This window comes from Cerasicoccus maritimus (assembly GCA_031296935.1).
In the GTDB taxonomy this organism is placed as follows: domain Bacteria; phylum Verrucomicrobiota; class Verrucomicrobiia; order Opitutales; family Cerasicoccaceae; genus Cerasicoccus; species Cerasicoccus maritimus.
The window spans coordinates 227,878-274,055 of sequence record JAVDPD010000004.1 but is presented as its reverse complement, the minus strand read 5'-3'; the positions used below and the strand labels follow the sequence as shown (position 1 = coordinate 274,055).

The 46,178-nt window shown below is 55.9% G+C and carries 45 protein-coding genes (1 of these 45 running past the window's edge); 17 read left to right on the top strand and 28 right to left on the bottom strand.

What is annotated here, in order from left to right:
• Positions 1-337: 337 nt before the first annotated feature.
• Entirely contained in the window at positions 338-1,258 is a 921-nt protein-coding gene (locus RBB62_RS04385; RefSeq protein WP_309397431.1) for a hypothetical protein, read from the top strand.
• Between the two features lie 110 nt (positions 1,259-1,368).
• Positions 1,369-2,616, top strand: coding sequence for a cysteine desulfurase (locus RBB62_RS04380; RefSeq protein ID WP_309397429.1), 1,248 nt, complete (start codon positions 1,369-1,371; stop codon positions 2,614-2,616).
• Positions 2,617-2,630: 14 nt separating this feature from the next.
• Here the strand turns inward: RBB62_RS04380 and RBB62_RS04375 are convergent, their stop codons facing one another.
• From RBB62_RS04375 to RBB62_RS04300, 16 genes are all read right to left on the bottom strand, one after another.
• Positions 2,631-3,890: an amidase gene (locus tag RBB62_RS04375; RefSeq protein ID WP_309397427.1), complete on the bottom strand. Its 1,260-nt coding sequence runs from the start codon at positions 3,888-3,890 to the stop codon at positions 2,631-2,633.
• 63 nt (positions 3,891-3,953) lie between these two features.
• Positions 3,954-4,970 (bottom strand): hypothetical protein, encoded by a 1,017-nt coding sequence (locus tag RBB62_RS04370; protein ID WP_309397425.1) that lies wholly within the window; start codon positions 4,968-4,970, stop codon positions 3,954-3,956.
• Positions 4,971-5,019: 49 nt separating this feature from the next.
• Positions 5,020-6,309: a type II secretion system F family protein gene (locus RBB62_RS04365; RefSeq protein ID WP_309397423.1), complete on the bottom strand. Its 1,290-nt coding sequence runs from the start codon at positions 6,307-6,309 to the stop codon at positions 5,020-5,022.
• Between the two features lie 15 nt (positions 6,310-6,324).
• Positions 6,325-8,040, bottom strand: a complete 1,716-nt coding sequence (locus RBB62_RS04360) for a GspE/PulE family protein (protein WP_309397421.1) — start codon at positions 8,038-8,040, stop codon at positions 6,325-6,327.
• Positions 8,040-10,379, bottom strand: coding sequence for a secretin N-terminal domain-containing protein (locus tag RBB62_RS04355; RefSeq protein WP_309397419.1), 2,340 nt, complete (start codon positions 10,377-10,379; stop codon positions 8,040-8,042). The genes RBB62_RS04360 and RBB62_RS04355 overlap by 1 nt, the downstream gene beginning before the upstream one ends.
• Before the next feature lie 3 nt (positions 10,380-10,382).
• Positions 10,383-10,904: a hypothetical protein gene (locus tag RBB62_RS04350; RefSeq protein WP_309397417.1), complete on the bottom strand. Its 522-nt coding sequence runs from the start codon at positions 10,902-10,904 to the stop codon at positions 10,383-10,385.
• Positions 10,905-10,927: 23 nt separating this feature from the next.
• Positions 10,928-12,169, bottom strand: coding sequence for a PilN domain-containing protein (locus RBB62_RS04345; RefSeq protein WP_309397415.1), 1,242 nt, complete (start codon positions 12,167-12,169; stop codon positions 10,928-10,930).
• Positions 12,170-12,208: 39 nt separating this feature from the next.
• On the bottom strand, positions 12,209-13,396 hold the full coding sequence (locus RBB62_RS04340; protein WP_309397413.1) for a type II secretion system minor pseudopilin: 1,188 nt from the start codon (positions 13,394-13,396) through the stop codon (positions 12,209-12,211).
• A gap of 8 nt (positions 13,397-13,404) precedes the next feature.
• Complete coding sequence (locus RBB62_RS04335) at positions 13,405-14,106, bottom strand: prepilin-type N-terminal cleavage/methylation domain-containing protein (RefSeq protein WP_309397411.1); 702 nt, start codon at positions 14,104-14,106, stop codon at positions 13,405-13,407.
• Positions 14,096-14,551, bottom strand: coding sequence for a type II secretion system protein (locus RBB62_RS04330; RefSeq protein WP_309397409.1), 456 nt, complete (start codon positions 14,549-14,551; stop codon positions 14,096-14,098). The genes RBB62_RS04335 and RBB62_RS04330 overlap by 11 nt, the downstream gene beginning before the upstream one ends.
• A 64-nt stretch (positions 14,552-14,615) precedes the next feature.
• The gene (locus RBB62_RS04325) at positions 14,616-15,266 is read right to left on the bottom strand and encodes a pilus assembly FimT family protein (RefSeq protein ID WP_309397407.1); all 651 of its coding nucleotides are present in this window, start codon (positions 15,264-15,266) and stop codon (positions 14,616-14,618) included.
• 31 nt (positions 15,267-15,297) lie between these two features.
• A complete protein-coding gene (gene gspG, locus RBB62_RS04320) occupies positions 15,298-15,750 on the bottom strand; it encodes a type II secretion system major pseudopilin GspG (RefSeq protein ID WP_309397405.1) in 453 nt (150 codons plus the stop codon).
• A 144-nt stretch (positions 15,751-15,894) separates the two neighbouring features.
• On the bottom strand, positions 15,895-16,536 hold the full coding sequence (locus tag RBB62_RS04315; RefSeq protein ID WP_309397403.1) for a PEP-CTERM sorting domain-containing protein: 642 nt from the start codon (positions 16,534-16,536) through the stop codon (positions 15,895-15,897).
• A 42-nt stretch (positions 16,537-16,578) separates the two neighbouring features.
• Entirely contained in the window at positions 16,579-17,514 is a 936-nt protein-coding gene (locus RBB62_RS04310; protein WP_309397401.1) for a hypothetical protein, read from the bottom strand.
• 216 nt (positions 17,515-17,730) lie between these two features.
• Positions 17,731-18,786 carry a TolB-like translocation protein gene (locus tag RBB62_RS04305; RefSeq protein WP_309397399.1) on the bottom strand — a complete coding sequence of 352 codons (1,056 nt, stop codon included), beginning with the start codon at positions 18,784-18,786 and terminating at the stop codon, positions 17,731-17,733.
• Between the two features lie 59 nt (positions 18,787-18,845).
• Positions 18,846-19,298 (bottom strand): four helix bundle protein, encoded by a 453-nt coding sequence (locus tag RBB62_RS04300; RefSeq protein ID WP_309397397.1) that lies wholly within the window; start codon positions 19,296-19,298, stop codon positions 18,846-18,848.
• A 166-nt stretch (positions 19,299-19,464) separates the two neighbouring features.
• On the opposite strand from RBB62_RS04300, the gene RBB62_RS04295 reads away from it, so the two are divergent.
• A complete protein-coding gene (locus RBB62_RS04295) occupies positions 19,465-20,817 on the top strand; it encodes a TAXI family TRAP transporter solute-binding subunit (protein WP_309397395.1) in 1,353 nt (450 codons plus the stop codon).
• Positions 20,818-21,113: 296 nt separating this feature from the next.
• Here the strand turns inward: RBB62_RS04295 and RBB62_RS04290 are convergent, their stop codons facing one another.
• The 3 genes from RBB62_RS04290 to RBB62_RS04280 are packed head-to-tail and all read right to left on the bottom strand — an operon-like array spanning position 21,114 to position 23,240.
• The gene (locus tag RBB62_RS04290) at positions 21,114-21,950 is read right to left on the bottom strand and encodes a helix-turn-helix domain-containing protein (RefSeq protein WP_309397393.1); all 837 of its coding nucleotides are present in this window, start codon (positions 21,948-21,950) and stop codon (positions 21,114-21,116) included.
• A gap of 35 nt (positions 21,951-21,985) precedes the next feature.
• Positions 21,986-22,582 carry a PEP-CTERM sorting domain-containing protein gene (locus RBB62_RS04285; RefSeq protein WP_309397391.1) on the bottom strand — a complete coding sequence of 199 codons (597 nt, stop codon included), beginning with the start codon at positions 22,580-22,582 and terminating at the stop codon, positions 21,986-21,988.
• 55 nt (positions 22,583-22,637) lie between these two features.
• On the bottom strand, positions 22,638-23,240 hold the full coding sequence (locus tag RBB62_RS04280; protein ID WP_309397389.1) for a PEP-CTERM sorting domain-containing protein: 603 nt from the start codon (positions 23,238-23,240) through the stop codon (positions 22,638-22,640).
• A gap of 263 nt (positions 23,241-23,503) precedes the next feature.
• On the opposite strand from RBB62_RS04280, the gene RBB62_RS04275 reads away from it, so the two are divergent.
• Genes RBB62_RS04275 through RBB62_RS04260 form a run of 4 tightly spaced genes read left to right on the top strand, consistent with a single transcriptional unit; the run spans position 23,504 to position 28,662 of the window.
• On the top strand, positions 23,504-25,039 hold the full coding sequence (locus tag RBB62_RS04275; RefSeq protein ID WP_309397387.1) for a glycosyltransferase family 39 protein: 1,536 nt from the start codon (positions 23,504-23,506) through the stop codon (positions 25,037-25,039).
• A gap of 53 nt (positions 25,040-25,092) precedes the next feature.
• Positions 25,093-27,909, top strand: coding sequence for an alanine--tRNA ligase (gene alaS, locus RBB62_RS04270; protein ID WP_343219065.1), 2,817 nt, complete (start codon positions 25,093-25,095; stop codon positions 27,907-27,909).
• Between the two features lie 39 nt (positions 27,910-27,948).
• Positions 27,949-28,344: a hypothetical protein gene (locus RBB62_RS04265; protein ID WP_309397383.1), complete on the top strand. Its 396-nt coding sequence runs from the start codon at positions 27,949-27,951 to the stop codon at positions 28,342-28,344.
• 45 nt (positions 28,345-28,389) lie between these two features.
• Entirely contained in the window at positions 28,390-28,662 is a 273-nt protein-coding gene (locus RBB62_RS04260; protein WP_309397381.1) for a YhbY family RNA-binding protein, read from the top strand.
• Here the strand turns inward: RBB62_RS04260 and RBB62_RS04255 are convergent.
• On the bottom strand, positions 28,635-28,994 hold the full coding sequence (locus tag RBB62_RS04255) for a P-II family nitrogen regulator (RefSeq protein ID WP_309397379.1): 360 nt from the start codon (positions 28,992-28,994) through the stop codon (positions 28,635-28,637). The genes RBB62_RS04260 and RBB62_RS04255 overlap by 28 nt on opposite strands.
• Before the next feature lie 272 nt (positions 28,995-29,266).
• On the opposite strand from RBB62_RS04255, the gene rpsR reads away from it, so the two are divergent.
• Both rpsR and RBB62_RS04245 read left to right on the top strand, forming a co-directional pair.
• Positions 29,267-29,458, top strand: coding sequence for a 30S ribosomal protein S18 (gene rpsR / locus RBB62_RS04250; RefSeq protein ID WP_309397377.1), 192 nt, complete (start codon positions 29,267-29,269; stop codon positions 29,456-29,458).
• A gap of 56 nt (positions 29,459-29,514) precedes the next feature.
• The gene (locus tag RBB62_RS04245) at positions 29,515-30,507 is read left to right on the top strand and encodes an L-threonylcarbamoyladenylate synthase (RefSeq protein WP_309397375.1); all 993 of its coding nucleotides are present in this window, start codon (positions 29,515-29,517) and stop codon (positions 30,505-30,507) included.
• 59 nt (positions 30,508-30,566) lie between these two features.
• On the opposite strand, the gene RBB62_RS04240 is transcribed toward RBB62_RS04245, so the two are convergent.
• The 3 genes from RBB62_RS04240 to RBB62_RS04230 all read right to left on the bottom strand — a co-directional run bounded on the left by RBB62_RS04240 (position 30,567) and on the right by RBB62_RS04230 (position 34,904).
• Positions 30,567-32,891, bottom strand: a complete 2,325-nt coding sequence (locus RBB62_RS04240; protein WP_309397374.1) for a GumC family protein — start codon at positions 32,889-32,891, stop codon at positions 30,567-30,569.
• A gap of 41 nt (positions 32,892-32,932) precedes the next feature.
• A complete protein-coding gene (locus RBB62_RS04235) occupies positions 32,933-33,538 on the bottom strand; it encodes a polysaccharide biosynthesis/export family protein (RefSeq protein ID WP_309397372.1) in 606 nt (201 codons plus the stop codon).
• A 94-nt stretch (positions 33,539-33,632) separates the two neighbouring features.
• Positions 33,633-34,904, bottom strand: a complete 1,272-nt coding sequence (locus RBB62_RS04230; protein WP_309397370.1) for a hypothetical protein — start codon at positions 34,902-34,904, stop codon at positions 33,633-33,635.
• A 503-nt stretch (positions 34,905-35,407) separates the two neighbouring features.
• Between RBB62_RS04230 and RBB62_RS04225 the strand changes: the two genes are divergently transcribed.
• Both RBB62_RS04225 and RBB62_RS04220 read left to right on the top strand, forming a co-directional pair.
• Positions 35,408-36,826: a tetratricopeptide repeat protein gene (locus tag RBB62_RS04225; RefSeq protein WP_309397368.1), complete on the top strand. Its 1,419-nt coding sequence runs from the start codon at positions 35,408-35,410 to the stop codon at positions 36,824-36,826.
• Between the two features lie 37 nt (positions 36,827-36,863).
• The gene (locus RBB62_RS04220; protein ID WP_309397366.1) at positions 36,864-38,303 is read left to right on the top strand and encodes a tetratricopeptide repeat protein; all 1,440 of its coding nucleotides are present in this window, start codon (positions 36,864-36,866) and stop codon (positions 38,301-38,303) included.
• Between the two features lie 6 nt (positions 38,304-38,309).
• Here the strand turns inward: RBB62_RS04220 and obgE are convergent, their stop codons facing one another.
• On the bottom strand, positions 38,310-39,320 hold the full coding sequence (gene obgE / locus RBB62_RS04215) for a GTPase ObgE (protein ID WP_309397364.1): 1,011 nt from the start codon (positions 39,318-39,320) through the stop codon (positions 38,310-38,312).
• A 112-nt stretch (positions 39,321-39,432) separates the two neighbouring features.
• Between obgE and RBB62_RS04210 the strand changes: the two genes are divergently transcribed.
• Positions 39,433-39,816, top strand: a complete 384-nt coding sequence (locus RBB62_RS04210) for a hypothetical protein (protein ID WP_309397362.1) — start codon at positions 39,433-39,435, stop codon at positions 39,814-39,816.
• Here RBB62_RS04210 and RBB62_RS04205 read toward each other — a convergent pair.
• Complete coding sequence (locus RBB62_RS04205) at positions 39,813-40,223, bottom strand: VOC family protein (protein ID WP_309397360.1); 411 nt, start codon at positions 40,221-40,223, stop codon at positions 39,813-39,815. The genes RBB62_RS04210 and RBB62_RS04205 overlap by 4 nt on opposite strands.
• Positions 40,224-40,540: 317 nt before the next feature.
• Here RBB62_RS04205 and RBB62_RS04200 point away from each other — a divergent pair, with 317 nt between their 5' ends.
• The 3 genes from RBB62_RS04200 (at position 40,541) to RBB62_RS04190 (ending at position 43,118) form a co-directional block, all read left to right on the top strand.
• Positions 40,541-41,563, top strand: a complete 1,023-nt coding sequence (locus RBB62_RS04200; protein ID WP_309397358.1) for a Gfo/Idh/MocA family protein — start codon at positions 40,541-40,543, stop codon at positions 41,561-41,563.
• A gap of 205 nt (positions 41,564-41,768) precedes the next feature.
• The gene (locus tag RBB62_RS04195; RefSeq protein ID WP_309397356.1) at positions 41,769-42,209 is read left to right on the top strand and encodes a hypothetical protein; all 441 of its coding nucleotides are present in this window, start codon (positions 41,769-41,771) and stop codon (positions 42,207-42,209) included.
• 63 nt (positions 42,210-42,272) lie between these two features.
• Complete coding sequence (locus RBB62_RS04190; RefSeq protein ID WP_309397354.1) at positions 42,273-43,118, top strand: hypothetical protein; 846 nt, start codon at positions 42,273-42,275, stop codon at positions 43,116-43,118.
• A 129-nt stretch (positions 43,119-43,247) separates the two neighbouring features.
• On the opposite strand, the gene RBB62_RS04185 is transcribed toward RBB62_RS04190, so the two are convergent.
• Genes RBB62_RS04185 through RBB62_RS04175 form a run of 3 tightly spaced genes read right to left on the bottom strand, consistent with a single transcriptional unit; the run spans position 43,248 to position 44,756 of the window.
• Positions 43,248-44,213, bottom strand: coding sequence for a permease (locus RBB62_RS04185; protein WP_309397352.1), 966 nt, complete (start codon positions 44,211-44,213; stop codon positions 43,248-43,250).
• Positions 44,204-44,368 carry a hypothetical protein gene (locus RBB62_RS04180; protein WP_309397350.1) on the bottom strand — a complete coding sequence of 55 codons (165 nt, stop codon included), beginning with the start codon at positions 44,366-44,368 and terminating at the stop codon, positions 44,204-44,206. The genes RBB62_RS04185 and RBB62_RS04180 overlap by 10 nt, the downstream gene beginning before the upstream one ends.
• Positions 44,369-44,393: 25 nt before the next feature.
• On the bottom strand, positions 44,394-44,756 hold the full coding sequence (locus RBB62_RS04175; RefSeq protein WP_309397348.1) for an ArsR/SmtB family transcription factor: 363 nt from the start codon (positions 44,754-44,756) through the stop codon (positions 44,394-44,396).
• A gap of 174 nt (positions 44,757-44,930) precedes the next feature.
• Between RBB62_RS04175 and RBB62_RS04170 the strand changes: the two genes are divergently transcribed.
• Both RBB62_RS04170 and RBB62_RS04165 read left to right on the top strand, forming a co-directional pair.
• Entirely contained in the window at positions 44,931-45,767 is an 837-nt protein-coding gene (locus RBB62_RS04170) for a GumC domain-containing protein (protein WP_309397346.1), read from the top strand.
• 128 nt (positions 45,768-45,895) lie between these two features.
• Positions 45,896-46,178, top strand: the 5' end (the start) of a protein-coding gene (locus RBB62_RS04165; protein ID WP_309397344.1) for a glycogen/starch/alpha-glucan phosphorylase. 2,228 nt of this gene lie beyond the right edge of the window; 283 of the gene's 2,511 nt are visible here — the first part of the coding sequence; the start codon lies at positions 45,896-45,898; the stop codon falls past the right edge of the window.

Sequence of the window (46,178 nt, the reverse complement as noted above, 5' to 3'; positions counted from 1 at the left end):
GCCCCATGATCTGGCAGGCCTTCGAAACGTTGCCCAGTTCTTCGGCCAGGTTCAACAGGCCTACTTTGTGACGGATGATTTTTTCGTTGATACTCATGTCTTCAGTCTCGGGCGCGCCGCCTCCCATGGGGGCAGTGTCACCTTCGTCGTTCTTGCATTAGGACCAGACTGATAATCCATGGTCTATCACACAACTGTCAGATTGCCTCGTAACTACTTCAGCTAATGTGACGGATTGGCAACCCGTTCTTAACAAAGTCTTTAAATCGCCATATTCGGCACGGTAAAATGACACTTCCAGTATTTCCCTATTGCGCCAAATCTGAGTGGCTAGGGAATGGCCCCAAGCAAGCGTCGAGCAGTTAAGCGAATCCGTAAGAAGAAAAGTCCCCGCGGCATCATCATTGGAGTCGCGGCGTTGATCGTAATTACGGTCGGTGGTGTCGCTGCATTGATTCTGTCCAAGGAAGCGCAGTTATCCCAACAACAGGAGTCAGACACTACGCTATTGACCGAAGGCGAGACTAAGGTTGGCAAAGAAAAAACACTGGAGGAACAACTGGCCGAAATAAAATCGACCAGCCCTCTGGAGCAAATCATCCTACGACATTTTGCGGCCACCAAGATTGACCAGGTGACCACGCTCAAGCTTCATGCGCAACTGCAAATGGGGGCTGACGGCGACCCCGAAAAACAGCACGAGATCGTGTTTTACTTTCGCCAGCCCAACCTAGCGCGCCGCGTGATGATCCACGATGGCCTCCGTCTCGAAATGGGCTATGACGGCCAGGAGATTTGGGCGCAGCAAATCGGGCTCAACGGTGCCACGCGTCAGGTAGATGAATTGTCTGAGGACATGCGCAGTCAGTTCAAGGAAGCAGCCCGCCTGGGTAGTTGCCTGTGGAAATACCAGGAGACGCCAGAGCGTTTCTCACTGCTGAACGATGCCCCGTTCGACGGCAAAATCTGCCACGTCATCGCCTATGAAGACGAGCATGAGCGCGTGCTGACTTACCTCGATCCGGACACCTACTGGGAGGTCGCCAACGAGCGCCACTACCACGACAACTCGCGCCCAGCGGCGATCATGCGGATGTCCAACCATCGCGCCGACGATGGTGTTGTCATGCCCACGAAGATTGTGACTTCCAGCGAGGGCAAAACGTATTCCGTGGCGACCATCGACGAAATGGAAGTCAACGCCAGCGTGCCAAGCTATATCTTTCAAAATCCGAGCATACGCTATTCGGCCAAGTAGGCGGCGGCGCTTGATTTACTATGCGTCCTTAAGCCGACCGCTAATATTCGCAAAAAATCCCGCTTTCGGCATTGCATTGGGCAGTTGTTGAGCTAGAGTCTCAATTTAGAATGATTCTAGATAGGGCCAGTTTAGCGGCGCAATGGGACGTCGCATCCGTGCGCGCAGACTTCCCCATTTTGGGGCAGCAAGTCAACGGGCATCCGCTCGTCTACCTCGACAACGCCGCGACGGCGCAAAAGCCGCTGGCGGTCATCGAGCGCCTGGACGCCTATTACCGCACTGAAAACGCCAACATCCACCGCGGCGTGCATGCGCTGAGCCAGGAGGCAACCGGCGCCTACGAAGCCGCCCGTGCATCGGTGGCCAAATTTATCGGCACGCCCGAAAGCCGCAGCTGCATCTTTACCCGCAACGCCACAGAGGCCATCAACCTCGTGGCCGCAACCTGGGGCAGCGCCAACATCGGCGCGGGCGACGAAATTGTTGTCTCCCACATGGAGCACCACGCCAACATCGTGCCCTGGCAACTGCTGGCTGATCGCGTCGGCGCAACGATCAAAGTCATTCCCGTGACCGACATTGGCGAGCTGGACCTCGACGCCCTACCCGGCCTGCTGACCGAGCGCGTGAAGCTGCTTTCACTCTGCCATGTGTCGAATTCACTGGGGACCATTAACCCCGTCGAGCAGATCATTCCGCTGGCCAAGACCAAGGGCATCACGGTGCTGATCGACGGCGCTCAATCCACGGCGCACTTCCCGGTCAACGTGTCCGCGCTGGGCTGCGATTTTCTCGTCTTTTCCGGACACAAGGTCTGCGGACCGACAGGCATCGGCGTCCTCTGGGGCAAGCCCGAGCTGCTCAACGCCATGCCTCCCTACCAGGGCGGCGGCGATATGATCGACCGCGTAAGCTTCGACGGCACAACCTACCGCCAGATCCCCGAACGCTTCGAGGCGGGCACGCCGCATATCGCGGGCGCCATCGGCCTTGGCGCAGCGGTGGAGTATCTCATGGCCCGTGACCAAGCCGCACTCGACGCCTACGAACGCGAGCTACTCGGCTACGCAACGGAACAGCTCAAGGCGATTAAAGGCCTGAAAATTTACGGCGAGTCCGCGCACAAGGTCAGCGTGGTGTCCTTTGTGATCGACGGCGTGCACCCTGCCGACCTCGGCACAATGCTCGACATGGACGGCATCGCGATCCGCACCGGCCACCACTGCACCATGCCGCTCTGGGCCCGCTTTGGCCTCGAAGGTAGCGCCCGCGCCTCCTTTGCATTCTACAACACGCTGGAAGAAGTCGACGCCCTCGTGAAGAGCATCAAGAAGGCGCAGATGATGCTTGGGTAAGTCCCCGCCCACTTCTACAAACGCGCCATCAGTGCGCGGGCGACTTCCTTGCGGTTGTTACGGAAGAGAATTTGAATGCCGCCGCTGCGACCGTTTTCCAGCATGAGTGGGATGGTCAACGCCGGGCAACGTCCCAAGCTAGCAGGTGTGTTCAGACTGAGCAATTGTGTGCGGAAGTCCTCCGTCATGTCGGCCTTCGTCGGCGAAGCAATTGGTGTAATCGGCAGCGCGACCGCATTGTAATCGCCAAAGAGTCTGGTCCATGCATCCAACACCGCCGCTTCCTTGCGCATGGCCCAATCAAACTGATTCGGTTTCCAATTGCGCCCGCGATTGATACGGCCCCACACCACTGGATCGTAGCGGTCCTTGCAGGCATCCAGCCACTGAGCGTGCACCGCATAAGCCTCGGTGCTGCCAAGAATGTTATAGGCGTCAAAGCACTCGCTAAACGCCTCGCTGGCCAGCGCCGTAGCGGTAGCTGACTTTGTCGCACAAAGCTTCTTTAACAAAGCATCACCCGCCGCACGAAGCTCGGGGTCGAGGCCTTCGGCGTAGTCGGATAAATCCAGCAAATGCGGCTCAGCAACAGGTTCGCCCGCGGGCAGCATCACGCTGTTCAACGTCTGCAAGCTCTCAACATCGGCGGCAAACCAACCAGGCGTATCGAAGCTTTGTGCCAGAGGGAAGACCCCCTTGCCGCCAAAGCTTGCCGGCTCATCGCGCCACGAATACAAACCGCAAAACGCAGCGGGCACGCGCATTGAGCCGCTGGTGTCCGTGCCGATGCTAAACGGCAACAAGCCGCGACCAACAACGTAGGCCGAGCCATTACTGGAGCCACCCGCCAGCGACGTAGCCCGCTTCGGGTGCGGCACATCGCCATACCAAACATTTTCGCCCGACATGCCGTAGGCAAACTCCACCGTCGCCACTTTGCTGGCCATCACCGCGCCAGCGGACTGGAGCTTATCGACAATGGGCGAAGTCACGCCCGGCATCTGACGCTCTTCAGCGAGGAAGCTCGAACCCGCCGTGGTTTCCAACCCAACCACATCGAATAAATCCTTCAACCCATAAGGCAGACCTGCGAGCGAACCTTCAGCCTTCGAGCAGGCCGTCAGCGCCGAGCCCAATTGCTCACGGCTGGGCAACCAGTAAAACACCGCGCGGCGCTCTGCCTCGGGCAAGGCCGCGACATCAGCCAGAAATTGATCCGCTACTGCCTGCGGATTCGCCTGAACTTTCTCACGCCAACTATCGATGCTTCCCATGCTCATATCTATCGCTAGCGGGCGCTCAAAATGCAAGGGCGGACTCCGCTGCGCAGCATACAACTAAGAGCCAAAAGCCTTCGGGCAAAGCTCATACAGAATGTCTCGCAAGCGCGGCGCAATCAGGTCGCGCAGCGTTTCGTTGCCATACATCGCCCAGCCAATCGGACTCGTCGTATCCATCGGCCCGCGCACGGAGCCACCTGTCACCGGGTCTTCCACAATCACGCCCACTGCGTTGGCCAGTGGCCAAACGCCGATGTCGTAGGGGTGACAGGTCAGGCTCGTAACGAGGCCCAACTCGGCAAACACCCACGGGCGAACGTCGGCAATGAAGCGATCGCGCCCCATCATGACTTCGTAAAGCTGGCCTCCAGTGCTGATGTACTGATCGCAAAAGATGGCCAACGTTGCTTCACGCCCCGGCTCAATGCGGCGCCACAGCTCGGCCTCAATCTGCGAATGCAGCTCCAGCCCCGCTGGCAGGAAACGGCACAGCGTGGAAAAGCCATGCTCTAGACCAGTAGCGTTCGACGGCTGCACGACCAGAGGCGCGCGCTCATTTGTCAGCACATTGATCGACTCGGCGACCAACGGCCGCCCGACAACGACGCTCAGCTGATCCGCGCGCCATTGCTTCGTGGTCGGCAGCTCCGTCATCGCCGCGACGAAGATATCGCTCAGTTGGTTCGCGTGGCCGCGCTGCGGCGCAATCCCTGCGAGCGTCCACGCCGAACGCTTGTCATACATGATGCCGCGCGTGCCGTCGATGGGATCGAGAATGCACTTAAATTGAGTCGTCGAAACATCAACCGCCGGAAAAGTAAACGGCCCCTTTTCCTCCAAGCCCTCCATTACGATCTCGACAGGCCACTCCTTCGGCCAATGCGCATCGAACCACTCCAAAATCGCACGCTCGCTGATTTTATCAATCTGGTAAATCGTGTCTGCGGGTGTCACCTCCGCAATACCGTGCATCGCCTCAGTCGAGGCCGCGCGCTCTCGTAGCATGGTTCCAAGAAGGTCATTTTGCAGTGCGCAAAGCAGCTTGCGCATTTGCTCGGATTCTTCGGACGTCAAACAATCTGCGCACATACTTTGCATCTCAAAGTTACTTTGTCTGGCAAAGCTAACGCACCATAATGCTCTGCGTCATATTGAGAATACTCATGACGATGGCCAGCGTGAGCACAAACACCAAGGTAAAGGCAAAGCCCAACGCCACACCCGCGATGAGCTTCGTCAACACGTTCAGCCTGCCCGACAACTCCTCAGCGTGCGTGTTGTAAATTTCGTTAAAGCTGGGCGCAAGGCTACCAGTGTTCTCACCAATACTCAGGATATCCTGGTCCATATCGGGCAGTAGGCCGTAGCGCTTGAACGCCGCCGAAAACGGCGCGCCATCGTTCACCATCGTGCGCGCTGCCACATATTTGCCTACCAATACTTTGTTTTGCAAAGTATTCTCGGCCAAGCGCAAACTCTCCGTAGTGTTCACGCCGTTGGACAAGAGCACGTAGAGAATATTCGAAACGCGGCAGATGTCCGCATTGTAATACAGGCCGGAGATGATCGGCAGTTTCAGCGCCCAGGCGTCCGTAGCCAGCCGCCCTTTATCCGTCTTGCGCCATTGAAAAATCGAGAGTGCAACGATGGCCAATGCAACGAGGATAAACGGCCCTTGCAGGAGCGCAAAGTCCGCAGCGCCGATCATGATACGCGCAGCCATATTCAGCTCACCACCCATGCTATCGAGCATGCTTTGAATACGCGGCATCAGATAAAAAAGAAACAGCGCGACCACGCCCATCGCCACCAAGCAAATCATGATCGGGTAAGCCATTGCCCCCTGCACTTCCTTTTGTAGCGCGGCTTTGCGCTCCAAGTGATCGATGATGTTTTCGAGGATTGGCCGCACGTTACCCGTAGCTTCTCCGGCCTCAATCAGGAAGGACATCGTTGGCTCAAAATACTCGGGGTTGCCGCGCATGGAGCTGGCTAGCGTACGGCCTTCGCTAAGGTCGCGGTAAACGACATTCGACAACACTTTGAGTGCGGGGTCGCCCATGCGCGTGCTCATGATCTGCATCGCGTCGCCAATCGGCATGCCGCTCTTGTGCAATTGGTAAAGCTTGCGAAAGAACGGCAGCGCGAGCTTGCGGCTCGGCTTGTTACGCGCGAAGAGGCGACGCGACTTTTTATCACTACTGCTCGCAGTGAAATTTTCGGCATCCTCAGCGTCGGCCTTCACCGGCTTTGCTTTCGTGCGACCGACTTTACCTTTGCCCTGCTTCACATCGAGCGGGCGCACTTTGCCCGCGCGAATCTTGCGCAAAGCCTGCTTGCGGTCCACCGCCTCAACAACCCCCGTAACGGTGGCGCCGCCGGAATCGATTCCTTTGTAGCTGAAGGTCGGCATGAAAGCAGTAGACGTTTACGAGGCGTTGGTTCCGGGTTGATCGGCGCTGGCTTTTTCTTCCTCTTCGCTGATGACATCAGCGTAGCGCATCACTTCTGGCAACGAGGTGATGCCGCGTTTGACCTGCTCCCAGCCACTGCGCTGGAGCGTGGCCATGCCCTGCTCTTCAGCAAGTTTGCGAATTTCCCAAGCCGAGGCGCGGCGAATGATCAGCTCGTGAATGGCGTCGTTAATGCGCAAAATTTCGAACAAGCCCACGCGACCTCGGAAGCCAAGGTTGCGGCAGCGCTCACAGCCGTTTGGCTTTTGCACGAGGTGAGCTTCGGTGATTTCGGACGCCGGAATGTGCATTGCCATGAGGCAGGAACTCAGCTCCTTCAGCTCAATATCCGCGGGCAGCGAACAGTGAGGACAGATACGGCGCACCAGGCGTTGCGCGATAACAAGCTCAACCGACGAAGCGATGAGGAAGGGCTCGATATCCATATCGATGAGACGCGTAATGGCGCCCGGAGCATCGTTCGTATGCAGCGAAGAAAGCACCAAGTGACCCGTCAGCGAAGCGCGAATCGCGATGTCTGCCGTTTCGCCGTCACGAATTTCCCCGACCATGATGACGTCCGGATCTTGGCGAAGCACCGAGCGCAAGCTGTTGGCAAAGGTCAGGCCAATTTCGCTCTGCACCTGCGTCTGGTTGACGCCGTCGATTTCGTATTCGACCGGGTCTTCAATCGTGACGATGCGGCGGCGCGGATCACGAATGCGGCGAATGAACGAGCTCAGCGTCGTCGACTTACCGGCACCGGTCGGCCCAGTGGCCAGAATGATGCCATGCGGACGCTGCAAAATGGTGTCGAGCATCTTGACGTCGTTCGGCATGAAGCCAAGGTCTTCGATCGTGACCGGCTGTGTTTTATCGGACAGCAAGCGCAAGCTGATGCTTTCGCCATACATCGTCGGCAGGGACGAAATACGGATATCCAGCTCCTCATTGCCATAGTTGAACCCGATGCGACCGTCTTGCGGGCGGCGACGCTCGGAGATGTTCAGCTTGGCCATGATCTTCAGGCGCGAAATAATCGCCCGCTGGAAAGTCTTCAAATTCTCCGGCACACGGACGGGCACGAGCACGCCGTCGATGCGGTAGCGAATGTTGAGCGTTTCCTTTTGCGGCTCGAAATGGATGTCCGTCGCGCGGTCAGCAATGGCCTTGGAAATGACCTCGTTGACAAAGCGGATCAGCGCTGCGTCCTCGTCTTCCTCCTCCTCGTTCTGCTCGGAGTCGGCGAAGCCCTCCATGTCCTGCTCCTCAAGGCTACCCGAACCCACACCATAAGCCTGGGTGATGAGCTCGGCGACTTCTGAGGGATCGCCAATGAACCAACGCGGCTCGCGGCCAGTCGCCGCAATAACCCAATCACTCATCGTCGGTGATGGCGGCCAAACCGTCACCAGACATAGCTCGCCGCCATGCTCCTCTACCGTCGCGGGCAGGCATTGGTATTCGTGAATAAGGCGCAGCGGCAGGTGGTCTTCCGGCGCTTCGGATAGGCGGATCAAATCGAGCACCGGCGTCTGCGTTTCTGCGGCGAGGCGCGCAAAGACATCGGCCTCCTGCTCCTGCCAAATGCCGGCGAGGTATTTCACGCGATCTTGGCGAGGCGCTTCAGCGAAGTGCTCCTGCTGCTCCTCGTCGAGGCGCTCAAGCCAACTGTTGGGCACATCGTCCATTAGTTGCCAGCGTAGGGTGATCGTTTGGCGCTCTTCTTTGACTGCGAGTCATCCAGCGGCGCGTTGACATTCAGAGGATGACCTTCACCGGTTTGCTCTTCTAACTCCTTAGACTGCTCGAGTGCCTCGATGCGCTGCACCTTCGTGACCTGCGTCATATCGTCCGTCTCGAGGAAAGTTTGGACATCGGCACCGTTATCCAAGTTGCCAATAACTTTCTGCGCATGCTTATGCGCATCCTCCGGCCCGAAGTAAACCGTCGGACGAATGAAGATCATCAGCTCACGGCGGTCATTCGACTCCGATTCCGGGTTGAGCAGATCACCAATGATCGGGAGGTCGCCGATGAGCCACAGCTTGCCATCGCTTGTATTAAACAGTGTTTCCTGCAAACCCGCCAAGACAATAACCTGGCCATCGGAAACGCTCACAAACGAAGTCGCTTCACGCTTACCAATGATCGGCTGATCGGTGCCGTTAATCGATGTGGTGGTCACCACGTTTTCGACGATCTGTTCGATCTCCATCTGGATAATGCCGTTACTACCGATGAGCGGCTTGACGGTCAACTGGATACCGATGTCGCGGTATTGCACGTCGTTGGAAGTCGTGCCATCGGTGCTGTTCGTGGTGAGGTTCGTCACCGAGCTCGTAATGATCGGCTGCGACTGCGAGACATTAACGTTGGCCTCCTGATTGTGCGTGGTGACGATGTTCGGCACGGACAAGATGCGGATGTTGGTGTTTTCCGCCGCCGTGCGGAGGATGACCGCGAAGTCATCCGGATTGAGTGTAATGGCGGCCTCAAACGGAGAGTTCGCCAACTGCCCCTGGTTCACCGCGGTGGACGCCGCAAACGAAGTTGCCGGGTCAAGCAAGGTGGTCGCCAGGTCGCCCGTGCCCTGGATATTAAACTCACTGAAGCCGCTGGCCGCGTTATCCGTTAAGGTAACTTCGGCAATGAGCACCTCAATGTAAACCTGCGCCAGCAGTACATCGATCTGTTCGATAAGACGGCCAATCTGTAAGAGGTCACTCTTGGTTCCGTAGGCGACAATCGCATTGGAGCGCTCGTCGGCAACAACGGTAACGAAGTCCGAGAACTGCAAGTTTATACCCAGCTCGGCGACAACGAGGCCGGAGTCCGCCGCTGGCATCGGCGCGGTATTGGCCACCTGCGCATCCACTCCACCCGGCCCAGGAGCAGTGTTGGATTCCGGCGACGTCTGCTTGTTCTTGTCAGCGCTTTCGGACTTGTTGCGCGCATTTTGCTGACCTGAGATGACCTCTTCGAGCAGGGAATCAATTTCGGTCGCCTGCGCGTGCTTGATGTAGAAGACCTCGCTGGAAGTGATGGGCTCCACGTCCTTGTCCAGCTCATCAATCAAGTTCTGCAAGATCGGTTCGTTGGACGGATGAGTGATGGCGATCAGTTGGTTGGTGCGCTCGTCCGCCTCAAAGGTGGTATTGTTGTTAAAGTAACGCGCAATGCCAGACGTGCCCGTGGTGAGCTTGGTCAGGCGTTGGGCCAAGTCAGCCGCCTTGATGTGCTTGAGCGTGAAGAAGAAGATGCGCTCGCTATCGTAGTCCGGCGTATCAGCGGTGATCAGCACCTCCTCCATACGCTGAAGGTTGACGAGCATATCCGTGACAAGCAACGCGTTGTTCTTAGGCAGCATCAGCGGATTACCGCCACTTGCGCCTAAAGACGTCACCACTTGCACGCCTTCTTTCTCCGCATCGAGGTAGTTGAATTTAAAAAACTTCGTGTAGTAAACCTGACTCGGCGGCAAATCCAGAGTGGAGCCATGAAGAAATTCCGGCACCTGCGCCGACGGCCCTTGGGCGCCAGCAGCCGGCACTGCCTTAATCAAATCATCGCCCAAATCCGTAACGATCACTGCATTCAGCGCGAGTAAACTCTTAATGACCAGAATCGCCTCGCTCTTGGTCATCGAACCCTGCCCATTGAAATTGATCTTCACAGCGGGCAACGACTGCGAACGTATGATCGGCTTACCAGTCAACTTCTCGAGGTTGAGCAACACATCATTCAGCTCCATGTCGACCATGACTAGGTCGACATCCGCCGCCTCTGTTGCTGGCGTGGCAGGTGGGTCCAAACGCTCTGGAGTAGGAATGCGTGCGCTACGCGGCACAATCGACGGCGCGCCTCGCCCACCAGGCGCGTTGACTTGTGGCGGAGTCGATGACTCTGCCGATTCCGGGGGCTCTCCAGTATTGGTTTGGGCAAAAAGCTGGGTTGCGCATAGGACGCACATCGCGGCCAGAAAGGACCACAGACGAGCGAAGGGGATTGCGTTGGCGCGCAGAGACATAATTTACGGGTTCGCGGCTAGTCCGCTGGATTTGAGTTCGAAAGAGTTTAAAATGATGGTGGCGTCGAGCAGCTCATCGTTACGCGTATCGGCCTTCAGGCTAACGGAGACTTTGTTGATGTACGGCGACTCGGCGTTGAGCGCCTGATCGAGCGTCATCAGATTTTCAATCGGCGTATCTTTGATGTTGAGGCGAATCGTGTGAGCCACGTGGATATCCTGTTCCTCGCTGCCAGTGTTGAAGGTAAAGTTTGTCACGCCCGCCTGCTTGGCCAACTGGTCCACCCGGCCCGTAAGTGAAGGCAGGTCGTAGATGCGGTCGGACTTGTAGAACTCGAGTTCTTTCTCCAGTTCCGCATTGACCACTGGAGCGTTATTAAGCAAGCCCTGTTGCGCATCTAGCTGGCGCCCAGTGTCAGACCAACTACTCATAAACTGTCGGAAATCGCGAAGCGCAAAAGAAAAGACGATGATCAGGATCACCCACACAAACGCAACGAGCAGCGTCTTTTCGCGTGAAGTCATCCGTTGGAATAATTGACGCGCCTTCATTGTCCGCTCCCTTCCACGATCGACTCTTCCACCAATGGCGCATCCATCGCAGCCAGCGATTCCCCCACATCGACGTCTTGGCCAACATAGTCCAATCGGAGCGTGAACTCGTATTCGCTGCCACGCCGACGATAGCGCGCGGTTTCCAGCATCTTGAATTCACCGCTATTGGTCAACGAACGCCAAAAATCATTCACCTCATTCACGCTATTTGCGTAGCCCTGGATGGTGACGCCGTCGGTGTTGTCCACCTCGGCCGCGCGGTACCAGATGTTTTTAATCGGACGCTTCAGATTCGTGAGACCAAGGATTTCGTATGGCTGGAGCGGACTTTCGGTGAAGCGACGCAGATCCGCGAGGAAGTTTGCGTTTTGCTCAACGGCCAACACCACGGGATCCTGAGCAATGATCTTATCCTGCCTGCGCTCCACGAGGACGTTACCCACGAAGTTAAACAGGAGCATGCAGATCAAAAAGACCGCCGCCCAGCCTGACCACTTCAGCGCAACCCATAGATTGTTCTGCCAGCGGCGCGAACGTTGCTCTGAGGCAATAAACTCCGGCGCTCGCAAATCGGCCCACCAGCTGGCTTCCACGCTTTCGATAACCGCAGGCACCTCCGGCTCAGCGCCTTCAGCTGATTGGCTCACGACAAAAGTAACCTGCCGGTCAGCGCTTACACGCGTTTCGTGTAATTGATATATGGGCGTCGCCTCCGGGTCCACTCCCTGACTAACCAGATAATCGCGAACCTCATCAGTGCGCGTAACTATCGGGGTTTCGTCATCTTCACTGCGCTCCGTGAAGCGGCGGTGGCGAATACGCTGAGGAAAGCGAGCGCCCTCGGCGAACTCCATCAACATGACCTCCTGCTCCGACTGCCAAACCAGTTGCCTGGGAGGCTCTGGGAAAGTCAACAAGAGCGGCAGGAAGGCTGGAAAAACGTGCTCGGCATCATCCCACTCATCCAATGCGCTTTGACCGATACGGGGGCGGCAGGCGGCAAAAATCCACAGTTCACGACGCGCATCATCCACCATGAAGCCCCATGCCAGCTGCTCCAGCGGAAACGGCGCGCATTCCTCCAACGTCAACTCCGCCAAAGACGCATATTCCGACCGCGTCAACTCCTCGGGCAGCGGGATCAGCCGACAAAAGAAGTATCCCCCAGGCGTGAGCAACACCTCGGGCGCTCTTGCCTCAGCTACACGGATTAGATTGTCGGGGAGTTTCAGCATTTGGAAAAGTGCGAAGTATCAAGACATGTAGGAAATAAATCAACCGTCTTCCGGTCGATTCTCGTTGAACTCTAAAAAGCGCCAATCGCCGTTGACATAAAGGACAGTGGCCTCTGAATCGCTCGTGCTGGAGCTCGTTCCAGTCGAGGTGCTGTCAGCCTCGGATTCCGTGTTGCTACCGGTCGTGTTAATACTGAGGGAAGGGCTATTACCGCCCGTGGCCGACAAACTGCGGTCGTTGGTGCTGTCGGTTGAATCATCCTCTGAGCTACTGCTGTCAGAGCTATCACTACTACTGCTGGAACTGGAGCTACCGTCATCCACCAGTGCGGAAAGCTGGAATTGCTTGCCACCCTGCTCCACCCGCACGGTGATGCGGAACACATGCGCTTCGTAGCCCACGGCCGCATCAGAATTTATAGTGATGTCGTCGCTACTTGCAGGCCAGCCATCGTCCTCCGTGCCTGGAATTCCATCCAGCCCATATTGGAGATCCTCCAACGCGCGACGATCGAGCCCAGAATTCTCCTCCAACATACCCAGAACTGCTGGCGAAGCCGAGTTGATGTTTACATCATATTCGTGGTGGAAAGTCGTCGACTCCTTAAATTGTTTAAAGAGCGCATTGGGCGAGCCGTCTTCGTTGAAGAATATCTCGGCATAGCCCTTAATATAGCGGAAGTCATCGTGCGACTTAATGGGCTGATTAGGCGGCGTCACAGGCGGGGAAAGCCGTTCATAGTAATCGGCTTCAGCGCCATTGAGTCGCTCCAGGTCATCTTCGTCAATCCAGTCCAAGTAGGCGTCAATCAGCTCTTCGGATGTCGTATAGTCGATGCCCAATTGATCAAAAAACTGCTGCAGGCGCTCACGATCGACGGGATTGAGCGGGATGCGCCCGGTCTCGTCCGCAATCGTCACTGTGACGTTCTGGTTTGCCGGCCACGCTACGGGCGAATAGCTGATCGGGTCCCCCCAACCCTGGCTCGGGCTGTGTAATTTGCCGTCGAGCTCCTTGATTTCAGACAGTGCCGCCAAAGAAATTTCCATGGCTGAAAACGCAGTCAAACGCAGATCATCGCGCGCCGACGCCGTCGCTGCTGATCGAATATTACGCAACATGCTCTCAGAGAGAGAAACCGTAATTCCGGCCGCCAAGAACAGGAAAACCAGCACCATGATCAACAAATAGGCCGGGTGCGCCCCCCACACAATCTGTCTACACATCGAGCGCCTCATAACCGCGGAGTCTCCTCACCGCTGGGAGGCAGCAACAGCAGAGCCGTCACCGCTTTGTTTTTCTTATCTTGGCCAAAGCTCAAGCGGATGAACTGCGGGGCCGTGTTCTCGCCCTCGTCATTGTCCTCCATTTCCTCCGATACGTCCCAGCGCTCGTCGTTTTCGTCATACCAGAGGTATTCGAGTTTCGTCACGAGCGGGGATACTAAACTGCGGCGCAGATCATCGGTGTCCTCACTGGCCATGGCGTCGGACTGCCAATACAGGTAAAGCCCCTCGTCTTCCACGAAGCGCAGGTAGCAATCTACCTCAGGCGCATAGAGCTCGTTATCCGAAAGCAGCGGGATTTTTCCCGGCAAGCGAAAAGCAAGGGCCATCTCATTGAGACCACTAAGCCCGGGCAATTGACGCCAACTCACCGCATCTTCTGGCGCTTCGCCACCTTCATCGCCGAGGTTCTCGATCGGCTGCGCCTCCGCAAAGGCATACTCCATGAAGCGTCGCACATTCGCGATATGCTCATCACGCTGGGGCGCGCCTTCGGCGCTGGTCTTGAGCGACATCAGGCCAAACACCAGCGACACCGCAGCGGTCAACAACAGGCTAGACAAGCCCACTACCAAGAGGACCTCAATCAGCGTAAAACCAGCCATGCGACTGCGGCGATGATGGCCCTGGAACGAGCGATTAGTATCCATCGCGGCGCTCCTCCAGGTTTTTAGCGCGGTCGTTGAGCAGTTGCTCGCGGTCGCCATCAACTGATGACCAATCGGGTCGATAAAGATGCACCTCAAATTCCCGCGCTTCATCGTCTTCTTCCAGCGTGATCGAGATGACCACACGATAAAGGTCCACCATCTCCGCATCCTCAATGACGACCTCCCAGTTCGCTTGGGTCTCATCAGGCATTTGCCAATCACCGCCCTCTTCCATGGTTTCCTGATCCTCGATCGCAATGATCGAGCGCAGCAGGTAACGGTAAAGCTGCTCCTTGTCGGAATTGCTTTGTATCGCCTCGAAGGCATAAACCGAATTAAATGCAGCCTGGATCAACATTGCCGACGCAATGGTAAACAAACCAATGGCCAGCAATGCCTCGATCAAGGTAAAGCCATCACGTCGATACTGGCGACAGGTTTTCATGATAATAGCCCACCGGGGAGCTACGATAAAAGGTGGTTATTGGAGATGGTCTTTAGGATCTAGTCTAGTATCCAACACGCTCGTCACGAGAAAGTTGCGGACCGTTGGAAAATGTATCGAGCGTGAGAGTGGTCTCGTCGCCATCAGCGTTGCGCAAGGTGACGATCGCTGGGGTGGAGACGCCGCTCGGGTGAAACGTCAAATACGGCAGCGGCTCGCTGGAATACTCACTGGAGGACAGAGCCACGCCCGTGTTTTCGGCCCGAATGCCGCGAATCTCGACCGTCAACTCGTCCTCGTAAACCTGAAACATCGTAGGCGCACTATCAGTGCGTGGCGGCGCCGATTCTTCCTCGGGCGCCTCATCCAAGTAGCCATAGCGGTTGAACGTCGGCAGAGCACGGTCGGCTTCCTCTGCCGCAGTGATGCTATCGGCATCCGTCCTCAGTCGAAACTGCTGAGTCTCGGCATCGTAACTCAGGAAGACCACGCTGGCGTCATTAATCGCTTTGATCCGCGCTTCATGAGTCGCCTCGCGGAATACCTCATAGGCAGGCTTCGCACCGTTGCTTTTGAGAATGGAATCGAGGTTAAAGGACGCCACAACGCCCGCCATGAGGGTGATCAAGGCGAGCACGAAGATGACCTCCAGCAGCGTGAAGCCGCGCCAGCCATCGTCACTAAAATCGACACCAGGCCCGGAATGACGCGTCAAGGCATGCATGAGCCAACGTGGTTGGGGCGGGTTACTTATCCCAATTGTTCACGTCGTCACCACCACCTTCTTCATTCTGGCGATTCGGACCACTGGACCAGATGTCGGGCGTGCCGTTCTTGTTGTTCGTGCCCGGGTAGCGGTAGTTGTAAGCTTGGCCCCACGGGTCAGTAGCTTCTTGCTCCAAATATGGGCCGGCCCACTTGCTGCCCGCGCCACTGGGCGCAGTGACCAAAGCGCCCAGCCCTTGCTCAGTGCTCGGGTAGTCGCCCATCTGCAAGCGGTAGCTCATGAGCGGGGCCTTCACGCCCGCCGTCACAAACTGCTTGGTAATCGCGATTTGGCCAGAATTACTACTGCCCTGCAAGCCCATGATCAACGCGCCAGAGAGCGCTGCAATCAAGCCGACAACAATGATGATTTCCAAAAGCGTAAAGCCAGCCGCGCGCGCCCGCGCCTGCTGCTTCAAGGGAGTAGAGGTCATTTGCATGTTAAGTAAGAGAGATTTATTGAAAGAATGTTCCTTACAGTCGTGTAATATAACCTAACTACCGCGCATAATGTTGCAGAACAACAAAAAATCCCCCTAACCAGAGCCAGGGGGATTTTCGAAAAATTAAAAGTCAGCTTACGCCTTCTGACGACGACGGTAAGCAACAAGGCCCAAAGTCATCAAACCAGCCATGAACGCATAAGTGGAAGGCTCAGGAACGGCGGTAATCAAAATGCCGTTAACTCCATTAATCGACCCAACGAGTGCTGTCCCAGAAGTGCTGAGAGAAAAATTGTTGATAGTGTAATTATCCGGAATCGAGTCATTGGTTGCAGGAACCTGCCAGTTGGTGTCAGTAAAGAGACCCCAATTATTCATTAGAGAATTATATACGAGAACGTAGATTTGATCCCCCTCGGTAGGTGTTGAATCTCCAGCCAGAGTCGTGTAAGTGTTCAGCGGCTGTGCGAGAATGTTATCCTCAGGGATAGGACTTGAACCAGTGTTAGTTCCAAATGCAGTTGTTTGGCTTGCGTCTGTTGAAAACAGTGCGCTAACAGTGGCAAAATCAGATTTTTGTGCCTCAGTAAGTGAATTGAAAGTATCTAAATCAAATACCGTACTGAATGAAAATGAATAATCAGAGGTAAGTGTACCCGAAGATTCATTTTGATAGTATTTCCCAAAAAAATCATTGAGAGAAATACTGATTGTGAATGCTGCCTGTAGGCTAGAGCATGCTGCGAATAAGGCTAAAAAAGTGAGTGACTTTTTCATAGTTTTAGAGCAATGGATAGATAAGAAATACTGGCTGTACAATTATTCTGTGTATGCTGGAGGGAGAGCGACATAACCAGACGAACCTTGGCTACGAACTAACATGGCTTGGCCAGCATCTACAGGCGTCGATGTTCCAGAACCGCCAAAATAATCGCCACTTCCGTTAGAAATTATTATTACCGTATCATTAATATCTCCTGGCGTAAAGAACTGCAATTCACCAAGAATTCCAATCTGACTAGAGATGTCCAAATCACCGACCTCCTTGCCAACCGGGCTAGCAGATGACATTAAATTGATAGCGCCTGAAAACTGTGGGACCTGAGTATAAGTGGACTTTACAGTCCCGGTGGTAGTAATATCAACAACAGCGCTGAGAGTCGTCAAAAAGCCAGTGCCGGGATAGATAGGCTTAGCATCACCGAGCGGGCTTCCAAACCAGTTAGAACCAGTCCAAATGTAAATACTGGAACCACCGTCAGATGTAAAAAACTGCACTTCATCAAGAACTGCCAAACCAGTAGAGCCTTCAAAAAACTGCCCCAAGGTGACATGCTCACGAATTGCAAAAACCTGTCCAGAAGTGAGACCAACGTTTGAAAGAAGGCCAGCAACCGTTATTGAGCTTTCGTCGTTGGAAATGATGTCAAACGCAAAGCCCTCAGACACGGAATCACCAATCGACTCAGCGTAGTAGACTGGAAAATCTCCCTCATCGAACTCGTTTGCCGTAAAACCAGACGAGGAAAAAGAAATAGTCGTTGTCTCTGCCTCGATATCTTCGCTTACCCCAGTAGACTCTCCTTGAAATACGTTAGCATTAACAAAGAGAGGCGCGACCACGGAACGCCCTGCGGGAATCGTCATCTCCACCACACCGACCGGCACGGTGGCGACTTCAGTTGTTGCGGTTAGACTAGGGACAGCAAACGCGGCGACGCCCGTTAAAATTGAAAGAGTGGAAAGTAGTTTCATGACAAGATTATAGTGATTACTAGACCTGGCAGGTGAAGATAGATAAGATAATGAGCCAGAACGGAGCCCAGCGCAATCAAAATATTTAGCCCACCGTGTGACAACTATGTGTGTGTTTTATCAGCATTGATCGCAACGAATCCGCTATTAAGACGGAACCACTGCTACAGTACGCGAAGTAAGGAGTCGAGGACCTTCAGCCTTATTCCCACTTTTTTACGAAAGCCAAAGAATTGGGCCCGCGCCCGGGGATTGCCACGCAATGCACTGCTCCATGTCCAATATACAAAGCGCTTGCCACTCCACCCAGGCCGGAGAGCCATCACGCGACGAGGCCACGCCCTCCACCCTCTGCCGACGGATGCGACGCGTCAGCGGCAGCGCGAGGTAGCGGCCATCGGCGGTCAAACGAGCCGGGCGGGCACGGTTGACCTCCGAGTAGCGGTTGCCAGCCACTGCCAGGAGGCGCACGCTTTCGCCGTCGGCGGAGCGCATCCAGAGATCGCTGCTGCTTTCGGCAAAGTAAAGCCGCTCGCCATCGGGTGACCAAACCGGATTAATCCCCCTGTCGCGCAGGAGCACGAATTCACCATTGCGCCGTACGCGCATCAGCCCCCCGCCGCCGAGCGCCAGCTCGTCCGGACGATGAGGGTGAAACGACCCGCCGCGCCCCTCCGGCAGCCCACGGGAACCCAGTCGATAAAGCCGCTTGCCGGAAAAATCCACCACCTGGTAGCCCTCCGCCCCATGAAACAGCAAACGCTGACTCGCAGCGTGCAGCGCCAATGGGAAAAAGCAGTCGCGGGGGAGATTGACCAAGAGGGACTGGCCTTGCGCCAGATTGTAGCGGCAGAGCTGGTGCTGGATGACGACCGTGCCGTCAGCCTTGTGCGGCATCTCGGTGGCGACCAAGGCCACCAGGGAATCCGACTCCGGCAAATACTCGCAGAGCCAGAGCGCCCACTTGTTCAGCCCCAAGGCAAACAGCCGGTCCTCGCCGCCGCCGTCAACCCCCACTTGACGCAACTCGCTGGCGTCGCGGCGGTCGCCCCACTGGGCGCAATGGTAGCGGTAGATGCGTTCGCGAGTCGGGTCGTAGGCCACCGGGCAATCGACCGGGCTTGTGGGGCCGAGGTCGATCGGGTCGGCGAAATCGGTATCCGAAAGCAGCCAGCGCCCGTCTCGCTTCCAGACCAGCCGACGCCCGGTCGCGCGCGGTGGGACATTTTTCCAACCGGGGGCCAGGGAGAGGGGAAGGGAAGCCGTTTGCATGCAGAGCGTTTGTTTCGTTCGAATATAAGTATCACCAACGGAAAGGCGGCGGGAGGAAATTATTCTCCACTCCCAAGCCCCTCCCTATCGCAATCGGATTCGCTATCGCAATCCCCAGCCGGGCTTCGCACAGCATCTAACGACCGCTCTGGTTCACCAACCGTATAGCCACGCCTCCCCAGCTTAGTCAGCATTGCCGCGATCCGATCCAGGTCCGACTTCCGCTGTTGACTAAGCCCATTATCCAACGCTCTCCCAACAACAAGCACATCTTGTATTGCCGCACATTCCAATGCAGAGCCACGGGCAATCTCGAAATACTTCCGCCGATCAGCCTCCGTCGCCTTCGCGTTGCCCTCCGCAATATTCAGCGGGATCGACTGACTAGCCCTCAACCACTGATCACGCGCATGCCGGTGCAAGCCACTCAGTTGCTCAGCACGCTCAAAGACCCAAGCGACATAGCCAATTGCCAGGCGGTAAACATCCAGTTTCTCGTGTCCTAGAGCCATAATTATCGATAGCGATTACGATTCCGTTAGTGATTGCGATTTTGAGAACAATTAAGAACAGCGATTCGTTACCTTTCCAACAACTTGCAGACCCCGCAGACGCTGGCAAGGCCGGGCTGGACATTTCCCCGACCACACGCTGTGATACCGTGAAACGTCTCTCGCTGTGAGTAAAATCAAGACCGCCACCGTGCGCCGCAGCATCGCCCTGCTGATGGCCGCGCTACTCATCCTCTCCCTGGCTATTTGGCTGGGCACGCGGGAGCGCATGCCGGAAAAGATCACCATCGCGGGCGGCATTCGCGGTGGGGCCTTTAACCACCTCAGCCAAATGCTGGCCGAGGAACTCAGGCGGTCGACCCGCGCCGAAGTCGTGGTTATCCACACCGACGGCTCCATCGACAACCGCGAGCTGCTGGCCAGCGGACAAGTCGACCTAGCCATGATCTCGGCGGACACCCTGCTCGGCCCAGGCACGGAAGTCGTGGCACCGGTTTACGACGAGTTCGTGCACATCATCGTGCGGCGCGATTCCCACGTGCGCCGCATCACCGACCTCAACGGCAAGCACATCATCAGCGGGTCACCCGGGTCCGCCGACCACGCGCATGCGGAGGTGATTTTCCACCACTACGGCGTCACCCCTTCCAAGGAATCCGCGCAGTGGGGCGAGACCTACGAGCTGCCGCTCCTGCCCGACGTGGAGGCCGCCATCGAGATCACCAGCCTCAGCAGCCCGGGCCTCCGACAAATGATGACCAGCGGTGACTACCGCCTGCTCCCAATCGACGACGCCCGCGCCATCGCCTTTGACCACAACTACTATAATGTGGGCGACATCCCGCGCGGGCTCTATTCCGGCCAACTAGCCATCCCGCCCGTGCCCGTAGAAACCCTCTCCTGCACCGCCCGGCTCGCCGCCAGCAAGGACGCCCCCAAGCCCCTCATCAACGCCACGCTCGACGCCCTGTTTGGCGAGCGCATGCAGCGCGAATTCCCCGGTTTGCTTAGCCGTGCCGAGGCCGAGCAGCGCATCGCCCCCAGCTGGCACGCCGCCAGCCACAACTACCTGCAGCCCTACGCGGGCATCGACACCGTGGCCAGCTTCCTCGAGTCGCTTTCGGCGGCCAAAGAGCTGGTCGTGGCGCTCATTGCGCTGCTCTGGCTGGGCTGGCAGCGCTACCGCCTACTTCGCGAAGAGGAGCGCAAGGAGGGCCTCAAGATTCAAAAGGAGCGCCTCGACATCTTCGTCAACCGCACGCTTGAGCTCGATAAACAGCTCAACGACACCACCTGCACCGAGGAGCTGCGCGACCTGCACCGCAAAACAACCGAACTCCAGCACCTGGCCCTGAGCGAGTTGACCGAGGACGACCTACTCGGCGACCGCATGTTTTCCATCTTCCTGGAGCAGAGCAACAGCCTCTGCCGCAAGATCGAAAACCGACTGCTCTCCCGCCGCCTCCTCGCCCTGCACCCCGACAGCCAGACCAAGGCCGAGCCCAACCCGCAGGCCTAAAACAACCCTTCATTCGGGGCCGCAAAATGAGCAATTTAGCGAAGAACAGCCCCCTCACGCGCTTCGACTCGCAAAAATTCCGTAAGCCAATGTTAATTAGGCGCTTAGAAACCTATAAACGCTCCCTATCGGCGCAAAACCAGTACTTTTATGCCATTATGAGGCCATTTCGCGGCAAATTCATGGCAACTAAAGCAAACTTTCTGACCTTCCGAATCAGGTGGGAAGAAGATTGGATGCAGCGCAAGGCGACGTTGGCTTTTGGCACGCAGGCTTATGACTGGCAAATACACGCCCTAGCTCCGCCCCGCCCAATCCGTCACACTGACTGCGGCGACCGACAGGTGACGCTTTAGGGCGCGAGTCTCATCAAGACGAGTCGTTTGCAGCGCCCACAGCGCGGCAGAAAGACGATTTGAGCAGCCAGTCTTCCGGTAGATATTTTTCACGTGGTCTTTGACGGTGTAGATTTCAATACCGAGAATGATGCCGGTCTCCTCGTTGGTCTTTCCTTCCGACAGCAAATACAGCACATCAGCCTCTCGTGGAGTAAGCCCCGCCCGGCACAGTGCCGCCGCCTTGGCGCTCGCGATCGAGAGATTGTCCCGCGCCTTGGCGATGGATCGCGCATTGCCCAGAAGGGATTGCGCCAGGCGCAGCAAATCCCGTTCGTCGGCAGTGTAATCCGTCCCGCCCTGACGCTCAACGCCGAAAAACGGGATCTCGCCGCTCACTCCCGGCACATGGACCGCGCAATGGTCGTCAATGCCCAGCGGGCCATACACCTCGCTGAACATCGAGGTGTCGCGAAACTGACGATTGGAAAAGAAGTCACTACGGGTGAAGGGCTTACCACCATTCACGGTGTGATCCCAGTCCCATAGTTTGTAGTCGGCCATGACCTCGCCATAGGCCGTAATGGCCTCGGTCCAGCCGACGATCTCCTTGTTCACGGAGATTTCCAGCACCTGCGTCTGCGGGTCCAGCGTCCCAAAGATAACGAACTCACTTGATAGCAGCGTATCAATAAATTCAAAGGAGCGCTCCGCATAATTGTCCAAGCCAAGATCGGGCCGCAGCAATCGCTCCGACGCCAGGCAAAACTTTTCAACTTGCGCGTGGCTTAAAGGCATCAAGACATATCAGGTAAACCGCCCAACGCATTAGGTCAACTGTTAACAGTATGCCGCTGTGTCTTATAAGCCTTGTGTCGACGCCAAACCAACACGCCCAAGCCGCCAAAGCCCGCCAAGGCAATGTAGGTCGCGGGCTCCGGAACGGGGGTTACCGCGCCAATATTGAGCGTAATCGAGTCGCTGGGAATCGTCCAGGTGTAGGAACCGGGGATGAGGCCAATGGCGGCGATTGTCACACCGCTGTAAGTCGCAGACCCCGATAAAGGCCCGCCAACGAAACCTCCGGGCACATAGAAAATAGAATTACCACTGACGCCAAAAGTATCGCCAGAAATACTATTCGTGGTGGTGTTTGACCCAACCCCCAAATCATGGATTCCCCCCGATAAAAGATAGGTGTCGATATTACCCAGGGCGTATTGCCGCAGACGGTCTGAGGAGGGGCGAATTAACTGCCGCGGATCGGTATTATTAAAACTCGACTGAATCAGCGCGCCCGTCATGTCCAGAGACCCGCTGGCGGTCACCACGACATCTGCGCCGACCTCCTGAACGTTAATCACCAGAGCCGCCGGCACACTCGCGGAGGACAAAGTTGCCAAGAGTAGGATTAATGTTTTTCGCAGCATCCCATTAGTCTAGCGCATATCACTCATTTGCGATATCCCTCTTTGGAGGGGTATGCTAAACCGCCTCGACTGAAGTAGCCTTCCGCTTCGCCACGCAGCGTCGCCAAACCAATGCCCCCAAGCCGCCAAAGCCCGCCAAGGCAATGTAGGTCGCGGGCTCCGGAACAGGGGTTACCGCGCCAATATTGAGAGTAATCGAGTCGCTGGGAATCGTCCAGGTGTAGGAGCCGGGGATGAAGCCCATCCCGGCAATCGATTTCCCAAGGATGATACTGGATCCAGACAATGGCCCACCTGCATAACCACCGGGAACGTACAAGGTATCATTGCCATTGATCCCGTATGTATCACCGAGAATACTATCCGCTCTGTTATTACCGCCATCCCCTAAATCATGGGTTCCACCTGTGAGGGAGTAGGCATCTATATTGCCCAAGGCATACTGACGAAGCAGATCTGCCCTCGCACGAAGGAGTTGCCGCGGGTCCGTGTTGTTGAAGCTTGTTTGGAACACAGCGCCCGTCATGTCCAGCGACCCACTCGCCGTCACGACCACATCCGCGCCCACCTCCTGCATGTTGATGACCAGTGCGCCAGGCAAGCGACTGGCAGCAGCGATTAGGAGGGTAATGGCAGCAGGAAGAATTAAGTTACGCATAAGCGCACCTTACCCCAAGTCGCTACATTGCGGTATCCCCCCTTGGAGGGGGCTGGCCAATCTCGCCAGGCGCAGCCCGAGCGACGCGAGAAGCCAAGCGCGCCCCCTGCAATCTGGTAAAAAAACCGTCAACTGGATCATAGACGCCATACAACGATAGTCCGTACTTTTTATGATTGCCCCAATTTGGCAAAGTAGCGTTGATCGAAATTCGCCGAAATGGCGTTTCGTGGGGTGGGCTCAAGCCCAAAACAGAGACACAGATGGGAACAGTATTGCAGCGCAAGTTAGCGATTTTCGTGATCACCGTTGGAGCATTGCTTCGCCTGCGGCAGCTGCTGGCGATTCGCTCACTGTGGTGCGACGAAACCATGCTGGCCATGAACCTTTATGCTAAAAGTTTTCAGGAGCTGATGTTTTCGCCGCTGGATTTCGATCAACTTGCCCCCGTGGGCTATTTGGTACTGGGAAAGCTCTCCGTGATCTTGTTTGGGCCGAATGAATTGGGGTTTCGCATGCCAGCCTTCATCTTTGGCGTGTGTTCACTACCGCTTGCCTACCTGCTGGGGCGGAGCGCCTTCAAAAGCGCATGGAGCGCCCTGTGCTTCACCAGCCTCATCGCCCTCTCCCCCATCCTCGTCTACTACTCCAACGAGGTTAAGCCCTACGAACTCGACGCATTTTTTGCACTGCTCAACCTCTACGCCTACCAATGCTATTGCGCCGACAAACTGCGCCCGTGGGCGCTTTGGGCGATTGGCGCCGCGAGCCTCCTCTTCAGCTTTCCGGCCTGCTTCGTATTGGCGGCCATCGGCGCGCTGGAGTTCCTGCGAAACATTCGCCAGGGGAAACGCCAGCCCGCAATCCACGCCGCCGTCATTTCCAGCTGCTGGCTCATCACATTTGCCGCGATCTATGCGGTCTTCATCCGGGGCAGCCATAACAGCGACTACATGCAGGACTACTGGCAAAGCGGATTCATGCCCCATGCACCCGGGCAAGCAATTCCCTGGCTCGGGGAATCCCTGCTGGGGCTCAGCCACCTGTCACTCTTTCAGGATAGGCCCAACGGCCTGAAGAGCAGCCTGGATTGGTTTAACTGGAGCAACCTGACGGCGCTCACGCTAATCGCCATAGGCTTAGCCTGTGGATTTCGCAGCAAGCAGCGTCCACTCGTCGCAATCGCGCTGGCCGCCGCAATCATGATTGGCGCTTCCGCGGTCGAGCTCTACCCCTTTCGCAACCGCATGCTGCTGGGCTTAACGCCGCTGGTCTATCTCGCGCTCACCAGTGGGCTGGACTACTGTCTCTGCGCCCCCCGCAAAACCCTGCGCTGGGTCGGGATCGCCTACTCCAGCGCCCTACTCGGCTTACTGGCGCTGAGCGCGGCATGGACAGCGATACGACCAACTCAACATCAAGATATCAAAGCCGTCATGGCTTACATCCAGGCCCATGCGGAGCCGGGCGACCAAATCGCCGTCAGCCGTTGGAGCTACCTGACCTACTTTTACTACAGCCCGGTTTACGAATTGAGCAACCCGCCTGACATCAAAGTGAGGAGCTACCCGGAGGCCAAACAGTTCATGGCCGAGCAGGCGCCCAGTGGACGCATCTGGTTTCTGTTCTCGGTTCGCCCCGGGCAAGGCGCCCGATTCATTGACGAGCTGACCTCAAAAGACGCCCAACAACTTGCCCGACAAGACGCCCAGGGCGCCAGTTGCTTCCTGTTGGAGTTTTCGCCCTCAGCAAGCCACGCCGCAAACAGACCGCCCAGTCCCGCAATCCCCAATCTTTAGACTTTAATCCCGCGCCAACGCCTGCCATTGTCTCCGGTTTTCCCATGAGTCAGATGATGGACAGCGCCGCACTCCGCCAGTCGTTCCTGGATTTCTTCAAGTCCAAGGAGCACCAGATCGTGCCCTCGGCATCGCTTATGCCGAGCAGCCCGAACCTGCAGTTCACCAATGCGGGCATGAACCAGTTCGTGCCCTACTTCCTGGGCGAACAAGCGGCGCCCTGGCCCCGCGCGGCCGACACCCAAAAGTGCATCCGCGCCGGCGGCAAACACAACGACCTCGAAGACGTCGGTTTCGACACCTACCACCACACCTTCTTCGAGATGCTCGGCAACTGGTCGTTTAACGACTACTTCAAGGCCGAAGCCATCGAGTGGGCCTGGGAACTCCTGACCAAGGTCTGGGGCCTGCCCAAGGAGCGCCTCTACGCCACCGTTTACCAGCCCGGCGAAGGCGACCCCGCCGACTTCGACCAGGAAGCCTACGACTTCTGGAAAGCCATTTTCGAAAAGGAAGGCCTCGACCCGCAGGTCCACATCCGCATGGGCAACAAGGCCGACAACTTCTGGATGATGGGCGAAACCGGCCCCTGCGGCCCGTGCTCGGAGCTCCACATCGACCTCACCCCCAAGGGCGACACCAAGGGCGAGCTCGTCAATGCAGACAGCCCCTACTGCATCGAGATCTGGAACCTCGTCTTCATCCAGTTCAACGCCGAGGCCAACGGCTCCTTCAAGCCGCTCAAGCAAAAGCACATCGACACCGGAATGGGCTTTGAGCGCGTGGCTGGCATCATTGCCACGACCAAGAATTTCACGGACTACTCGCAGCCACCGAGTAACTACAACAGCGACCTGTTCCTGGACATCTTTAAGCACATCTCCAACATGAGCGGCCGCTCCTACGGCTTCACCATGCCGGAGAACCGCGACGACTTGTCCGGCGAAGAGCTCAACGACGTCATCTTCCGTGTGCTCGCGGACCACATCCGCACGCTCAGCTTCTCGATCGCCGACGGCATCGTGCCGGGCAACGCCGACCGCAACTACACGCTGCGCCGCATCCTGCGCCGCGCCGTCATGTTCGGCCGCCGCCTCGACCTGAAGCCCGGCTTCTTCACCAAGCTCGTGGACCCGCTCGTCGACAAGATGGGCCCGTTCTTCCCCGAGCTGGAAGCCCGCCGCGACATCATCCGCGACGTCATTTCCGGCGAAGAAAAATCCTTCGACCGCACCATCGACCGCGGCCTCCAGCTCTTTGACCGCATCAACGAGCGCGCCCTCGTCCGCGACCTCCCACATTTCGAGGAAAACTTAAAGAATCTCGAAAAGACATACGGGACAGGCGTAGACTTAGAAAAGCACATTAGGCAAAACTATGGCCATACCGACCTCGAAGAGCTGCGGCGTATTTATGGCATAGAATCCAACGGCGTCATCTACGGCACCGAAGCGTTCGAACTTTACGACACCTACGGCTTCCCGCTCGACCTGACCGAGCTCCTCGCCCGCGAGCGCAACCTCGTGGTGGACCTCGTTGGCTTCGAGGCCGAGATGGAGAAGCAGCGCGAACGCGCCCGCAAAGCCCAGGTCAAGACCGTCATCAGCGTCGTCGACCAGGACGAGAAGATCCATTCGACCCAGTTTGCCGGCTACGACGTTAACGACCTGACCGGTTTCACCACCGAGCTCATCGGCACCTTTACTGGCGAAGACGCGGACTTCCTCGTGACGGCGCAGAGCCCGTTCTACGCCGAGATGGGCGGCCAGGTGGGCGACACCGGCAGCATCACCCTCGCCGACGGAACCAAGGTCGAAGTGACCAACACCATTACCGACGGCGTCGGCCACCACCTGCACCAGGTCGCCAAGGGCGATTACCAGGGGCAGATTGGCAGCCACGTCACCATGGATGTGGACGTAGCTCGCCGCCGCAAGATACAGCGCCACCACAGCGCCACACACATGCTCAACTGGGCGCTTCGCGAAACGCTGGGCGACCACGTGCAGCAGGCCGGCTCGCTCGTATCGCCGGATCACCTCCGCTTTGACTTCCGCCACCACGCCGCAATCACGCCCGAGCAGCTTGAGCAGATCGAGCGTATGGTCAATGGCCGCATCCTCGAGAACGCCGGCGTCCAGTGGTTTGAAGTGCCTTTCTCCGACAAGCCCGAGGATGTCGTGGCTGTCTTTGGCGAAAAGTATGGCTCCGTGGTCCGCGTCGTGGACATCGGCGGCTACTCCAAGGAACTTTGCGGCGGCGCCCACGTGACCGCCACCGGCGAGCTCGGCCTGCTCAAGGTCAAGAGCGAGTCCGCCATCGCCGCTGGCACGCGCCGCATCGAAGCCGTTTGCGGTGAAGCCGCTTTCGAAATGGCATCGCAGAATTACGCCGAGCTCCACCACATGGCCAGCAAGCTTTCCTGCAAGCCGGCCGAGATCGAAGAGCGCCTCGAAAAGCTACTCGCCTCCAACAAGGAACTCGAAAAGCAACTCCGCGCCATGGAGCAAAAGCAGGCCGCAGCCCAGGGCGGCAGCCTGATTGACACCGCCGTCGACAAGGACGGCATCAAATGGCTGGCGGGCAAGGTCAGCGTCGCCAACCCGAACGACATGCGCGGCCTCGGCGTGGATCTTCAGAAAAAGCTCGGCCCGAGCGTGGTGATTCTTGGCGGCGTCTTCGGCCCAAAGGTCACGGTGCTCGCACTCTGCTCACCGGAAGCCATCGCAGCCGGCATCAAGGCTGGCGACATTATTAAGAACCTTACGGCCAAGCTTGGCGGCAAGGGCGGCGGCAAGCCGGACTTCGCAATGGGCGGCGGCTCCGACGCCTCAGCCCTCGACGGCGCCCTGAAGGAAGTGGTGGCTTAGACGAAATATTCTTTCATAGGCGGCGTCGACCACAAACCAATGGACAATGAAGGACAGAAATGGGGGCTTGCTGGCATAGGAAGTCATGACTCATTTACGGCGGAACTTGACGAGCCAATCGACAAGAACACCTTGTGGGAGCTCACTCTGTCCGGCCCAAGTTGGAGTCTTCGCATAAAACTCGACGGCCCCGAATCCATAAGGGACTTCTACACATTTTTAGAGAAGCATTCATCGACATCCGGCCACCAATCCCACTGCATTTTCAAAAGCGAAGAGGAGGAAATCCGAATCTACAAAAACTCGGAATTAGGGGTTAGATTTATTCTGTGTGCCTGTGGAAGGAACTTTACCTCTGAAGTAGTAATCCAAGACGAAAAGGTAACGTCGCTTGTCCTGGCGCTAAAGGACCTTGTTGAAGATCTGGGTTCATAAAATATTTTCAACTCCCCGATCTTCCTGTTTAATCCAACCAACCAAATGCTCACCTCCGCCGAAAAAAAACAGCTTCGCGGCGCGGCCCAGCGACTACCCGCTGGCGTCCACGTTGGCAAACAAGGCCTGACCGACACGCTCATCGCAGAGCTGGATCACCTGCTTACACGTGACCAGCTCGTGAAGGTGAAGTTCATCGTCGACCGCGACGTGCTCAAGGCCGCCATCGCGGAGATCGAGGAGCGCGCCGACTGCGAGTGCGTGGGCAGCGTCGGCAAGACTGCGGCGTTCTACCGCGCCAAGGCTTCGGGCTCGTAGAGCACCTCATCACCCGTCTCGCCAGAGCGAATACGGATGGCTTCCTCGATTGGCACGATGAAGATCTTGCCATCGCCAATATTGCCGGTACGAGCGTGCTTGATGATCGTATCGACCACCAGCTTCACCTCGGTATCGGGCACGGCGATCTCGAGCATGACCTTCGGCATGAATTCGATGGCATACTCGCCGCGGTAAACCGAGTTGTGCCCCTTTTGGCGGCCGAAGCCCTTCACATCGATGACGGTCATGCCTTCGATGCCCACTTCGGCGAGAGCGTCTTTAACTTCGGGAACCTTGAACGGCTTGATGATTGCTTTAACGAGTTTCACTGGATTGGATAGGTTGACTGTTATTGAATTAAGGTTACTAATCACACAACGCCTACTGTATTGCGATTCTAATAAGTGATTCTAACGCCCGCACCGCCATTCAGTAGCCCAACTACAGTCTCCAATTAGCCAAACCTTGCTCAAAGTCACCTCTCCTCGCCGCCACCATTAACTTGAGCGTGGGGTGCCGTTATGCCGCGACAGGGGGCGAAACTTTTTTCTTGCAATCCACTTGCCAGGCTATTTGCTGGAGCGTTTTCCAATTTATCACCATGAGCGAAGAAGCAAAAAAGCAAAGCCGCACGCCGCTGGATTTCGATTTCAATGATGTCGAACAACTTTCCCGTTACGTAACAGATACGGGCAAGATTCTTCCACGTCGCATTACCGGACTGACCGCCCTTCAGCAGCGCCGCGTTACCAAGGCCATCAAGCGCGCGCGCAACATGCTTCTGATGAAGTAAGCATGTCGGCCTAAAAAACCCGAAAACCTCGAAAAGCGCCCAATGGCGCTTTTTTTATGGACGCATCTCACCCAGACTTCCTCACCGGCGATGCGGTCGGCATTCAAAAAGCGGCCAAACTGCTCCACGCGGGCCAGTGCGTTGCCGCGCCCACAGAGACCGTCTATGGCCTTGCAGGCAATGCCTTCAACGAGCACGCGGTGCGCAGTATTTTTGCAATTAAAAGCCGCCCCTACATCGACCCGCTGATTGTGCATATACATGCTATCGAACAATTAACGGAACTCACTCGACTCGACGATGAACAGCTCTCGGCCGTAAAGCTGTTAGCTGCCGAATTCTGGCCAGGCCCGTTAACGATGGTTCTCCCCAAAACCAAAGCGGTCTCTGGATTGGTAACAGCGAACCGCGACAGCGTGGCCATCCGCCAGCCCGCACACCCAGTCATGCGTGAATTGTTACGCACCAGCGGTCTCTTCCTAGCCGCGCCCAGCGCCAATCCTTTTGGCTATATCAGCCCGACCACCGCCCAACACGTGCGCGAATCTCTCGGCATTCGCTGTCCACACATCCTGGATGGCGGCCCTTGTGAAAACGGAGTGGAATCCACGATCATCGACTTACGCGATCCCCGTGCACCAGTCCTCTTAAGGCCTGGCCCCATCGGTCTGGAGCAGCTGAAGGATGTTCTGCACCTATCAGTAAAACGCCCCGCCCCAGCCAGCGACGCCTCCCTGGCCCCAGGCATGCTCGAGCGACACTACAGCCCGCGCACCAAGCTAAGCCTACACACCGCCGGTAGCCTGCCCGCAACACATACCGGCGAAGCAAAACTTTTACTACAGCGCCCTCCAAACGCTGATAGCCAGCATACCTTTTGGCTGAGTGAGTCCGGTAACCTAAATGAAGTTGCCCAAAACCTGTTCAGCCTACTGCGCGCATTGGATGCCGACGAAGCGATTCAGCACATACACTGTGAAATGCCACCCGCAGGACCCGGCATAGCCGACGCCATTCGCGACCGACTTAATCGAGCGAGTAAACGCTAAGAAAGAGCAAAGCCCCGCGTGCAATTTGCAGTCGGGGCTTTACATTTAAAAAGGCACGCTTAGGTGCGCGGCATCGCTTCTTCGTCTTGCGACTTCTTGGCGCGACCTGGCTTCTTTACGGGTACATCGAGAACATCACCATCCTCATCGTGACCGTAGTAACCGGCATAAGATTTGTCGTAATAGTTCGCGTAGTAATACGACGCAACGTTGACGCTGATCTGATTGAGCACTGCCCCAAAGACCGGTGTGTTCGACTCGATGATGCGACGCAAGTTAGACTTGGCTGTCTTGCGCTTCACCGCATTGAACTTAATAACATAAATAATGCCATCGGCAAAGGGCAGTACGGTCAACACGTCACTCACTACCGCAATTGGCGGCGTATCAATGAAGATGCGGTCGTAACGTTCGCTTAAGGTAGCAAGAAGTTGCTCAAAATCCGGGCTATTGAGGATCTGCGTCGGATTCTTCGCCTTAATGCCAGCAGGCAGGACATCGAGATTTGGGTAAAGCTCGGTAATGATCGCGTCATCGAGTGAGCAGTCACCTGCGAAGTATTTCACCACACCTTCTGTGCGCTCATCGATATTCAAGGACTTAGCAACATTGGGCATGCGCAAGTCGCCATCAAGGATAAGGACACGCTCACCATGAATCGCAAAGGTGATGGCTAAGTTCGTTGATACGAAAGACTTACCTTCTGAAGGCGAAGTCGAAGTCGTCAGAATGATTTTTGCCTTTTTGCTAGCCTCATTAAGCTTGAGCGCCGAGTGGATCGCACGGAAAGCCTCGGTGACACGACGCTCTGCATTGGATGCGACTGCCTGTGCCTTTTCCGGAGAATTCAAACGCTTAATGCGGGGCACAATGCCAATCAGCGGCAAGCCAACTGCATTTTCAATATCATAGGCGCTCTTAATGCGGTCGTCCAGGATCGCAATGAGGAATACCAAACCAGCACCACAGAACAAACCACCTACGATGCCAATGGCTAGATTCATCAGCACGTTCGGCTTGGCCGGCTTAGTGGATGGAGATGCCTTGTCGATAATACGAGCATTCGCAGAAACTAACGCAACCTGCGCCATTTCCGTCTGGTAGCGTGCCATCATCGCCTGATAAAGCGAATTGTTCACCGCAAGGTCATCCAGCATGGAATTGTATTTTACGGCAATCTCCCCTAGGTCCATCATGTCGAGCTCCTTCTCAGCCAGACGACTGCTGGTGTCCTCGTAAGTCTTCTTGGCCATCTCGTAGATATTGCGTGTCTTTTCGATCGCCGAATTCACTGCCTTGTTGATTTCCTTTTCGGTTTCCTCAACGGCACGGACAGCCTCAATCATGCTTGGATGCTTGTCGCGGTAGCGCTTTTTCAAAGACGCAACGGTGATATTTTGCTGAGATAGCTGCGTTAATAAATTAGAAATGCGCGGCATGTCTGCAATGAATGGAATATCCCAAAGTGGACGATCAGCATCCTGATACTCCTGAACCAGCTGCCAGTTGCGCTCTGCCATTGACAATGTTCGCTCGTCATCAACGACCGTGGACTTAAGCTTCAGCAGCTCATTGCCTTCATAACCGGAAGTTTCTTCGGCCGAAAACCCTAATCGCTTGAACTTTTTGCGGTATTCGTTGATCTGCTCCCGTATCTCCTCAACCTTTTCCCGCTGGTGCTCAGCACGGTTGCGCAAGTCTTCTACCGCACGCATGGAGGTCTCAATATTGAGCTTCACATTGTAGTTGATGTATTCATCGGCAAAATAATTGGCCACCTTGGAAGCCATTGTGGCGTCCGGGTGCATATACGACGCAGCAACGATCCAAGTCATCCGCAGTGGCGTTACCGACAAGTTTTTCGCCAAAACTTCTTCCAGCGACAATGGGCCAGACAAGCTAAACTGATCCTTGTAGGGTGCCATGAAGATCACTCGGTCTTCATCTTTAATGCGATCAGCGACAGCGCTGATCAAAGACCCACTTTGCAGAATACTAACTTGAGTCTGAAAGTCTTCAATTCCGCGAATAGTATTGTCTAGAATATCGGTATCATCCTGTAGAATCTTAGGATTATCGCGGAGCACTTGAATGGTGGCAGTCGAACGGTATTCCTCCGTGACATTGAACGTGTAGAGCAACGTCGCGACAAAAATAATGAAGAAGGTAACAACGAGATACCAAATTCGCTCGCGTAGAATAACGAGATAGTCCTTTAGTGACCGTGAAGGGCCTTGCTCCGAGCCTCCATAGCCTCCGTAGTTGTATCCGTAGCCATAGTAGTAGCCGCTGCCACCATAATTCCCATAGGAACCATATCCTTGGTATCCACCATAGGAGCCCGTAGACTCGTTCGAAACGTTGCGTTTGTCGATGTCGCTCATGTGCAATGAGGAATAATAAAGTAAGGGTAGAAAGTGAGCTGCTAGATGATTCGCTCTTTCACGAAAATAGTATCTCCATCCACGATGATGATATCCTTCGCCTCTGGGTCTTCTAGAATTTCATCAAAATCCAGCTCAAAGACTGTCTTTTTGCCATTCTCATCTGTGCGTGTAACCTGAATGGTGTCACTCGCCAGTCGAGTGCGGCTACCAGCTGCACTGATCACCTGAGAAAGCGTCATGGTTTCTTCCGGTGGGATAATAACCGGCCCTGGGCGATTAACTTGCCCATGAACATAAGCTCGGCGCTCAGTATATGAAAGCAGCAGTAGGGTAATCTGTGGGTTAACCAAGTAATCTCGATTGTAGAGATCGGTAATGAGCGTCGTCGCGTCATTAATCGTCATATCACCCACATGAACTTTGCCAATTAAAGGCAAAATTACAGTGCCTTCCTGGCTAACTCGGACCTGCTGTTCTAACTCAGGCTCCTTATATACAGTCATCTGAATAATATCCAGCGGCTGTAGAGTGTAGTTGGAGCCAATGAGGCCTCGATTCTTGCTCGCAGCATTGTTCTGCGCCTGGGCAAATGATGGAATCAAAAGTGCAGCAATGAATATGCAAAGGCCGGCGAAACGTTTCATGGAAAGAGTTGGTTGGTAAAAAAGAGGAAAGGAAGGCACTGCAATAGACCTTCCTTTCCGGAAAATGTTCAATCAGACCTGCAAAGAACCTAGCTTAATAGCGGAAGGTTGCTTGCAAGTTGACCGTGTGAGCCTGAAAGCTTGCACCCGTATTGTTGCTGCCAATCACAGGATTGAAATTTCCAGTAGAGTGGTTATTAATGTAGTAATAGCCAACACTCAGCTGCCAGTAAACGTTAGGCGTGTAGTTGACAGAGAGACTTGTCGTGGTGGTCAAATCTTCACGACCCGTCGTATTCTGATACTCTGAATTTTCCATACCGAACTCAGCGTTGGAGGAAATATACTCGTTGAAGGTATACGTCGCACCAATATCACCACCAAGGTTCGTGGTGGTTTGACCCTGTGCTCCTACTCCGAAGTCGTGGTAAAGAGTCGCGTAAGTCATCAGCTTAGGAGTCACAGCATACTCAGCAGTGCCATCAATCGCAAACTGGCCACGGGTATCTTGCGTAACCGGCACGCCGCTAACTAAGCGGTCACGGTTTGGATCACGGAGCTGATAACCAAGATTTACCGAAAGATTCAATTTAGGTGCCACTTCGCCGCGAACTGCGACATTGAAGAAGTAGTCAAAGTAATCCGCCGGACGCACTCCAGGAGTGCTGCTGGGGTCGGAGTAACGGAAACGGAAGCTAGGACCGACACTCAACTTTGGAGTCACACGCCAATAGAAAGAAAGCGGCAAGGTGTAAGTATCGAGATCGGAGTATGTATTACCGAAGTCTTGGTTGTTGGTATAGTCGGTACGGGTCCAAGTAAAGCCAGCGCTCGCCCAAGCCTTAGGTGAAATATCGTAATCGCCATCCAAATACGCACGGTAGTTGTCTGTTTCTACAAGGTTAGCCTGAAAGTTGCGCCCCGAAGTCGTCGCGGTATTCTGTTGGCTCTGAACGAAGGAAAAACCGGCTGAAGTCTGGAGGTTACCCCAATCGTAAGTGCCATCAACATAAAGATTCGCCAGCTCAGTATTCAGTTGGCTGCCATACTTGGTGTAAAAGAGGAAATCTTCGCGGAAATAGATGGACACGTTCGCGTTACTGTTACGACCGATGTTAATTTCCAGGCCTGGAGACACGTAGAATACGAAGGCGCTGTCCTTCGGGCGATTGACCACCACACCAGTTGGCGTTGTGCCGACTTGGCCATCGGTGTAGAAAAGATTCGAACGCCATTGGACATTCGTGCTGCCATTGAAGAAGACATCAACGGAATCACCAATCGAGACCAGAGGTGCGGCATTTGCGAAAGAACCTGCGCTTAGGGCTGCGGCAGCTAATAGGGTTTTCTGAGCAAAGGATTTCATGGTTTTAACTTTGTAGCTGGATATTTTCCGAAGATAGCAAAACTTCGTCTGGTAAAGGAATATCCCAACTTTGGGCAAAAGAATTATAAAAATCAAGCCCAAGAACCGTCTAGAACATGAAAATTCCAATATTTTCCGCATCAAGTGCTTGCAAATGTGACATTTGCGTAAACCTCAGAACTCCATGAGGATATCCTAATACGCCAAATCATGCTTTTAAGGAACATAAGCCTCTATTTAAGGTTGACCCGTTGATGACGCGTGCAAACCTCGGAAACATGAGTAATGCGACCCCTAGCTCCAAAAACCAGCAAAGAAGCATCTTACTCGGGTTCGCCGTGCGCAGACGGGGCCCAAGCGGACGTTGGCACATTAGGTTTCGCTGGGGACGCATTTTAGCCGTTTTTGCCGGATTAGCGGTCTTGGGATACATTTGCCTAGCGACTGCCCTGTTTATCTTTTTCAAAAAGGTCCAAAAATTCGACGACGTTCAATACGGGGACATGTTCACCATCTTCTTCAACATGGATGAGCACCGGGCTAAAGTCGGTGATTACCAGATCGAGATGGCCAAAACCATGCTTGAGGAGGGCAACTATCGCGACGCCTTCAAATTCCTCCGCGAGGGCGTTCAACGTTCGCCACAAAACCTCGAAGGTCGCCTGCTGGTTAGTGAATACTTCATCTACATCCCAAACCTCCGTGACCTCGATCGCGCCCTGAAACTACTCGAGGAGGGTCTTCCCTACGCGCACGACAATCCTGAATACCTCAAGCGCTACATTCAGTTACTGATTCGCCAGCAGGAAGACCAACAGGTCATCGATGTCTCCAATGAAATTCTGGCAGAAAATCCCGAGGAAGAAACCAGCAAACTGCTGTCTACCGCAGCCGCGACCTCCCACCTATACCGTGGTAATTTCGATGAGGCCGAAGACTTCATCAAGGAATACGACCTCGAATCCCAGATCGAAGGCTTATTATTGTCTACCAAGGTTTCCTGGGAGCGAGGTGCCCAGCGAGCGGCTATCGCCAAACTGGAAAACTCCATCGGCAAATTCAACACCAACGAGCCCATCTACGCCCAGCTCAGTCAATACTACCGCGACCTCGGTGAATACGAAAAAGCCCGTCAATACGCGGTCCTGCGCAACATCGATGCCCCACTGGCCGTTTCACCACGTGTCGACCTGCTCTACACCCTCAGCCTGACAGGCCAGGAAGAGCGCGCCGAAGCAGAGGCCAACGCCATTCTGCGCCAATTCCGCAACGACGAAAAAGCCATGCTCCGGCTCGCTAACTTCGCCACCGACGAGGGGCAAATCGACCTGGCACGCCGCATTTACGAACAGGCGCTGGAAAATGACTTCCCCATCGCGCCCTTCGCCTTGCTCCTCATCGAGTCCCACATTACCGCCAAAGACTTCGAAGGCGCGATCAGCTTCAGCGAGGAACTCGCCAAAGAGCGCCCCGATTGGCTCGAGCAAAACCTGCCCATCTTCAATAGCTTGCGCTCCGTTGCCTACTACGGCGTAGGCAACATGAACCTGGCCGATATCTACATTGCCCAATTCCTGCAACAGCCCAACCTGCGCGCAGAGTCCCTCATGGCCGTCTCCCGCCGCTTCACTCAGCTGGGTGGCGACGAATTTGCCCGGCGCGTGCTCAAGCAGGCCTACATCAACAATCCCAAAAACCAGGCCGCCCTCTCCAATCTGATCGAAATCGAGATCAAAACCGGCAACGCCGCCGAGTTGGGCAACTACCTGAAAAAGCTCCTCCAAATGCGCCGCCCGTCCGTGGAAATTCTTGAGCAAGCCTACGAGAAACTCGGCAGCGACCGCTTCATTTACACGCCCGACCGCGAAAACCTCCTCATCGAGCTCAACACAGTCCTCCGCCCGCAAGAGCAAGCTAGCTAGAGCATCTATGCGATACCGGCAGCTTATCATTTGCCTTATGCTGCTCGGGCCGCTAACGGTAGGCGCGGACTGGAGTTTCCTCAAAAACGTCCAGACTCAAAAGGGCGACAAACAGATTGCCGCCGCCAAAAAGGCTATCGAAGCAGGTGACTATAAAGACGCCTTCCTCAAACTACGCACTGGCGTGCACTATGCGCCCGATAACTTGGAAGGGCGTCTGTTACTGAGCGAATTCTACGTCCATCTCCCCGGACTCCGCAACCTCCCGAAAGCCGAAGAAATCCTCTCCGAAGGACTACCCTACGCAAACGGTAATTATGAATACTTCCAGCGCTATATCCAGCTACTTCTGGATCAGCAGAAAGATCAGGCTGTTATTGCGTTCGCACAAGAGGAACTTCAAGCAGAGCAACCACCGGCCATAAAAAAGCTCTTGGCCAGCTCAATGGCCACCTCTCTCTTCTATCGCGGCCAGTTCGACGCTGCGCAGGCCAGCATTAGGCAGTATCAACTCGCGGAAACGACCGATGGCCTCCTGCTGTCTGCCAAAATCGCCAATGTGCGTGGCAATGTCGCCCAAGCCATATTGCTACTTGAGGACGCCCTCTCACACAACCAGTACAAACGCGATGCGCTCTATGCCGACCTCACCTACTATTGCCGTGAGCCACACCCAGCCAAAGCCCTCAAATACGCCCGCCTGAGAGCCGCAGCAGCACCCGAAGACACCGGCGCCCAGATTGATCTACTCTACACCCTCAGCATGAATGGCGATACAAAAGAGGCGCAAGCACATGCCTCAAAGATACTTAAGCAGTTCCACGAAGACCAGAGAGCCCTCATCATGCTCGCCAACGTCGCCGCAGATGAAGGGCAGCCTGCTCTCTGTAAGCAAGTCCGCCAAACCGCGCTTAAGCTAAAAATGGACCCTGCCCCCTTCGAGCTCCTCGCCATTGAAAGCGACATCACCGCGAAGAATTACCAACAGGCCCTCACCGACTGCAAAGCGATCACCATAACCAAACCAGAGTGGCTCACGCCAGCCGACCAAGGGATTTTTAACGCCCTAATCGCCGTCGCCAACACCGGTGCGGGCAACGATGAAGCCGCCGAGGAAGCTATCGACGCCCTGATGGACGATCCCTACCTACGCGCCGAATCCCTGAACGCCATTGCCCGCCGCTTCGAGAACCTGGGCCACGTGGACACCGCCCTGCGCATCGCCCAGAAGGCTCATCAAGAAAACCCGTCACACCAGAGCGCGCTGACTGTGTTAATCGATTTGGAAATCAAAACCGGGCAAACCGAACAACTCAGCGAGCATATCGCCCAGCTGCTCACCATGCGCCACGGCAGAAACGATATCCTCGCTGAGGCCTACGCCACGCTCAGCGCGCAGCCCGGTCCCAGAACCCCAGCTGAAACCCAAACCCTGCAAGCGCTCAAAACGCGGCTGGAGCCAACCAACGCACGCTAGTCACCCCTACTCCGCTTGCGGCCTACGGCGGATGACGGCGTTGTAGAGCGCTTCGCGCAACTCGGGGATGCCCTCTTCGCTGAGGCAGGAAATCGGCACGATTTTCAAATCCTGATGCGCCTGGCGGAAGCGCTTCAAGTTTTCCGCCGACGGCTCTTCGTCCATTTTGTTGGCGATGATGATGCGCTCGCGGTCAGCCAGCTCATCCTCATAAAGTTCCAGCTCGCTGCAAAGCTGTGCGTAGTCCTCCAGAGGGTCGCGGTCTTCCTCGCCCGACATGTCGATCATAAACAGCAGGATGCGGCAGCGCTCCACGTGGCGGAGGAATCGGTGCCCCAGCCCACGGTTTTCGTGGGCGCCTTCGATCAGCCCGGGAATGTCCGCAATGGTCATCCGCTCGTAGGTGTCCGGGAAATGCAACACGCCAACGCTGGGCGTCAACGTGGTAAAGGCGTAGTGGCCGACCTTGGGCTGATTCTTGGTCAAAATCCCCATGATGGATGACTTGCCCGCATTCGGGAACCCCACCAAGCCACAATCAGCAATCGTCTTGAGCACCAGGCGGTATTCGCCCTCCTCGCCCGGCTTGCCAGGGGTAATCTTACGTGGGGCCTGATTGACTGAAGATTTAAAGACCAGGTTCCCCAAGCCGCCGCGACCGCCATTGAGCAAAATGATTTCCTGATCGTGTGCGAGAAGCTCGCAGACCATCTGCCCGCTCACCACATCAAACACCTGTGTGCCCAGCGGCAGACGGAGGCGCTTGTCCTCCCCCCAGGCGCCGTGCTGGTCTGAGCCACGACCGGGCTCGCCGTTTTTGGCCTTGGCGTGCGGCATGTATTTGTAGTCGACCAAGTCCGCAGTGTTTTCATCGCCAACGAGCACCACATTACCGCCACGCCCGCCGTTGCCCCCATTGGGGCCGCCCATGGGCTCATACTTCTCGCGGCGAAAGCTCAGGCAGCCATTCCCACCATCACCCGCTTTGAGTTTCACTGTTACTTCGTCGACAAACATAGCGGCTTAAAATGAGGTTAAAGAATAAAGTTTAAAGGTTAAAGATACGCGCCCTCATCATCCGTAAGGAAAAACCGAGATTATCGACAAACCTGCTGTAACCTTCCACCCCATGCCCAAACCGCATCCCTACGACTGGCTCATCGAACCAATCGCCGAGGACCCGTCCTTCGTCCGCAAACCCATGTTTGGCGCAGTCGGCTGCTACCTGCGCGGCAAAATGGTCTGCGTGCTCGCCGCCCGAGAAAAGCCGTGGCGCGGACTGCTCATCACTGTTGAACAGTCAGAGCAGCGCTCCATCCTCTCGGATTATCCACAACTGACTCCCCACGAAGTCCTGCCCAAGTGGCTTTACCTGCCCGAAGAGCACGACGACTTCGAGCCCGTGGCCGAGGCCGTCATCGAAGCCATTCGCCAAGGTGATCCGCGATTCGGCGTCATCCCGCCTCCCCGAAAGCGAAAGGCAAAAAATGCGGCCCGCAGAAGACCGCTCTAGGGAGCGTTTTCAGCATCCCATATCCGCCACGGCGCCAGCTCCAAACTATTACCGGCCGGATCGCGAAAATACAGCGATCGGGCACCATTTGGCCAGGTGAACTCCATCTCCACGGCCACGCCGTGCTTGGCCAACTGCTCACGCCAAGCGGGAAACTCAGCGTCGTCCATGCGAAAACAGATGTGACCTGGGCCCGTAGCCCCGTGGTCCGGCAACTCATGCGCAGCACCGTCGCTGGCCCGCGGATCAAAAATCAGCAGCATCGCCTCGGTCATTTTATAAAACACAAACTTCCCCGCCTCTTTGCTAAACAGCTCCAGCCCCAGCACCTCGGAATAGAAGTGCTCGGCGGCAGCTAGGTCGTCCACGTAAAGGCAGGTTTCAATGATGTGACTCAGCGGCTTCATCACTGCCTTACATTTGGCAAAAAACATCACGTGGCAATCGCAACCAGCCAGCATCCCGCTAGACCGCAGCATCTCGCTCTGGGGTGAGCTTGTCGAATCCCTGGACCGGGGAGATTGGCGCAGGGTGCCAATGCCACTCCGTCGAGCGGCTAGCTTGTAAGCGTCGCCCTACCTTTTGCCGTCAGCATGGGGTGCGGCGCGGGGACGCGCCTGCGCTACCTCAGACTTTGCACCTGCAAATACGGCCTTCCGGCCAATCGCCCATTTTTCCAGCCATTCGGAGTTTTCATTCACTCCTGCTGTGCTAGGTTATCCACATGGCAGACCCCTTACGCATTGGCATCATCGGCGCGGGCGCGAATACCCGCAGCATGCACATTCCTGGCTTTCAGGCTATCGATGGCGTGGAAGCCGTCACCATCGCCAACCGGACGCCCGAGTCCGCGCAGCGCGTAGCCGACGAGTTTGGCGTCCCACGCATCGCGAAGCGCTGGCAGGACGTCATTGAAGACGACGCGGTCGACGCCGTTTGCATCGGCACCTGGCCCTACCTCCATGCCGAGGCGACCATTGCCGCCCTCTCCGCCGGCAAGCATGTGCTCACCGAGGCCCGCATGGCGATGAACCTCGATGAGGCCAAGCAAATGCTGGCTGCCGCAGGCTCCAAGCCCGACTTAGTTGCGCAAATAGTCCCGGCCCCCTTTACGCTCGAATACGACGCCACCGCCCAGCGCCTACTCCGCGAGCTAGGGCAAGTGCGTCAAGTCCGTCTCGTCCACGTGGGCGGCGCGGCTGCCGACCCCACCTCACCCCTTACCTGGCGTCAACGCACCGACCTTTCCGGCCACAACATCATGACAATGGGCATCATGTTCGAAACCGCCCAACGCTGGCTCGGCCAAGGGGTCGACGTTGACTGGGTACAGGCCGACGCCACGACCGTGATCGACGAGCGCCCCACCGCCATTGGCCAAGGGCGTGCCCCAGTCACCATTCCCGACAGCCTGAATTTTATCGGGCGCTACAACAACGGCGCCCAACTCCTCGGCCATTTCTCCTGCGTCGCGAGCGGCTTCCCCGTTTGGCATCTCGACATCCAGTGCTCCAGTGGCAGCATTCTCTTCGATGTCACCGAGTCCAAGCTCTACCTGACCCACACTGGCGGCACACCAGAACCGGTCTCCCCCGACTCCGGCACAGCCATCGGTTGGCGCGTGGAGCAGGATTTCGTGGACTCCATTCGCGACGGTAAACCGGTCACCCTGACCAGCTTCGCTGACGGCGTCCGCTACATGGACTTCACCGACAAAGTCTGGGCGAGCATCCTGCGCGACCGGTAGGCTGCGTGCCGCTGCACCCAGTGATTTGCCCACTGGGCAAATGGCTTATCCAACTGTCTACGGTGGCGCGGATCGTCTCGATCCGCAGTTTCAGGCTTACGGCAAAAGGTAGGGCGCAGTCTCCAGACAAGCCGCCGCGTTGCCTCAAGGCAATTGAACCAACTTAGGTTTGACTACGCAACGCAGTTAATTCGTGTTATTTTGCATGGATTTAAAATGCCGCCGCGGCACCACCTGGAAAATCGTCATCCTCGCCATCGAATCAAGTATGCGCGCGGTTGAGGATCTGAGAAATCGGGCAGAACACCAACGAGAGAAGGTCGAAGATCTCCGCGAAGAACTAGCCGCAAGCAAGCGAAACGGTAAAACAGACGAAGCTCTCCAGGGAAAATTCGATGCCAACCGCAGCCTTTATTATTCAATGATGGAACGTTTCCAGGCAGAAATGGCAAGCGTCTCACTCACGACATCACCACTGCGGATCATCGACAAGGCTACCCCTCCAGTCCGCCCCTATAAACCAAACATCATGCTGAACCTTGCCCTACGCATTGCTATTCCAGCTGGCGTATTCATATTGCTCGCAACTCTGCTCTTTGCCTTTGGTAGCAAAAAGAACGACGCCCCGCCGCCGTTGCCACGCTGAGCAGAAGGCGAACGTAGCTATACACAGCGCCAACCCTCAGACGACCTGAAACACTAGCATTATATGATTACCTACTTAAAATGGGGCCTACGTGCCGCCCTACTTTTGGCTTTTGTCGGGATATTTTGGTTTACGCGCGTTGCCGAAGCCAACTTCAGAGATAGCTGCATTATTTTTGTCGCATTCGGCATTCCCGTGCTCGGGATTTACGCCTTTGCCGACATCAAAATCCGCTCGAAGCTTGATCATGTGCCTTTGGTCTCTGGAGGAACCTTGCAGCAAATGCATCTGGAGCCCGGCGGCATGTCAGTCAAACGCTCACTACCGGGAATCAACCCGGTGGACTTCACGATTTTCTATTTCGTGCAAGGCCTGCTGTGTAGCCTTAACCGCGATGGGCTTATCGCCAACATCGTCATGCACCCCTTTACTTACTGGCGCGGCAAGAGGACTTGGGGCTGTATTGTAAAGGCCAATAGCGAACTATACAACTACGGCATTGGCTCAATGCCCGCATTCATCATCTACTCAGACACTCCAGACGGCACAGCCGATCTGAATGAACTCGAGTATGCTGCCGACATTGTCTCACAGGCTCATTACGATGGCTCGCCGGAAATGGCGCAGTTGGCACAAGTCGTTCATGACGATTACTCGCGCGACCGCGGCGTGACCGTGCCTGCCGAATTTGGCCTCCGCTACCCCTATCGCGTGTCATCATTTTTCGTGCGGCGTGGATTTCTGCCAGACCGACGGATAACCCAGAACATCCTGCCGGTCCGCGTTGGCCAATCAGGCGTCGTAACGATTCTACACTACAAGCATTGGACCAAGGCGATGCGTGCGTATTGGCGCGGAAAAACCACCACGCAGACGGGGATGAGATCACTGGAAGAATTGGCTCAGTAGCAGCCTAGCAATTTCTACTGCGCCCTACCTTTTGCCGTCAGCCTGAAACTGCGGATCGGGGACGATCCGCGCCACCTCAGACAGTTGAAATAGCCGTCTGCCCTTCCGCCATTTGCGCAATGCGCAAATCTACCGGTCCAGCAGGATGCTGGCGAGGAAGTTGAGGAGGTAGCCGGTGGCGATGATGGCGATTGTGGTGACGCCGAAGAAGATCGCGATGAGCGGGAGCTTGATGATGCGGCGCAGCATGATGGCCTCAGGGAGGCTGAGGGCCGCCATCGCCATCATAAAGGCCAACGCCGTGCCCAGCGGGATGCCCTTTTCGAACAAGACCACGGCCACGGGGACAATTGCCGCGCAGCTGCCATACATCGGCACACCAAGGATGGTTGCGATTGGCACGCCAAAGATGCCAGTAGCGGCAATCATGTTTTGAATCACCTCTTGTGGCACGTAGTTGTGAATGAATGCGCCGATGCCCACGCCAACGAGGACCCAGAGCCAGATCTGCTTGATCACGTCGGCGGATTCGTCGAAGCCGAACTTGAGGCGGCTTTTCCAGGTGTATTCACGGACGACGTCTTTGTCCGCATCTCCGGCGAGCATATCTTGCTCAATGAAACGTTCGAGCTTCAGCCGACCAATAGCGGCGCCGGCGAACACGCCCACGAGCATCCCGCTGGCCACGTAGGCAATGGTGATCGGCAGGCCGAATTCGCCCACCATGAGGATGGCCAAGTATTCGTTGATAATCGGCGAGGTGACGAGGAAGGAAAACGTCACCCCGAGCGGCGCGCCGGCCTTGAGCAGGCTGATGAAAATCGGGATCGACGAGCAGGAGCAAAACGGCGTGACCGCGCCAAAAATCGCCGCCACGAGGTTGCCCCAGAGCCCGCCTTTGCTCATCCACTGCTTCAGCTTGTGCTCGGGCAGCCACGTGCGCACGACGCCGATCAGGAAGATCATCACCGCGAGCAGCAGGAAGATCTTGATCGTGTCGTAGAGGAAAAAATGGACCGCGCCCCCGAACCGGGATTCCGGGTCGAGGCCAATCCATTCAAAAACGAGGACGTTCAGCGAGTTTTCTAGCAGCATTTGCCGCCCTTACCATCGCCACCGCAGCAGCTTTGCTGCGCTTTGGCGTCGGCCTTTTCCTTCATCGAGGAATCGAGCTTGCTAATGATGCGGGTGAAAAAGCCTGGCTTGGCCTCTGGTTTCTTCGCTTCTTTTTCTACCTTTTGGGTGCTCATAGTGGTGATTTTGGAAAATGGCGGTTTAGGAAATTTGGTCCATGTAGTCGGGGGAGGTCTCGCAAAAGCGCTTCACGACCTCGGCGCGTTTGGCCAAGTCGACCTCAAAGCGGAGGCTCTCACCGGCGCTGTCTTGCAAGCACTTGAGGTTATCGAGGAGCAGCGGGTTATCGGCGTCGGCGAGGCGGTAAATCATCCACTGGGCCTTGCGCTCGCACTCGACCATGCCCTGCTCCTTCATGTAGCGGAGCTGCTTGGAAATCTTCACTTGGTCAGCATCGAGCACCTCCATGATGTGGCACACGCACAGCGGCCCTTCCTGCAAGAGGTTCAGGATGCGCAGGCGCTGCTCGTCGCAGAGGCACTTGTATATTTTGACGACTTCCATTGTTGCATATACCATCGACGGAATATGCCCCGCGCGCAAATCATTTTCGCAAATTTCTTGGGCGGTCGAATCGGCGCAAGAACGTCACCAATTTCCGCGAACAAATGTGCTTTCATCGTTTCCTAATACGCTATCGAGGGAAAAATACGCCAACTCAAGCAGCACCCCTGGGCCTTGATCCTCCTCGGCGCCGCCGGAGGGCTGTTCGTTGCTGCGTTTTGGGTGCCGGCGCCCACTTACCAAGCAATGGTGTCATTGCAAATTTGGCCTCAAAAAAATAGCATCTCAATGCTCGGCCCCAACGATGACGAAATCTGGAGCCGCAGGATCAAAGAAACGCGCAAGGAAATATACGCATTGGTCGCGAGTGACGAGCTCACTGAATCTACATCCCAAAGATGGCTCAAAGAGCATTACAGTATTTCTTACCACCGCCAAGAAACCAGCGATGAATTACTGAACGACCTTCGTGACGGGCTAAAACTTGAAATCTACCCGACGACAACTGTGTTTAGCCTTAACTACGAATCACCGCGCATCGACGATGCCGTCCAAATTGCCAACCTCTATGCCGAGGAGTTGCTCAATCTCCGCGTCAAAGCCGAAATCGAGAGAGGCCTTGAAGAAGTGGAAGGTCAGCGAAAATCGCTGTTTCAGAAGAGAGTTGACCTCGTCGAGCAACAGGAAGTTGTGCTCTCAAAGCTTAAGGCGCTCATGAAAACAGACCGGAGCACCGAAAAATATCATAGAGACTTCAAAAAACTCGAGGGAGAGATGCGTGACGTACAAGAAAAGTTACGCCTCAATCAGCAAGAGAGCGCCGATCTTTCGGCAGAATTCGTCGGCCCACGGCTCGTCTCCGCCGGCATCCGCCTAATCGACCGAGCCATGGTCGAGAACGCCCAAGTCATTCCCAATCGCCGCCCCTCGCTCATCGCAGGGGCCATTTGCCTGGTAGCGGCGTTTCTCACCCTATTTAAGAGGCCTCCAGCCCAGCTGGAGCCCGCCTAATACCGACCATAAATCATTTTCAGCATTCCGTCGTTTGAGTTCAATTGACGTCCGGATAAAATCACGGCATAACGCCTGCTTCAACGACGTTCCTGTTGTTAATTTTTCACCACCACCAACCAGCAACTATGCCCGCTACCAAAAAGAAAAAGGCGACCAAGAAGGCCGCCAAAAAAGCCGCTGCCAAGTCAACTTTCGCCATCGATACTTCGGTGGAGTTGTTCAAGAAGCGCATTGAGGAAAACCTCGTCCACGAACTGGCGCGTGACACCGAGACCGCCACGCCGCGCGACTGGTGGCTTGCGACCTGCCACGCCCTTAACGACCGCATCCTCGAGCGCTACATCGCCACTCAGGGCGTTCACAACGACACCAACGCCCGCCGCGTTTATTACCTGTCGCTGGAATACC

Coding starts and splice junctions, on each gene's coding strand:
- RBB62_RS04190 (WP_309397354.1), top strand. CDS start 42,273: ATGATTACCTACTTAAAATGGGGCCTACGTGCCGCCCTACTTTTGGCT.
- RBB62_RS04355 (WP_309397419.1), bottom strand. CDS start 10,379: ATGTCTCTGCGCGCCAACGCAATCCCCTTCGCTCGTCTGTGGTCCTTT.
- RBB62_RS04345 (WP_309397415.1), bottom strand. CDS start 12,169: ATGCTGAAACTCCCCGACAATCTAATCCGTGTAGCTGAGGCAAGAGCG.
- RBB62_RS04275 (WP_309397387.1), top strand. CDS start 23,504: ATGGGAACAGTATTGCAGCGCAAGTTAGCGATTTTCGTGATCACCGTT.
- RBB62_RS04195 (WP_309397356.1), top strand. CDS start 41,769: ATGGATTTAAAATGCCGCCGCGGCACCACCTGGAAAATCGTCATCCTC.
- RBB62_RS04220 (WP_309397366.1), top strand. CDS start 36,864: ATGCTGCTCGGGCCGCTAACGGTAGGCGCGGACTGGAGTTTCCTCAAA.
- RBB62_RS04260 (WP_309397381.1), top strand. CDS start 28,390: ATGCTCACCTCCGCCGAAAAAAAACAGCTTCGCGGCGCGGCCCAGCGA.
- alaS (WP_343219065.1), top strand. CDS start 25,093: ATGATGGACAGCGCCGCACTCCGCCAGTCGTTCCTGGATTTCTTCAAG.
- RBB62_RS04205 (WP_309397360.1), bottom strand. CDS start 40,223: ATGAAGCCGCTGAGTCACATCATTGAAACCTGCCTTTACGTGGACGAC.
- RBB62_RS04315 (WP_309397403.1), bottom strand. CDS start 16,536: ATGAAAAAGTCACTCACTTTTTTAGCCTTATTCGCAGCATGCTCTAGC.
- RBB62_RS04310 (WP_309397401.1), bottom strand. CDS start 17,514: ATGAAACTACTTTCCACTCTTTCAATTTTAACGGGCGTCGCCGCGTTT.
- RBB62_RS04385 (WP_309397431.1), top strand. CDS start 338: ATGGCCCCAAGCAAGCGTCGAGCAGTTAAGCGAATCCGTAAGAAGAAA.
- RBB62_RS04340 (WP_309397413.1), bottom strand. CDS start 13,396: ATGTGTAGACAGATTGTGTGGGGGGCGCACCCGGCCTATTTGTTGATC.
- RBB62_RS04185 (WP_309397352.1), bottom strand. CDS start 44,213: ATGCTGCTAGAAAACTCGCTGAACGTCCTCGTTTTTGAATGGATTGGC.
- rpsR (WP_309397377.1), top strand. CDS start 29,267: ATGAGCGAAGAAGCAAAAAAGCAAAGCCGCACGCCGCTGGATTTCGAT.
- obgE (WP_309397364.1), bottom strand. CDS start 39,320: ATGTTTGTCGACGAAGTAACAGTGAAACTCAAAGCGGGTGATGGTGGG.
- RBB62_RS04305 (WP_309397399.1), bottom strand. CDS start 18,786: ATGCAAACGGCTTCCCTTCCCCTCTCCCTGGCCCCCGGTTGGAAAAAT.
- RBB62_RS04225 (WP_309397368.1), top strand. CDS start 35,408: ATGTTCACCATCTTCTTCAACATGGATGAGCACCGGGCTAAAGTCGGT.
- RBB62_RS04360 (WP_309397421.1), bottom strand. CDS start 8,040: ATGGACGATGTGCCCAACAGTTGGCTTGAGCGCCTCGACGAGGAGCAG.
- RBB62_RS04265 (WP_309397383.1), top strand. CDS start 27,949: ATGGACAATGAAGGACAGAAATGGGGGCTTGCTGGCATAGGAAGTCAT.
- RBB62_RS04350 (WP_309397417.1), bottom strand. CDS start 10,904: ATGACTTCACGCGAAAAGACGCTGCTCGTTGCGTTTGTGTGGGTGATC.
- RBB62_RS04285 (WP_309397391.1), bottom strand. CDS start 22,582: ATGCTGCGAAAAACATTAATCCTACTCTTGGCAACTTTGTCCTCCGCG.
- RBB62_RS04375 (WP_309397427.1), bottom strand. CDS start 3,890: ATGGGAAGCATCGATAGTTGGCGTGAGAAAGTTCAGGCGAATCCGCAG.
- RBB62_RS04300 (WP_309397397.1), bottom strand. CDS start 19,298: ATGGCTCTAGGACACGAGAAACTGGATGTTTACCGCCTGGCAATTGGC.
- RBB62_RS04230 (WP_309397370.1), bottom strand. CDS start 34,904: ATGAAATCCTTTGCTCAGAAAACCCTATTAGCTGCCGCAGCCCTAAGC.
- gspG (WP_309397405.1), bottom strand. CDS start 15,750: ATGACCTCTACTCCCTTGAAGCAGCAGGCGCGGGCGCGCGCGGCTGGC.
- RBB62_RS04245 (WP_309397375.1), top strand. CDS start 29,515: ATGGACGCATCTCACCCAGACTTCCTCACCGGCGATGCGGTCGGCATT.
- RBB62_RS04330 (WP_309397409.1), bottom strand. CDS start 14,551: ATGAAAACCTGTCGCCAGTATCGACGTGATGGCTTTACCTTGATCGAG.
- RBB62_RS04240 (WP_309397374.1), bottom strand. CDS start 32,891: ATGAGCGACATCGACAAACGCAACGTTTCGAACGAGTCTACGGGCTCC.
- RBB62_RS04210 (WP_309397362.1), top strand. CDS start 39,433: ATGCCCAAACCGCATCCCTACGACTGGCTCATCGAACCAATCGCCGAG.
- RBB62_RS04175 (WP_309397348.1), bottom strand. CDS start 44,756: ATGGAAGTCGTCAAAATATACAAGTGCCTCTGCGACGAGCAGCGCCTG.
- RBB62_RS04200 (WP_309397358.1), top strand. CDS start 40,541: ATGGCAGACCCCTTACGCATTGGCATCATCGGCGCGGGCGCGAATACC.
- RBB62_RS04335 (WP_309397411.1), bottom strand. CDS start 14,106: ATGGATACTAATCGCTCGTTCCAGGGCCATCATCGCCGCAGTCGCATG.
- RBB62_RS04235 (WP_309397372.1), bottom strand. CDS start 33,538: ATGAAACGTTTCGCCGGCCTTTGCATATTCATTGCTGCACTTTTGATT.
- RBB62_RS04365 (WP_309397423.1), bottom strand. CDS start 6,309: ATGCCGACCTTCAGCTACAAAGGAATCGATTCCGGCGGCGCCACCGTT.
- RBB62_RS04280 (WP_309397389.1), bottom strand. CDS start 23,240: ATGCGTAACTTAATTCTTCCTGCTGCCATTACCCTCCTAATCGCTGCT.
- RBB62_RS04180 (WP_309397350.1), bottom strand. CDS start 44,368: ATGAGCACCCAAAAGGTAGAAAAAGAAGCGAAGAAACCAGAGGCCAAG.
- RBB62_RS04290 (WP_309397393.1), bottom strand. CDS start 21,950: ATGCCTTTAAGCCACGCGCAAGTTGAAAAGTTTTGCCTGGCGTCGGAG.
- RBB62_RS04380 (WP_309397429.1), top strand. CDS start 1,369: ATGATTCTAGATAGGGCCAGTTTAGCGGCGCAATGGGACGTCGCATCC.